Source organism: Acinetobacter sp. WU_MDCI_Abxb74 (assembly GCF_025513915.1).
In the GTDB taxonomy this organism is placed as follows: domain Bacteria; phylum Pseudomonadota; class Gammaproteobacteria; order Pseudomonadales; family Moraxellaceae; genus Acinetobacter; species Acinetobacter calcoaceticus_C.
In genome coordinates this window covers 1-57,671 of record NZ_JAHPRP010000014.1, presented here as the reverse complement: position 1 = coordinate 57,671, position 57,671 = coordinate 1, and the positions used below count along the sequence as shown (strand labels likewise).

55 protein-coding genes and 1 pseudogene (1 of these 56 running past the window's edge) are annotated in these 57,671 nt (G+C 39.5%); 28 read left to right on the top strand and 28 right to left on the bottom strand.

Annotation, left to right across the window (positions count from 1 at the left end; genetic code table 11):
* Positions 1–34, bottom strand: partial view of a ferrous iron transport protein A gene (locus tag KTH84_RS17555; protein ID WP_016801736.1) — the 5' end (the start) only. The gene continues 230 nt to the left of window position 1, outside the view; the window shows 34 of its 264 coding nt (coding positions 1–34); the start codon lies at positions 32–34; the stop codon falls past the left edge of the window.
* A 143-nt stretch (positions 35–177) separates the two neighbouring features.
* Between KTH84_RS17555 and xerD the strand changes: the two genes are divergently transcribed.
* From xerD to thrC, 4 genes are all read left to right on the top strand, one after another.
* The gene (xerD, locus tag KTH84_RS17550) at positions 178–1,098 is read left to right on the top strand and encodes a site-specific tyrosine recombinase XerD (RefSeq protein ID WP_262474495.1); all 921 of its coding nucleotides are present in this window, start codon (positions 178–180) and stop codon (positions 1,096–1,098) included.
* A 146-nt stretch (positions 1,099–1,244) separates the two neighbouring features.
* Positions 1,245–2,057: a DsbC family protein gene (locus tag KTH84_RS17545; protein WP_262474493.1), complete on the top strand. Its 813-nt coding sequence runs from the start codon at positions 1,245–1,247 to the stop codon at positions 2,055–2,057.
* Positions 2,058–2,301: 244 nt separating this feature from the next.
* Positions 2,302–3,603: a homoserine dehydrogenase gene (locus KTH84_RS17540; RefSeq protein ID WP_042894330.1), complete on the top strand. Its 1,302-nt coding sequence runs from the start codon at positions 2,302–2,304 to the stop codon at positions 3,601–3,603.
* A gap of 54 nt (positions 3,604–3,657) precedes the next feature.
* Positions 3,658–4,797: a threonine synthase gene (gene thrC, locus KTH84_RS17535; RefSeq protein WP_202743750.1), complete on the top strand. Its 1,140-nt coding sequence runs from the start codon at positions 3,658–3,660 to the stop codon at positions 4,795–4,797.
* 107 nt (positions 4,798–4,904) lie between these two features.
* Here the strand turns inward: thrC and pbpG are convergent, their stop codons facing one another.
* Positions 4,905–5,951, bottom strand: a complete 1,047-nt coding sequence (gene pbpG, locus KTH84_RS17530; RefSeq protein WP_202743749.1) for a D-alanyl-D-alanine endopeptidase PBP7/8 — start codon at positions 5,949–5,951, stop codon at positions 4,905–4,907.
* A 212-nt stretch (positions 5,952–6,163) separates the two neighbouring features.
* Here pbpG and KTH84_RS17525 point away from each other — a divergent pair, with 212 nt between their 5' ends.
* The 3 genes from KTH84_RS17525 to KTH84_RS17515 are packed head-to-tail and all read left to right on the top strand — an operon-like array spanning position 6,164 to position 9,823.
* Positions 6,164–6,799 (top strand): response regulator, encoded by a 636-nt coding sequence (locus tag KTH84_RS17525; protein WP_042894320.1) that lies wholly within the window; start codon positions 6,164–6,166, stop codon positions 6,797–6,799.
* 10 nt (positions 6,800–6,809) lie between these two features.
* Positions 6,810–8,378: a sensor histidine kinase gene (locus tag KTH84_RS17520; RefSeq protein WP_262474490.1), complete on the top strand. Its 1,569-nt coding sequence runs from the start codon at positions 6,810–6,812 to the stop codon at positions 8,376–8,378.
* 23 nt (positions 8,379–8,401) lie between these two features.
* Complete coding sequence (locus tag KTH84_RS17515; RefSeq protein ID WP_262474489.1) at positions 8,402–9,823, top strand: sigma-54-dependent transcriptional regulator; 1,422 nt, start codon at positions 8,402–8,404, stop codon at positions 9,821–9,823.
* Positions 9,824–9,827: 4 nt separating this feature from the next.
* Here the strand turns inward: KTH84_RS17515 and KTH84_RS17510 are convergent, their stop codons facing one another.
* The 4 genes from KTH84_RS17510 to lptF all read right to left on the bottom strand — a co-directional run bounded on the left by KTH84_RS17510 (position 9,828) and on the right by lptF (position 14,872).
* The gene (locus KTH84_RS17510) at positions 9,828–11,012 is read right to left on the bottom strand and encodes a S41 family peptidase (protein ID WP_262474487.1); all 1,185 of its coding nucleotides are present in this window, start codon (positions 11,010–11,012) and stop codon (positions 9,828–9,830) included.
* 15 nt (positions 11,013–11,027) lie between these two features.
* The gene (gene gpmI / locus KTH84_RS17505) at positions 11,028–12,575 is read right to left on the bottom strand and encodes a 2,3-bisphosphoglycerate-independent phosphoglycerate mutase (RefSeq protein ID WP_262474485.1); all 1,548 of its coding nucleotides are present in this window, start codon (positions 12,573–12,575) and stop codon (positions 11,028–11,030) included.
* A 126-nt stretch (positions 12,576–12,701) separates the two neighbouring features.
* The gene (gene lptG / locus KTH84_RS17500; RefSeq protein WP_262474484.1) at positions 12,702–13,772 is read right to left on the bottom strand and encodes an LPS export ABC transporter permease LptG; all 1,071 of its coding nucleotides are present in this window, start codon (positions 13,770–13,772) and stop codon (positions 12,702–12,704) included.
* Positions 13,772–14,872, bottom strand: a complete 1,101-nt coding sequence (gene lptF, locus KTH84_RS17495) for an LPS export ABC transporter permease LptF (RefSeq protein WP_042894309.1) — start codon at positions 14,870–14,872, stop codon at positions 13,772–13,774. Before lptF ends, lptG begins: the two co-directional genes overlap by 1 nt.
* 143 nt (positions 14,873–15,015) lie before the next feature.
* On the opposite strand from lptF, the gene KTH84_RS17490 reads away from it, so the two are divergent.
* The 4 genes from KTH84_RS17490 to KTH84_RS17475 all read left to right on the top strand — a co-directional run bounded on the left by KTH84_RS17490 (position 15,016) and on the right by KTH84_RS17475 (position 17,891).
* Positions 15,016–16,464: a leucyl aminopeptidase gene (locus tag KTH84_RS17490; RefSeq protein ID WP_262474483.1), complete on the top strand. Its 1,449-nt coding sequence runs from the start codon at positions 15,016–15,018 to the stop codon at positions 16,462–16,464.
* The gene (locus tag KTH84_RS17485; RefSeq protein ID WP_042894304.1) at positions 16,457–16,864 is read left to right on the top strand and encodes a DNA polymerase III subunit chi; all 408 of its coding nucleotides are present in this window, start codon (positions 16,457–16,459) and stop codon (positions 16,862–16,864) included. The genes KTH84_RS17490 and KTH84_RS17485 overlap by 8 nt, the downstream gene beginning before the upstream one ends.
* A gap of 38 nt (positions 16,865–16,902) precedes the next feature.
* Complete coding sequence (locus KTH84_RS17480; protein WP_262474480.1) at positions 16,903–17,541, top strand: hypothetical protein; 639 nt, start codon at positions 16,903–16,905, stop codon at positions 17,539–17,541.
* Between the two features lie 131 nt (positions 17,542–17,672).
* The gene (locus KTH84_RS17475; protein WP_003654423.1) at positions 17,673–17,891 is read left to right on the top strand and encodes a hypothetical protein; all 219 of its coding nucleotides are present in this window, start codon (positions 17,673–17,675) and stop codon (positions 17,889–17,891) included.
* A 61-nt stretch (positions 17,892–17,952) separates the two neighbouring features.
* On the opposite strand, the gene KTH84_RS17470 is transcribed toward KTH84_RS17475, so the two are convergent.
* From KTH84_RS17470 to glnK, 6 genes are all read right to left on the bottom strand, one after another.
* Complete coding sequence (locus tag KTH84_RS17470; RefSeq protein WP_042894301.1) at positions 17,953–18,612, bottom strand: riboflavin synthase; 660 nt, start codon at positions 18,610–18,612, stop codon at positions 17,953–17,955.
* Between the two features lie 43 nt (positions 18,613–18,655).
* Positions 18,656–19,948 carry a DNA adenine methylase gene (locus KTH84_RS17465; protein WP_075431217.1) on the bottom strand — a complete coding sequence of 431 codons (1,293 nt, stop codon included), beginning with the start codon at positions 19,946–19,948 and terminating at the stop codon, positions 18,656–18,658.
* Positions 19,945–21,030: a bifunctional diaminohydroxyphosphoribosylaminopyrimidine deaminase/5-amino-6-(5-phosphoribosylamino)uracil reductase RibD gene (gene ribD, locus KTH84_RS17460; RefSeq protein WP_262474478.1), complete on the bottom strand. Its 1,086-nt coding sequence runs from the start codon at positions 21,028–21,030 to the stop codon at positions 19,945–19,947. Before ribD ends, KTH84_RS17465 begins: the two co-directional genes overlap by 4 nt.
* 15 nt (positions 21,031–21,045) lie before the next feature.
* Entirely contained in the window at positions 21,046–21,504 is a 459-nt protein-coding gene (gene nrdR / locus KTH84_RS17455; RefSeq protein WP_003654416.1) for a transcriptional regulator NrdR, read from the bottom strand.
* Between the two features lie 124 nt (positions 21,505–21,628).
* A complete protein-coding gene (locus KTH84_RS17450; RefSeq protein WP_262474476.1) occupies positions 21,629–23,023 on the bottom strand; it encodes an ammonium transporter in 1,395 nt (464 codons plus the stop codon).
* Between the two features lie 56 nt (positions 23,024–23,079).
* Positions 23,080–23,418: a P-II family nitrogen regulator gene (gene glnK, locus KTH84_RS17445; RefSeq protein ID WP_000780327.1), complete on the bottom strand. Its 339-nt coding sequence runs from the start codon at positions 23,416–23,418 to the stop codon at positions 23,080–23,082.
* 278 nt (positions 23,419–23,696) lie between these two features.
* Here glnK and KTH84_RS17440 point away from each other — a divergent pair, with 278 nt between their 5' ends.
* The 4 genes and pseudogenes from KTH84_RS17440 to KTH84_RS17425 form a co-directional block, all read left to right on the top strand.
* The gene (locus tag KTH84_RS17440; protein WP_262474474.1) at positions 23,697–23,924 is read left to right on the top strand and encodes an accessory factor UbiK family protein; all 228 of its coding nucleotides are present in this window, start codon (positions 23,697–23,699) and stop codon (positions 23,922–23,924) included.
* A 65-nt stretch (positions 23,925–23,989) separates the two neighbouring features.
* Positions 23,990–25,474 carry a YifB family Mg chelatase-like AAA ATPase gene (locus KTH84_RS17435; RefSeq protein ID WP_262474473.1) on the top strand — a complete coding sequence of 495 codons (1,485 nt, stop codon included), beginning with the start codon at positions 23,990–23,992 and terminating at the stop codon, positions 25,472–25,474.
* Positions 25,475–25,579: 105 nt separating this feature from the next.
* Positions 25,580–26,125 carry an NADPH-dependent FMN reductase gene (locus KTH84_RS17430; protein ID WP_262474472.1) on the top strand — a complete coding sequence of 182 codons (546 nt, stop codon included), beginning with the start codon at positions 25,580–25,582 and terminating at the stop codon, positions 26,123–26,125.
* Positions 26,126–26,140: 15 nt separating this feature from the next.
* Positions 26,141–26,230: pseudogene (locus tag KTH84_RS17425) on the top strand (hypothetical protein); the annotation flags it as partial.
* A 25-nt stretch (positions 26,231–26,255) separates the two neighbouring features.
* Here KTH84_RS17425 and KTH84_RS17420 read toward each other — a convergent pair.
* Positions 26,256–27,689, bottom strand: coding sequence for a PLP-dependent aminotransferase family protein (locus KTH84_RS17420; protein WP_262474470.1), 1,434 nt, complete (start codon positions 27,687–27,689; stop codon positions 26,256–26,258).
* 111 nt (positions 27,690–27,800) lie between these two features.
* Here KTH84_RS17420 and KTH84_RS17415 point away from each other — a divergent pair, with 111 nt between their 5' ends.
* Positions 27,801–28,577, top strand: coding sequence for an aldolase (locus tag KTH84_RS17415; protein ID WP_262474468.1), 777 nt, complete (start codon positions 27,801–27,803; stop codon positions 28,575–28,577).
* A 15-nt stretch (positions 28,578–28,592) separates the two neighbouring features.
* Entirely contained in the window at positions 28,593–29,471 is an 879-nt protein-coding gene (locus KTH84_RS17410; RefSeq protein ID WP_262474467.1) for a dihydrodipicolinate synthase family protein, read from the top strand.
* Between the two features lie 42 nt (positions 29,472–29,513).
* On the opposite strand, the gene KTH84_RS17405 is transcribed toward KTH84_RS17410, so the two are convergent.
* Entirely contained in the window at positions 29,514–30,326 is an 813-nt protein-coding gene (locus KTH84_RS17405) for a TorF family putative porin (protein ID WP_197730948.1), read from the bottom strand.
* Positions 30,327–31,284: 958 nt separating this feature from the next.
* Between KTH84_RS17405 and KTH84_RS17400 the strand changes: the two genes are divergently transcribed.
* Positions 31,285–32,592 (top strand): OprD family porin, encoded by a 1,308-nt coding sequence (locus KTH84_RS17400; RefSeq protein ID WP_262474464.1) that lies wholly within the window; start codon positions 31,285–31,287, stop codon positions 32,590–32,592.
* Positions 32,593–32,699: 107 nt separating this feature from the next.
* Here the strand turns inward: KTH84_RS17400 and ppa are convergent, their stop codons facing one another.
* Together ppa and KTH84_RS17390 are read right to left on the bottom strand one after the other, a co-directional pair.
* Positions 32,700–33,224: an inorganic diphosphatase gene (gene ppa, locus KTH84_RS17395; RefSeq protein ID WP_003654399.1), complete on the bottom strand. Its 525-nt coding sequence runs from the start codon at positions 33,222–33,224 to the stop codon at positions 32,700–32,702.
* Positions 33,225–33,351: 127 nt separating this feature from the next.
* Positions 33,352–33,750, bottom strand: coding sequence for an MAPEG family protein (locus KTH84_RS17390; RefSeq protein WP_003654397.1), 399 nt, complete (start codon positions 33,748–33,750; stop codon positions 33,352–33,354).
* A gap of 106 nt (positions 33,751–33,856) precedes the next feature.
* Between KTH84_RS17390 and KTH84_RS17385 the strand changes: the two genes are divergently transcribed.
* Entirely contained in the window at positions 33,857–34,246 is a 390-nt protein-coding gene (locus KTH84_RS17385; protein ID WP_262474459.1) for a hypothetical protein, read from the top strand.
* 40 nt (positions 34,247–34,286) lie between these two features.
* Here the strand turns inward: KTH84_RS17385 and KTH84_RS17380 are convergent, their stop codons facing one another.
* The 6 genes from KTH84_RS17380 to KTH84_RS17355 all read right to left on the bottom strand — a co-directional run bounded on the left by KTH84_RS17380 (position 34,287) and on the right by KTH84_RS17355 (position 42,856).
* A complete protein-coding gene (locus KTH84_RS17380) occupies positions 34,287–35,966 on the bottom strand; it encodes a long-chain-fatty-acid--CoA ligase (protein ID WP_202743732.1) in 1,680 nt (559 codons plus the stop codon).
* A gap of 295 nt (positions 35,967–36,261) precedes the next feature.
* A complete protein-coding gene (gene parC / locus KTH84_RS17375) occupies positions 36,262–38,481 on the bottom strand; it encodes a DNA topoisomerase IV subunit A (protein WP_262474457.1) in 2,220 nt (739 codons plus the stop codon).
* A 152-nt stretch (positions 38,482–38,633) separates the two neighbouring features.
* A complete protein-coding gene (locus KTH84_RS17370; protein ID WP_262474456.1) occupies positions 38,634–39,953 on the bottom strand; it encodes an MFS transporter in 1,320 nt (439 codons plus the stop codon).
* Between the two features lie 81 nt (positions 39,954–40,034).
* Entirely contained in the window at positions 40,035–40,679 is a 645-nt protein-coding gene (locus KTH84_RS17365; RefSeq protein ID WP_042894279.1) for a trimeric intracellular cation channel family protein, read from the bottom strand.
* Between the two features lie 45 nt (positions 40,680–40,724).
* Complete coding sequence (locus tag KTH84_RS17360; protein WP_262474454.1) at positions 40,725–41,192, bottom strand: YchJ family protein; 468 nt, start codon at positions 41,190–41,192, stop codon at positions 40,725–40,727.
* A 71-nt stretch (positions 41,193–41,263) separates the two neighbouring features.
* Complete coding sequence (locus KTH84_RS17355; RefSeq protein ID WP_202743729.1) at positions 41,264–42,856, bottom strand: TerC family protein; 1,593 nt, start codon at positions 42,854–42,856, stop codon at positions 41,264–41,266.
* A gap of 326 nt (positions 42,857–43,182) precedes the next feature.
* On the opposite strand from KTH84_RS17355, the gene KTH84_RS17350 reads away from it, so the two are divergent.
* The 5 genes from KTH84_RS17350 to KTH84_RS17330 all read left to right on the top strand — a co-directional run bounded on the left by KTH84_RS17350 (position 43,183) and on the right by KTH84_RS17330 (position 47,964).
* Entirely contained in the window at positions 43,183–43,806 is a 624-nt protein-coding gene (locus KTH84_RS17350) for a TIGR00730 family Rossman fold protein (protein WP_042894269.1), read from the top strand.
* Between the two features lie 201 nt (positions 43,807–44,007).
* Positions 44,008–45,399, top strand: a complete 1,392-nt coding sequence (mdtD, locus tag KTH84_RS17345; RefSeq protein WP_262474453.1) for a multidrug transporter subunit MdtD — start codon at positions 44,008–44,010, stop codon at positions 45,397–45,399.
* 77 nt (positions 45,400–45,476) lie between these two features.
* A complete protein-coding gene (locus tag KTH84_RS17340) occupies positions 45,477–46,235 on the top strand; it encodes a GH25 family lysozyme (RefSeq protein ID WP_133975819.1) in 759 nt (252 codons plus the stop codon).
* Position 46,236: 1 nt separating this feature from the next.
* Entirely contained in the window at positions 46,237–47,292 is a 1,056-nt protein-coding gene (gene dinB, locus KTH84_RS17335) for a DNA polymerase IV (protein ID WP_262474452.1), read from the top strand.
* Between the two features lie 318 nt (positions 47,293–47,610).
* Positions 47,611–47,964, top strand: a complete 354-nt coding sequence (locus KTH84_RS17330; protein WP_239975894.1) for a RidA family protein — start codon at positions 47,611–47,613, stop codon at positions 47,962–47,964.
* A gap of 147 nt (positions 47,965–48,111) precedes the next feature.
* Here the strand turns inward: KTH84_RS17330 and KTH84_RS17325 are convergent, their stop codons facing one another.
* The 4 genes from KTH84_RS17325 to KTH84_RS17310 all read right to left on the bottom strand — a co-directional run bounded on the left by KTH84_RS17325 (position 48,112) and on the right by KTH84_RS17310 (position 53,329).
* Positions 48,112–48,612 (bottom strand): DUF2726 domain-containing protein, encoded by a 501-nt coding sequence (locus KTH84_RS17325; RefSeq protein ID WP_133975825.1) that lies wholly within the window; start codon positions 48,610–48,612, stop codon positions 48,112–48,114.
* A gap of 314 nt (positions 48,613–48,926) precedes the next feature.
* Positions 48,927–51,308, bottom strand: coding sequence for a YgiQ family radical SAM protein (locus tag KTH84_RS17320; RefSeq protein WP_262474449.1), 2,382 nt, complete (start codon positions 51,306–51,308; stop codon positions 48,927–48,929).
* 214 nt (positions 51,309–51,522) lie between these two features.
* Positions 51,523–52,782, bottom strand: a complete 1,260-nt coding sequence (locus KTH84_RS17315) for an esterase-like activity of phytase family protein (RefSeq protein WP_262474448.1) — start codon at positions 52,780–52,782, stop codon at positions 51,523–51,525.
* Between the two features lie 142 nt (positions 52,783–52,924).
* Complete coding sequence (locus KTH84_RS17310) at positions 52,925–53,329, bottom strand: helix-turn-helix domain-containing protein (protein ID WP_262474447.1); 405 nt, start codon at positions 53,327–53,329, stop codon at positions 52,925–52,927.
* An 81-nt stretch (positions 53,330–53,410) separates the two neighbouring features.
* On the opposite strand from KTH84_RS17310, the gene KTH84_RS17305 reads away from it, so the two are divergent.
* The 4 genes from KTH84_RS17305 to KTH84_RS17290 all read left to right on the top strand — a co-directional run bounded on the left by KTH84_RS17305 (position 53,411) and on the right by KTH84_RS17290 (position 55,615).
* On the top strand, positions 53,411–53,896 hold the full coding sequence (locus KTH84_RS17305) for a DUF2938 domain-containing protein (RefSeq protein ID WP_262474446.1): 486 nt from the start codon (positions 53,411–53,413) through the stop codon (positions 53,894–53,896).
* A gap of 16 nt (positions 53,897–53,912) precedes the next feature.
* Positions 53,913–54,479: a flavodoxin family protein gene (locus KTH84_RS17300; protein ID WP_262474444.1), complete on the top strand. Its 567-nt coding sequence runs from the start codon at positions 53,913–53,915 to the stop codon at positions 54,477–54,479.
* 4 nt (positions 54,480–54,483) lie between these two features.
* Positions 54,484–54,702 carry a DUF2798 domain-containing protein gene (locus KTH84_RS17295; RefSeq protein ID WP_262474443.1) on the top strand — a complete coding sequence of 73 codons (219 nt, stop codon included), beginning with the start codon at positions 54,484–54,486 and terminating at the stop codon, positions 54,700–54,702.
* Positions 54,703–55,006: 304 nt separating this feature from the next.
* Entirely contained in the window at positions 55,007–55,615 is a 609-nt protein-coding gene (locus KTH84_RS17290; protein WP_133975839.1) for a lytic transglycosylase domain-containing protein, read from the top strand.
* 53 nt (positions 55,616–55,668) lie between these two features.
* Here KTH84_RS17290 and cysK read toward each other — a convergent pair whose 3' ends face one another.
* Both cysK and KTH84_RS17280 read right to left on the bottom strand, forming a co-directional pair.
* Positions 55,669–56,667: a cysteine synthase A gene (gene cysK, locus KTH84_RS17285; protein ID WP_262474441.1), complete on the bottom strand. Its 999-nt coding sequence runs from the start codon at positions 56,665–56,667 to the stop codon at positions 55,669–55,671.
* A gap of 288 nt (positions 56,668–56,955) precedes the next feature.
* A complete protein-coding gene (locus KTH84_RS17280; RefSeq protein WP_133975843.1) occupies positions 56,956–57,498 on the bottom strand; it encodes a GNAT family N-acetyltransferase in 543 nt (180 codons plus the stop codon).
* Between the last annotated feature and the right edge of the window lie 173 nt (positions 57,499–57,671).

Below are 57,671 nucleotides of genomic sequence, written 5' to 3'. Positions count from 1 at the left end.
CCGCTTGCTTCACTTTTAAAGCTGATAAACGCACCGCATCCGATCCTAAACCTTTTTTAATAGTATACATATAAATGAGAATAATTACCAAATAAGGTTAAATTTCACTTCCTATTTAGTTTAATCGACAAACCTTAAAGTTTCTTTTACAGTACAGAGGTTTAGAGGATGTAGTGTATGTTAAATAAAAAACCGCGTATTCCAAGTCCTGTTCAAATTCCAGAACATTTAAGCTTTTTACAAGGTTTTCGCGACTATCTCGTTGCCCAGACAGTGAGTCCACATACACGTAATGCTTATTTATCTGACCTCATTCAATGCAGTGAACTCCATAAAAAAAATACTCTTCCACAATGGTCAAGTGATGATATTGCCGATGTTCTTATTGAACTGACCAAAGCAGGAAAAAGTCCCCGCTCGATTGCACGGTGTTTATCTGCCCTACGTCAGTTTTACAAATTTTTACGTGAACAGAAATTACGGAGTGATAATCCGGTTGCGACCCACCACTCTCCTAAAATTGGGCGGGCATTACCCCAAGATCTATCTGAAGAAGATGTCGAATCACTAATTCAAGCACCAGATATCAATACTGCACTTGGCTTACGTGACCGAGCAATGTTTGAAGTGCTTTATGCATGTGGTTTGCGTGTTTCAGAACTACTTAACTTGCGTATGGAACTCATTAATTTAAAACAAGGCTATTTAAGGGTTACAGGTAAAGGCAATAAAGAACGCTTGGTCCCGCTAGGACAATTCGCCTGTGAGTGGGTAGAACGTTATTTAAATATTGCACGGCCTCAACTCTATAAAAGCTCGACTGACTATCTCTTTTTAACCCAACATGGCGGGATCATGAGTCGACAAAACTTTTGGTATGCCATTAAACGCTATGCGCTTCAAGCCAATATTCAAGCTGAACTCTCACCTCATACCTTACGTCATGCTTTTGCAACGCATTTGCTCAATCATGGTGCTGACTTACGCGTCGTGCAAATGTTACTGGGTCATAGCGATTTATCTACAACACAAATCTATACGCATGTTGCACAAATCAGAATGCAACAATTACATGAAAAACATCACCCTAGAGGATGATAAAGGTTTCAGACCCCACTCAAGTATTTCATATCAATCACTTGATTTCGTTCACAAAGGTTAAGAAAGTTTTAACAATACACGTTAGATTTTTTGGTATGCTTAGCAGCTTCTGACTATAAATACTGATGAAATAAGGGTTATCTATGTCTTTTACCCGTTCTCAAATTTTTCTTGCCTGTACTTTGGCATCTAGCCTTTTGTTCAGTGCTTGTTCTAAAGAAAACAAACCACAAAAAGAAGATGCGCTCACAGCGACTGCACCTGCTACAGGGGAAGCTTCAACCATTATCGAGCGTAATGCCAAGCAGCGTTTGATCGAAACTTTGCAAAAACAATTTAAGAATGCAAATATCAGCGCCAAAATTTTAGATATCAAACCGACTGAAGTTCCAAATTTATATTGGGTGAATCTTGAAGGGATGACATCAGTTTATACAACAAGTGATGGTAAATATTTAATTCAGGGTGATGTAATCCGATTAGGAGGCAAAGAGCTTCATAATATTGGTGATTCACTTCAAGCATCAGAAAATAAAAAGCATCTTGCCGCTTTAAAAAATGAAGATCTTATTGTCTACCCTGCAAAAGGCAAGGCTAAGCACGTGATCTATGTGTTTACCGATGCAAGCTGCCCTTATTGCCATAAGCTACATGAGCACATACCCGAAATTAATGAAAAGGGTATTGAGATACGCTATATCGCTTGGCCACGCGGCGAACAATTTATGCCGACCATGGAAGCTGTATGGTGTAGCGCAGATCGTAAAGCTGCATTTAATCAAGCAGTACAGGGCATTAACATCCCTCCTGCTCAATGTAAGAACCCTGTTCGAGAGCAATATCAACTTGGCTTAAACATGGGTGTAAATGGTACACCTGCTATTTACAATGCTGATGGCGAGTACTTGGGTGGATATCTAACACCAGTTGAATTAATTAAACGTCTGGATAAATAATCTACTTAAAGTTGATGAATGATTAATCATCATTCTCTTACAAAAAGCGCTGCTCTCATTGCAGCGCTTTGTTTTTTCAATAAATAATGCTTTACCTATCGGTGTTTAAAGACTGATCTACTCTTCTTTTCCAAACATCGCACTCTAATTCATTGAACAGGCACTAAAAGCGCTAGAGTCTGGCGTTTTTTTTAGCTATGATCTAGCTTCAACTAAATGATTAAATGATGATATGGAGTGTGACGTGAAACCAGTTCGCCTGGCAATACTCGGTCTAGGAACCGTAGGTGGAGGAGCCCTTAAACTACTACAAGAAAATGCCGCTGAAATTAAACGTCGCACCGGTCGAGAAATTCAAATTACCCACGTTGGAACACGTCGCCCTCGTCCAGATCTTGAACTGGAAGGGATTAAACAAAGCGCAGATTTACTTGATATCGTTCGTCAACCAGATGTTGATATGGTTGTTGAAGTGATGGGCGGGATACACCCTGCTTACGAAGTTATCATGGAAGCGATCAAACACGGCAAACAAGTCGTGACCGCAAACAAAGCTTTACTTGCTGAACATGGCAATGAATTATTTAAAGCAGCTGAAGATAATGCTGTACAAATTGCCTATGAAGCAGCAGTTGCTGGCGGTATTCCAATTATTAAAGTCATCCGCGAAGGCCTTGCTGCAAACCATATTCAATGGTTGGCAGGCATCATTAATGGTACAGGCAACTTTATTCTGACCGAAATGCGTGAGAAAGGCCGTGCATTTGATGATGTATTAAAAGAAGCTCAAGAACTTGGTTATGCAGAAGCAGATCCAACTTTTGATGTTGAAGGTATTGATGCTGCGCACAAGCTTACAATTTTAGCGTCTTGTGCTTTTGGTATTCCTCTTCAGTTCGATAAAGTCTATACCGAAGGTATTAGCAAAATTACCGCACAAGATGTGAAATATGCCGAAGATCTCGGTTTCCGCATTAAACACCTAGGAATTGCACGTCGTGCTGAAAAGGGTATTGAACTACGCGTTCACCCAACACTCATTCCAGATGAGCAGCTTATTGCGAATGTAAATGGCGTTAAAAATGCTGTTTTAGTTCAAGCGCATGCTGTAGGTCCTACACTCTATTACGGCGCTGGTGCTGGTGCTGGTCCAACTGCTTCTGCTGTTGTTGCCGATGTAATTGATATTGTCCGTGACATCTCTTATACCGAAGATGGTGCAGGGACGATTCCTCAACTTGCTTTTGAAGCATTAACAAATGTGCCAATTTTAAGCCGTGAAGAAATGACCACAGGTTATTACATCCGCATAAATGCAGAAGATCAAACTGGTGTACTTGCAGATGTCACGACCATCTTAAGCCGTGCTGGAATTAGTATTGATGCCATTATGCAACAATCTCGTTTAAAAGACCTCATTCCAATCGTGATTCTGACCGATCCAATCGTTGAATCTAAGATGGATGAGGCACTTGCACAAATTCAAGCCTTACCCGCAATTCATGGCGAAATCGTAAGAATTCGTTTAGAATCGCTCGATAGTTAATCAGGTTGAGGGAAAGACTCCCTCTCCCGCTTCATCTTTAATTGGAACACCATCATGTCTAATGCCAATCGTTATACTGGTCTTGTAGATCGTTATCGTGACCGTTTGCCAGTTTCGGCAACTACTCGTGCTATCTCTTTGGGTGAAGGCAACACCCCACTCATTAAACTAGAGAATATTCCACGTATTATTGGCAAAGATGTTGAAATTTATGTGAAATATGAGGGTTTAAACCCAACTGGTTCATTTAAAGACCGTGGTATGACCATGGCTGTAACCAAAGCGGTTGAAGAAGGCTCTAAAGCGATTATCTGTGCATCTACTGGTAACACTTCTGCTGCTGCTGCTGCTTATGCTGCACGTGCAGGTATCAAAGCATTTGTTTTGATTCCAGAAGGCAAAATCGCGATGGGTAAAATGGCTCAAGCGATGATGTATGGTGCAATCACCATGCAAATCCGTGGGAACTTCGATGATGGTATGCGTCTTGTAAAAGAAGTTGCTGATCAAGCGCCTGTAACGATTGTAAACTCAATCAACCCTTATCGTTTACAAGGTCAAAAGACTATTGCTTACGAGATTGTTGAAGCTTTAGGTCGTGCACCTGATTATCACTGCTTACCTGTAGGTAACGCGGGTAACATCACAGCTCACTGGATGGGCTATACTGAAGCAGTAGCAAATCAACCTGCTGATCAGTTTGAACAAGTTATTTATGACGCAGCAACAGATCAGTTTACTGGTCCAAAACCTGAAGGTTTACCAACAATGGTAGGTTATCAGGCTTCTGGTGCAGCTCCATTCTTACGTGGTGCTCCAATTGAAAACCCAGAAACAGTTGCAACTGCAATCCGTATTGGTAATCCACAAAGCTGGAACCATGCGAAAGCAGTCGTACGCGACTCAAAAGGCTGGTTTGATGAACTTCAAGACAGCGAAATTTTAGAAGCTCAGCGTTTACTTTCTATGTATGAAGGTGTGTTTGTTGAGCCTGCATCTGCTGCTTCTATTGGCGGTGCAATCCGTGATATTAAAGCGGGTAAAATTGCTGAAGGTTCTGTGATTGTTTGTACCGTAACAGGTAATGGCTTGAAAGATCCAGACACAGCAATCAAGCAATGTGCCGATGCAGTCATGTTGTCAATTGATGCAACAATGAGCCAAGTAAAAGATTCGATTTTATCTAATATGTAAAATCTGAGTTTTCATAAAAACGGCTGTTCAACACAGCCGTTTTTTATGTCTTTTTTAATAGCCATAAAAAAACGCTTCTTGATCGAAGCGTTTTTAAAATATTTAAATTAAATACGTTTTGGTAAATTACTCAACCAACTCAATAGGTTAGTTGCATCATTATTACGTGCTTGCGAACTTGGCTCACCAAGCAATACAATCACGGCTGGACGTGAGTTTACAGTCGTATGCATGACAACACAGCGACCTGCTTCATTGATATAACCTGTTTTAGACAAGTTAATATTCCAACCACCATTACGCACTAATGCATTGGTATTGTTAGATTTCAACACACGATAACCCAAGTTAAAATCATAAGTTGGTGTTGTTGAAAATTGACGAATTAAGCCATATTGAGATGCTGTACTCGCCAAAATTCCTAAGTCACGCGCAGAAGATACATTTTGTGGATGTAAGCCCGTAGATTCAACATAATGGGTAGCTGTCATACCCAAAGCACGTGCTTTAGAATTCATTGCAGCTACAAATGCAGGACGACCACCCGGATAAGTACGCGCTAAAGCCGCTGCTGCCGGATTTTCAGATTTCATTAAGGCAAACAATAACACTTCAGCACGGTTCATCTTGTCGCCAACACGCAGTGTTGAGCTAGAATTTTTCCCGCCGGCCCCCGCAAAATCAATTTGCTCAAGCATAATTTCTTCTGACATGTTTAAGCGAGCATCTGCTGTTACCACTGCTGTCATAAGTTTAGTAATAGATGCAATTGGAACAGAAGCATTCGTATTTTTACTATAAAGAACCTCACCAGTTTGCGCATCCATCACCAATGCGGCACGAGCACTTACACTCGGCTGGGCATTGTAACCAGAGGTATCGCGGATTTGAGCAAATTTTGGTGCAGATGCCACGACTTTGGGTGCATTACCACCACGTAAAGTTGTAGTTACAGATGTTGACCCTTGTATAGTAGGTTCATCATCTTCATCATTCAAAAGTTGACTAGCGTCAGCTGAAGACCAATTTAAACTTGCACTCCCACCACTCCCTGAGGACGGGTTATTGACGAGTTCTGCAAAGCTTGTTGAACTCAAACTAAGCAAAATAGACATGCTTAGCACATGCATTAAAGACTTTTTAGAATTTTTCACGGCACAATACTCGACTCAGGGTGATACACATTTGCGCTAACTATAATTATGCCTTACATTTGAGGTATAAGGTATAACGCTTTTACCGACACAATTGTGCACAACTATTCGCTCACTATATAAGAATAGGATTGCTAATTTTGTCATCCCATTGCAAGCTAATTTTGCTTTATGTAACAAAAAACTTGTTTTTTGAAAGAAAGGAGGTCTTCTTGATTACAGTTTTAGTTGTCGATGACCATGAACTGGTACGTACAGGCATTTGCCGTATGTTAGAAGATCATGCCGATGTTGAAGTAATTGGACAGGCCGAATCTGGTGAGGAAGCTATTGCTATAGTTCGTCAGAAACATCCTCAAGTTGTACTACTTGATGTCAATATGCCAGGTATCGGCGGTGTAGAAACAACACGTCGTTTATTACAAAGTGCACCAGATACAAAAGTTATTGCTGTAAGTGGTTTATCAGAAGAACCATACCCTTCTCTTTTGCTTAAAGCAGGAGCTAAAGGCTACATCACTAAAGGTGCTCCAATTACAGAAATGGTTCGGGCAATCAACAAAGTCATGCAAGGCGGCAAATACTTCAGTGCCGATATTGCTGAGCAGTTGGCGAGTTCCTATCTATCGGATACACAACAATCACCTTTTGACGCTCTATCCGAACGAGAAATGCAAGTTGCAATGATGGTTGTAAATTGTATTAGCGCTCAAGAAATTGCGGACAAACTTTTTGTAAGTGTTAAAACGGTGAATACTTATCGCTACCGTATTTTTGAAAAACTCTCCATTGATAGTGACGTTAAACTGACTCATCTTGCGATCCGTTATGGTCTGATCAAACCCTAATCAGACTTATATGCAATTTCCCTTAAACTCATCGTTGTCCCATACGATTTTTCGTTTGGGCACGTGGTATGGTTTATATCGTCTTATTATTGCGGTTAGCCTCAATATTATTTTGGTTTTAACCGATGCTCAAATCGACAATAGTCTACAGCAACCCGCTTTATATTCTTACACACTGCTTGGCTATTCCATATTAAGCCTTCTTCAGCTTTTGTGTTTTAAGTTTATTTCAACTCAGGCAACAAAGCAGCTTATTTTATTTTTTGTAGTTGATGTTATCTGCCTGAGTTTACTTACATTTTCTGTAGGTGAACCAAATCTTCAACTCAGCTTGCTATATGTTATTGCCATATTCACCTCGGCAATTCTGCTCAGCGCAAGAATGTCTTTACTCATTACATTACTTGCAGTCATTGCTGTTATTTACCAACGCTTTGTCGGTAGTTTATTTGACTACAATAATCTAAATACAATTGGTAATAGTGCCTTATTAGCCTTTTTATTTTTTGTGGTGCATGGCATCGGGCAAATTGCGGTTCAGCGCTTTAAATTACTTGAGGCGCTAACTTTCCACCAATCCATCGAACTATATCAACTACAAAATATTAACCGCTATATTTTGGAACAAATTGAAGAAGGTTATCTGGTTCTAGATGAAAACTACGACATTGTTCTAAGTAATCCGGCTGCCTGCTCCCTGTTAGGCATTCCGCCACAATTTGCCAGTGAAAAATATCCTTTAGCTAAGTGGCACCCCGATTTATTTGAAATTCTTAAGTTTGGTAACTTACAAGAAGGTGACCGATTTATTTTTGAATCAAAGCTTTCTGCCTACTCTATTAATATTAAAGTGCAGCATCTTGTGGTGCCACAACAGGCATTGACGCTACTCATTTTACAAGATGCACAACACATTAATCAGCAAGCTCAACAACTCAAACTTGCCGCTTTAGGGCAACTTTCAGCCAGTATTGCACATGAAATCCGTAACCCTCTGGCAGCAATTGTTCAGGCAAATGAATTATTTAAAGATAGTGATTTAGAGCAGCAAAATACTTTAAGCCGTATGATTGGCAAGCAAACAAAACGCATCGATAGTATTGTTCAAGACACATTAGGACTTGCCAGCAGCGAAAGAACTCACCCGATTCAGATTGAATTAAACGACTTCATAAAAACGTTATTAGACGAAGATCTATCGGATGTTAAACATTCTATACAGCTTAAAATATCTGATTTATCCTTAAAATTATTATTTGACGAGAAACAACTCAGACAGGTGCTGATTAACCTTGTTAGGAATGCTTTACGTCATAATGCACCCGATTCGCCGCATGTACTGATCAACATTCATTCACAAACAAATAAAATCTATATTGATGTGATCGATTACGGTGAAGGTGTTTCAAAACGTGATATATCTCAATTATTTAAACCATTTTTTAGTACCGAAATTAATGGAACTGGTTTAGGATTATATTTGTCTCATAGTTTTTGTGAGGCAAACCATGCAAAGCTCACGTATGTAGAGCAAAAACAAGGGGCATGCTTCCGAATGGAATGTCCAATAATATATTGATTATTTATTAGGTTTTTGGGGAAATGGCAGAACAGCAACCACTAGTTTTGCTTGTAGACGATGAAGAAGATTTGTGCCTTTTAATGCAAATGACTCTTGCGCGAATGGGGATTAAAACACATCTTGCTTATCGGGTTGAACAGGCCAAACAACTCTTTACTCAGTTTCATTACGATGCATGCTTAACCGATTTAAACCTACCCGACGGTAGCGGTTTAGAATTAGTTAAACATGTTTCTCAAACTTATTCTCACACACCAATTGCAGTTTTAACTGCGTACGGCAATATGGATATTGCAATTGCAGCGTTAAAGGCGGGAGCTTTTGACTTTGTAAGTAAACCTATTAACCAAATTCATTTAGATCAGTTATTAAAAAAAGCGCTAAATCAACCAAAACCAGAGCATGAGTTCGGTGAAACAACGTTGGAAAATGACCTATTAATTGGACGTTCTCCACCTATACAAAACCTACGTATTGCTATAAAAAAAATAGCCCGTTCCCAAGCTCCAGTGTTTGTTACGGGGGAATCCGGTACAGGTAAAGAAGTTGTTGCTAATCTTATTCACCGTTTGAGTAACCGCAGCGAAGGTCCATTTATTGCGATTAACTGTGGGGCAATTCCAACTGAGCTCATGGAAAGTGAACTTTTTGGGCATAAAAAAGGTAGTTTTACTGGAGCGACCCAAGACAAACAAGGCCTTATTTTATCCGCTCATGGCGGCAGTTTATTTTTAGATGAAATTGCCGAATTGCCGTTAAGTATGCAAGTTAAATTGCTTCGGGCAGTACAAGAGAAAAAGATTCGCCCAGTAGGTTCAGATCAGGAAATTGATGTTGATTTTCGGGTGATTAGCGCCAGCCACCAAGATTTAGATTTATTAGTCCGACAAGGCAAATTCCGTCAGGACTTATTTTTCCGTATTCATGTGATGGATATTATGTTGCCCCCACTACGTGAACGTGGTGGAGATATTTTGCTATTAGCCCATCACTTTATTCAAAAGGTCTGTCTGGAATGGGAAGTTCCAAGTAAACAATTAACCACGACTGCTGAAACTTATTTATTGCAGCAAGATTTTCCGGGTAATGTTCGTGAATTAAGAAATATGATTGAACGCGCTATTACCTTAAGTGATGATGAATGTATTGATTTATCACACTTAAATACGACTCTTCTCAGAAGCAGTAGCGCTAACTCGCAAATCACCACTAAACCAGTGAATGACACATCAACTGCGGTTGCTCAGGCTCGACCAAAATTACCAATGGAAGGCTTAGAACGCTACTTAGAAAATATTGAAAAAGATATTCTGCTAAACGCATTGGACATGACACATTGGAACCGGACCTTAGCAGCTAAAAAGCTAGGAATGACCTTTCGCTCTTTACGCTATCGATTGAAAAAGTTTGGCTTAGATACTGAATTAGGAGAGGAAGTATAAAAAACTATTTTTTCTTTAGAAATAAGTCTGCAACACGATCTAAATATACGTCTTCTTTCATTTCTGGGGGCAAAGGATAGCTCTGGTTAGGCTGAATACCTTGCCCTTCAATCATATTGCCATTTGGCGTGTAGTAATGTGAGACTGTCATTTGTAGTGCCGCACCACTTGGCAAAGGAAACAGTTTCTGCACGACTCCTTTTCCATAACTTTTCTCGCCCATGACCCATGCACGCTGGTGCTCTTTCATGGCCGCAGTAAAAACTTCAGCTGCCGATGCAGAACGATGATTAATTAATATACCTAACTTTATATTCTGAAATTCATTGCCGGGCAAAGCCTGAAATTGCTGATTACCCTCTGAACGGCTTTTAGTTGAAACAATAATCCCGTTATTTAAAAATAAATCTGCCGACTCGACTGCTGCCGATAACAGTCCACCCGGATTGTTTCGTAGATCGATTAAAACGGCTTTTAAACGTGGTGAACTATTTTCTTCAATTAATCGTTTAATTTCATTTGCCGTGTCTTGCTGGAATACTCTAATTTTTAGTACTAAAACCTGATTATGTAGCATTACAGGTTCGATATCGGTTTCTATTTTTTTATTACGAACTAAATTAATGTTTCCATTTAACTCTTCTGCTTGCACTTGAAGCGTACTTCCGATAGAGCCATAAAGTAGCCCGAACACTTGATCTTGGTTTAAATTTTTTAAGTCTTGATTATCAATCTTGAGAATCGCCTGACCATTTCTCAAACCTAATTTGTATGAGTCTGAGCCAGTTTTAAGATCACGAATCATCCATTTATGGGCATGCAATTCAGGGCTTAAAGCAAAATCAACAGAGGCGAGGTCACCTTCAGTATATTGAATCAATTGACGATATTCTTCTGCCGACAAATAGCGTGAGTAACGATCAAGCCCACTTACCAGCCCTTTAATGGCTTGCTGAAATAAGGCATCGTCAGACTTCACGTCAACGTAGTTATCTCGGACAATTCCATAGATTTGAACAAACTGTTGAATTGACTCGATCGGCACCTCTGCATAACTATGTTCCGGTTCTTCCGAATCGGAATGCAAAGGTGACAATTTCTCTTTTACAACTGGCGCTGCAAAAGCAAATTGGCTGCAACACAGCAACATACTTACAATAAGTTTTTTATATTTAATGTGTTGCAGCATCCAATCACCTTTGGCTTATGCAGATAATGTAATCAGGTTACGTCCTTGCATTTCAGCAGGAACAGGAATCTGCATTAAATTGAGAATCGTCGGTGCTACATCGGCAAGCACGCCACCTTCTGCAATTGTTGCTTGTGTTGGGCCAACATAGATAAACGGTACAAGTTCCGTTGTATGTTGCGTGTGAACTTGACCGCTTTCGTAGTCTTGCATTTGTTCAACGTTACCATGGTCAGCAGTAATCAACATATGACCTTTCTTTGCCATTACTGCTTCATAGACACGCCCTAAACAAAGGTCGACGGCTTCAACTGCTTTAACAGCAGCATCAAAAATACCTGTATGACCTACCATATCACCATTGGCATAGTTCACAACCAATAAATCATATTCACCAGAATTAATGGCTTTAACCAATTCATCAGTGACTTCATAAGCACTCATTTCAGGCTTAAGATCATATGTCGCAACGTTTGGAGATGGAATCAAAATACGCTTCTCGCCCGGATATTCATCTTCACGTCCACCACTAAAGAAGAACGTTACATGAGCATATTTTTCAGTTTCGGCAATACGCAACTGAGTCTTCCCTAAAGAAGATAAATATTCACCTAATGAATTTTTCAATGCTTCTGGCATATATGCAACTGGCGCATCAATGCTAGCCTGATAACGGGTGAGCATGACAAATTTAGAAAGGTTCGGTACAACTTTACGCTCAAAACCGGCAAAGTCTTTTTCTACAAATGCACGAGTAATTTCACGAGCTCGGTCAGCACGGAAATTCATAAATACAACGCTATCGCCGTCCTGTACTTTAGCGATATCACCAATACGAGTCGCTTTTACAAACTCATCGTTTTCATTGGCTGCATAAGCTAACTCTAACCCTTCCACTGCTGTTTGCGCAGTACGAAGTGCTTCGCCTTCAGTCAACAAGCGATAAGCTTGCTCAACACGATCCCAACGGTTGTCACGGTCCATTGCAAAGTAGCGGCCAATCATGGTCGCGATACGGCCTTGCCCTTGGTATTGAGCAAATAATGCATCTAATTTTTCTAAAGACGACTGAGCGCTACGTGGAGGCGTATCACGGCCATCAAGAAAAGCATGTAAATAAACTTTTGCACCACGTTTTAATGCAAGTTCACACATCGCCACAATATGGTCTTCATGTGAATGAACGCCGCCGTCTGAGAGCAATCCCATAATATGAACGGCACCCCCAGTGGCTTTGGCTTTTTCAACAGCGTTAATTAGCACTTCATGTTTAAAAAAGTCGCCAGTACGAATATCTTTAGTAATACGGGTAAAGTCTTGATACAACACACGACCAGCACCAAGGTTCATATGACCAACTTCAGAGTTACCCATTTGTCCATCAGGTAAACCAACATCTTCACCAGAACCAGAAATTAGACTATTTGGGTGCTTTGCTGTCATTGCTGCCAAATTCGGTGTTTTTGCTGCAAGAAAGGCATTATCTTCAGTCGCTTCACGGTGTCCGACACCATCCATAATGACCAGAACGTGAGGGATCTTGCCAGCAGTTGCATCCGTCATAATCTATTTCTCTTTTGTCTACAATTTCGTCACAATATCTTACCGAATTTTCGGTCAAGACTCTATTTTTTCCTATGGCTTTCACCAATATCTACGATTGATGAAAGCTATAAATATCAATAATTACTAGCGAGCGCGGTAAAGCAAATAACTTCCGGCACCAAACATTAACAAGATAGGTACGAGTACAAACCATGCTGGAGATGGGGAATAAACCAAGCTGGCATAGCCCAAGAAATCCTGCAAATAATAGAAACTCAAACCAATAAACAATGCGATCACTAAACGGAAACCCATTGATTGTTGGCGTAAGGGCCCAAAAATAAATGAACACGCCACTAGAACCAGAGCGATCAATGAAAATGGTGAAGCAACTTTTTGCCAGAAAGCCAATTGGTAGGTCTTTGGAACCTGACTATATTCATCCATATAGCGCATAAAACTAATCAGCTGGCTTGGTGATAAATCTTCAGGATCTAAAGTCACCATGTGCACATATTTAGGCTGTAATGCTAAAGAAAGCGATTGTTCGTCATGGTCAGTTTTGATGGCATTTCCTGCCGCCAGAATATCCATTTGTTCTGCTTTCTTCAAAGCCCATTGACCATCTTTTACGAACTGTCCTTGCTGAGCATTAATTAATGATTGCAAGTAATAGTTCTGGTCAAAATCGACCACTTGAATATCTTTTAAATTGCCTTGAGAGTTCGCATAGTCGATATAGATAAATCGCTGCCCTTCACGTGACCAATAACCTTTTACTTCGCCTAAAGCAGCGATAGAGCGGTGACTTTTAACACTTTCTGCTTTTTCATTGGTATATGGAATAACCCATTCACTTAAAGTAAAAGACAAAATAATAAGCAGTAAAGCTGAGCGCATCACCCAACCGACAATACGCCATAAGCTAATACCGGCAGAACGCATAACAATAAGTTCACTGCTTGTCGCCAGTGATCCTAAACCAATTACAGCACCAATCAAGGCAGAAATAGGCAAAATTTCATATAGATAACGAGGCGCCCCCCACAACACATAGATGAGAGCTTGCCATGCATTATAGTCTGGTTTGAGCTCACCCAACTCGCCAAGGTATGTAAATAAGATCTGTAAAATCGACAAAACAACTGTGGTGCCAAACATTGCAAGCGCAGTGGTTTTCGTCACATATTTGGCGACTATTCGACGTGCTAACATTATAATTTCACTCGCTTGATCTGTTTCTTGATTTTTGGTGCCAACTTCTGTTTACGTGAAAATAAGGCAGCTGCAACGCCATAAACAACCAACACGGCAGGATAAGCCCAAATATCGAGTTCTTCTTTACTAATACGAGTCTTGATTGCAATCATTAATACGATCAGACTGGAAAAAATAAAAACCGCCGGAATAAGACGATAATAACGACCTTGTCTTGGGCTCACCTCAGACAATGCCACAGAAAGCATTAAAGCAATAAGAATGGTGAATGGTCCAAACAAACGCCATCCCAACTCACTTCTTATCACTGGATCATTCGTTTTTGAAAAAAGCTTAGTCGTTGATAATGCTTCTACGTCCCCACTTTCAAACTTAACATCTTTGTCATTTTCTAAACGTAGACGATAAGACTGAAACTCTGCTTGTGTATATTTTGGTTGTCCCGGGAATATTTCATAACGGCGGCCCTGTACCAGATCAACCACATTGGCTGTATCATTTGCAACTTCTACACGAGTCGCTTCTTTTGCCAAGATCATGACATCTGGCTTATCTTCTTTGGTAGCGCGTTGATAAAAGAAAATGTCTTTTAGATTTTTTCGATCTTCAGATAGCGAACCTGCATAAATCGTATAGGGTCCAGAAGAAATAAATTCTCTTGGGCGAACCAAATCAAAACCTGTCCGAACCGCTTGAGTGGTGGTTAATTTTTCAAACTCACGTAGTCCCCATGGCGTCATCCAGAGCATAAGCACAGACTGACAAACCATATAAACAAGTGTCATTGGAATAAGTAGTCGCGCCAATTGATGACGACTCACACCACTACCATTCAGGACTGCCATTTCATGGTCAACATATAAACGACCAAACACCAACATTAAACCAATAAAAAAACCCAGTGGTAAAATGAGTGTTAGAAATTCAGGTAAACGATACCCAATGATGCTAAACAAGATACTGGCATCTAAACGCCCCTGCGCCGCCACACCAAAGTATTTGATCAGACGACCACCCATCATGATTAAGGTCAATAAGGAAATGACCACTAATGAGGTAGAGACAACTTGCTTGACGAGATAACGCCGAATAATCAAAGTAATACTTCCAAAAGGCTAATCGGGACGACTGCTAGTTTACCCGAATGTTAAAAATATAAAACCGCACATTGCAACGCTATGCTTGAAAGTGTTTCAATGTTTTAATTCATCATAACTTTCTATAGGCAATCACGGCAGCCATGAAATTTACAACTTATACAACTTTTCCCGAACAGACATCTAATGAATCTTTGTGGATTTTAGTTGATTCAGAACAGCTACAAAGCAATGTCAACACATATCAAATCAATAACCTAGAAAGCGTTCTTACTGCTACCCAATTTAAAGGCAACCTTAATGAAACTCTGCCACTATTTGGTCAGATTTCAAATCATCCTCACAGCCAACTACTTGGCTTAGGAAAAACAGCCGAACTTCAGGCAGTTAAGCTCGCTAAACTTGCCCAAACGATTATCAAATCGACACAAAATAAATTTAAGCATATCGCAATTGATATTGCTGCGTTACCTGTCGAGCACCATTATTTATTTGCTTTAAGCTTAACTCAAGCAGCTTATGGTTATGATGAGTTTAAATCGAAAAAAAATGAATTTGTGTTACAACAGGTTGATTTAATTAGTTCAACGACTAGCCTAGATAAACAACAACTGGCGTTAGTACATGCGGTACAGTCTGGTCAGTCTTACGCGCGTGACCTTGGTAATCGTCCGGGTAATATTTGTTTCCCTGAATATTTGGCAGAACAGGCTCTAGCTTTAGCGGCAGAATTCCCTGACTTACTTAAAGTCACTGTTTTAAATGAGCAGCAAATGGCTGATTTAGGCATGTATGCTTTTCTTGCAGTGAGTAAAGGATCTGAACGTCCGGGTCGCATTGTAACTCTCGAATATCAAGCACAGATTGATCAAGCTCCAGTTGTTCTAGTCGGTAAAGGCGTAACTTTTGATACAGGTGGTATTTCTTTAAAACCAGGCCTTGGCATGGATGAAATGAAATTCGATATGTGCGGTGCAGCCTCTGTACTGGGTACCATTCGTGCACTATGCGAAGCAAAACTTCCTATTCATGTGGTAGGCGCAATTGCAGCAGCAGAAAATATGCCTTCTGGCAAAGCAACCCGTCCAGGCGATATTGTAACCACCATGAGCGGACAAACTGTTGAAATTTTAAATACAGATGCTGAAGGACGTTTGGTCCTGTGTGACACATTGACCTATATCAAACGCTTCAATCCAGCAGTAGTGGTGGATATTGCGACGTTAACAGGTGCGTGTGTAGTTGCTTTGGGCAAAGTACTCAGTGGTTTGTTCTCACCAGATGATGCCTTGGCAGCTGAACTTCAACAAGCGGGTGAGCAGTCTTTTGACCGTGTATGGCGTATGCCAGTGATTGATGATTATCAAGAGTTGCTTGATTCACCATTTGCAGATATTGCGAACATCGGCGGTCCATACGGCGGTGCGATTACGGCTGCATGTTTCCTTGAGCGCTTTACACGTGAGTATCGTTGGGCTCACTTAGATGTAGCAGGAACAGCATGGCTTTCTGGTCCAGCTAAAGGCGCAACTGGTCGTCCAGTACCACTCCTCATGCAATTTTTAGCAAATCGTGTAAATACGAATGGCTAAAGTTAGTTTTTATCTGTTTGAAACCAGTGAAGAACGGCAAGTCGATAGTGCTTGCCGTTTATGCCGAAAAATTTTACAAAAGCATCCTAAAATCTGGTGGTATTGCCCAGATGTGCAGCTACAACAAACTCTTGATGAAAGATTATGGGATTTCGACCCTGTTAGTTTCATTGCGCATGGGGTTGATCAAGCTGATGCTGCTGTATGTATTTCGGCTAAACAACCACTTGAACAAGGCTTGTTAGTATTTAATTTTAACAATCATGCACTTGAACAAGTTGATCATTTTAGCCACATTATAGAAATTGTTGAAAATAATGAAACAGCCAAGCAAATTGGTCGAGAAAAATTTAAAATGTATCGCCGTTTGGGTATAGAACCGCGGACCTTTAAATTATAACGCGCTAAAATGTAAATACTGTTGAACAAAGGAGAAGCATGGTGGCATTAAATGTCGGGCAAGATTTTAAAAAAAGATGGTTAAATGCGCCTGAAGCTGTCCGTCATGCCTATCAACAGGATCTGGCACGTATTTGCGACTTACTAGAACCTCAAACACCTATTCAGCTTTGGGTTTTAAATGACGAAAAAGCGCAGTTAGAATCACAGCAAAAAATTGAACAAGCCTACGCTGATCTCAAAGCAGAGCTCATTGAGCAAGCACGTATTCGTCGTCAGCTTGCTTTAGAAAAAGCACTTGCTGACAAACGTGCATCAGAAGCAGCCTATGCTGCAGAGTTGCAAGCAGATGAAATTCGTAAATTTAATGAACAGACTGAGACATTACATACTTTACGTAGTCATTTAGAGCAAGAAGTTGCGGAACAAACCGCACGTTATCAAAAGAACCCTGAAACCCCAGCAATTAATTATTCATCTGGTGTAAAACTTAGTATTACCGATGATCAAATCTTATCTGAGCTTGAAAGTTTACGCATTCGTTTAGAACTTGAAGCTGAAAGCTTAATTGAACAGTCTGTAACGGCTTTCCGAGCTAAACTACATTCGGCAGCTCAAGAAGAAATTGAATACATTTTGAAAAATTCTAAGTTTTCTGATGAAAAAATAGAAAAGTAAACCTTTAAATCTTATTCTTGTCATAAAAATGACACTTATATGTCACAAAATAGACATATAGATTATTCTTATAGATCAATTAATTATAAGAATGAAAAGTAGTTATTCAAGATAATTAATGAGGATAAGAGATGGACATTCTGCATCAGATTTCAAAGCAAGTTGAACAGCTTAATCAGGGTGAGCAATGGACGTTTTCAGCACAAGAATTTTATATGAGTCATAACGACTTTAACTCTTTATCTATCTTACTTACACGTGAGTCTGAAACCCGTGATTTTACAATTACTCGCACTCAGCATAACAAGCCATGGGTCGGTACACATTCGGTTACTCTAACCAAACATTAAATTTTCAAAATAAAAAAAACCGGAACATGTGTCCGGTTTTTTTTATTTTAACGACCTGGCTTTATTTTAAAAAGCCATTCTCAGCTAAAAAAGACATACTAATATTTGACTCTGTTTTTTGTTCAGCAGCCTTGTCACCTAGTAATAAACGCTCGATATAACGCGCTAAAACATCGACTTCAAGGTTTACCTTGCTGCCTACTTGCCAAGTTCCAATATTAGTACGCTCTGCTGTATGCGGTATTAAGTTCAAGCTTAAAATATTTCCACGTAAGTGGTTAATCGTTAAACTAATACCATCTACGGTCACAGAACCTTTTTCCGCTAAATATTTAGCAAGTTCTGCGGGTGCCGTAACTTCATAATAGATTGAACGAGCGTCTTCACGTACTACGGTAATTTCACCCACGCCATCAACGTGACCACTTACAATGTGTCCACCAAAGCGTGTTGTCGGTAACATTGCCTTTTCAACATTGACACGTTGCCCAACTTTCCAGTGACCCAAAGTCGTTCGGTTCAAGCTTTCACGAGAAACATCGGCAGCATACCAATTATCGCCCCATTCAATTACGGTGAGACAAATACCATTGGTCGCAATCGAGTCACCCAAATGTACATCTGACATATCCAGATCAGTCTGAATACGTAAACGCACATCTCCACCTACGCTTTGCAGGCTTTCAACTTTTCCTAAACTTTCAATAATGCCTGTAAACATGGCTCAATCTCCAAATCTTTTTACACTGCTTAAATTGCAGTGCTTACCAAAGTGCGAGCTGTGTACTATTACCTGAAGTATCTACACCACCTAGCTCGGCGAAGTGGTAAAGCTGGCCTAATAACTGACGTAATGGTGGTCCTGACTTGGCATGAGTATCTGTAATCACAATAAACTCAAGCACGCGTGCACGTTCAGACTGTCTTTGTTTACTCACTCGATAGCGCGGAACATCTTGTGTTAACAAGGTCACTTTGCCGCGCTCCAGATTGGCCATAAGCAAATCTTTCGGCTCGATATTACCATCGGTTGAATAACTGGTCAGAATATAGCGGGCATTGATGGTTGAAAGTAATTTTTCATACGCATCTTTCGCATATTTAGAAGAGTTATATGGGCTTGGTCGCTCTTTACGCCAAGCTCTGTCAATTCCACTCTTATAACCTTTAGTATCTGGTGAAGGTAAATCGGCCTGATCCCATAAAGTTAATGCATTCAAAACATGGTAATTACTACTATATGCATGTTGGTTATAGGGTGGATCAAGATAAGCAACATCTACTTCAAAACCACTCATTTGATTTGCTAGATGCTGTGAATCTACACACCACATTTCAGCAGCAGGACGTTTACGATCACCAATCTCACAAAAACGACTCGGTGTTAACCAAAGTAATGACTCAATTCGCTCTAATGCAGTTTGAGTACGCCCGCCCCACCCTTGATGGAAGCTTTTAAATACGCCACTGGTGTTACTGACAAAACTGGCTGAATAGAGCAAAGGCGCGAGCAAAGCACTCATCTCTACATCATTAATTGCACCTTGAGATTGCCATGTTGCAATCTGCTGGCGAATCGCATCAATACGCATACCATTACGGCGTTTAAAGAACAAACGGTCACGAGCTGGATCATAAATATCATCATTACGTGGGCAAAGGTTATGGGTTACCCAACCTTTAACTTCAGGTAAGCGATTTAAATAATCGATTGCCTTCTGATAACCGCCCAGCTCTTTAAAAGCAGGTGCATCAATACAAGCTAAAATCGCATGATTTAACGCATGGCTATAAGGTTCCCAGTCATTCGCAATCACACGGTAACCATTTTGACGTGCCAAACGAGACACGACACCACTGCCGGCAAAGAAATCGGCAAAAATCGGAGGATTCTTTTTCTTGCTATTCAGTGTCCCTGTAATTTCAAGGGCTTCTAAAATTAGATGGAGCAATCGGCGCTTGTTACCCAAGTACGGCACAAGCTGATGGAAAAGATATTCGTCTGTCGTACGGGCTGCATGACGACGTTTGTGATAAACCGAAGGCTCTGGATTCATACTTTCTCTTGCGTAGGGATTAACCTTAAGCGTATATCTTGATCAAGTTGTGTCACATCAAGAAGTGTAAAACGGAGTTGCTGTGCCATATATTCAAACTCTGCATTGAACATGGCTCTTGCACTTTTCCCCAATAATGTCGGGGCAATATAACTGATCAACTCATCTACCAAACCTTCTTGTAAAAAGGCAGTAGATAAGGTTGCACCGGCTTCTACCAATACATCATAAATTTGATATTGCTTAGATAGGGACAGTAACAGCACTTTTAAAGGCTGAATTTCTAATTGTATCACGCCTAAATCGGCAAGTTCTTGACGATATGGTCCCATTACCATCACAGTTTCAGGGTTTTCTAAAATTTTAGCAGCGAGCGGCAAACGACCTTGGCGGTCTAAAATAATCCGTTTTGGCTGTGCAATTGTCTCAATATCAACACTGTCCAGAATTCGTACATTAAGCTGACAGTCATCTGCAATCACAGTTTCAATACCTGTAATCACTGCTCCTGAAATGGCACGCCAGTGCTGAACATCTTGACGCGCAACTGCACCAGTAATCCATTTCGATTCACCAGATGCCATTGCCGTACGCCCATCTAGACTTGAAGCTACTTTTAAGCGTACATAAGGCATGCCCGTAGACATCGCCTTTAAAAAACCTTGGTTTAATTTTTCTGCCAAATCTTCACAAATGCCAACTTCTACTTCAATTCCGGCATTTTTCAAAATCTGAACGCCCTTACCCGCAACGAGTGGATTTGGATCAGGACATGCCACAACCACCTTTTTAACCTGTGCCTTAACCAGTGCTTCAGCACAAGGAGGAGTTCGCCCATAATGTGCACATGGCTCAAGCGTCACATACGCTGTTGCACCTTGAGCCTGTTCAGCGGCCTGACGCAAGGCAAAAACTTCGGCGTGTGGTTGACCTGCTTTAGGATGAAAGCCCTCGCCTATTAACTGATCATCTTTGACAATGACACAACCCACATTTGGATTAGGCTTAGTCGAATATAGACCTCGTTTGGCAAGTTCAATAGCTTGCTGCATCCAATATTGATCTTTTTTCAACTCAGACATAAAAATCTCAAATAGTTATTGTTCACGTTGCTGCATTTGCTCAATTTGACGGCGAAAGGCCTCAACATCCTGAAAATCTTGATAAACAGAAGCAAATCGGACATAAGCGACATGGTCGAGTGCAAATAGAGATTGCATGACGACTTCACCAATTGTTCTAGACTTCACGTCACGCTCACCTAAACGGCGGATCTGCAATTGAATATCACTTAAAACAGTTTCTATCTGTTCTTGGGTGACCGGACGTTTTTGCAAAGCATGCATTAACGAACGGCGTAGCTTGGCCTCATCGAAAGGTTCATTTTTTCCATTCGATTTGATCACACGGGGCATCACCACTTCATAGCTTTCAAAAGTGGTAAAACGTTCACCGCAACTTACACACTCACGACGTCGACGAATCTGACAGCCTTCGGCGGCTAAACGTGAATCAATGACTTTACTATCTGCGGCGTTGCAAAATGGACAATGCATAGCGGACTTATAGGGTCGATTACTTTGGCCTAGTGTAGCAAAATTTCCACACTTACAGAACCAGCATTCTTCGAGACAAAAAAACAGTCCGAAGACTGTTTTTTTGATTGGAATATATTACGAATTATTCAATACGTTCGCCATGTTGGCTTAAATCCAGACCCATGCGTTCATCATCAGCATTAACACGGATACCAATCACCAGATCAATCACTTTAAGAATCACAAAAGTCGCTACACCACTGTAAATCATGGTTGCCAATACGCCTTCAACTTGTACCCATAATTGACCAGCGAAGGTTGGAGCTAAGGTAACGTTGGCTGCTTTAATAATTTCATCACTGTAAAATACGCCAGTTAAAATCGCACCGACAATACCACCTACAGCATGTAAACCAAACGCATCCAAAGCATCATCAGCTTTAAGTAAGCGTTTAAGTGCAGTAATACCCCAGAAGCACACGACACCACCTATAAGGCCCATGACTAAAGCACCGCCTACACCGACGAAACCTGCTGCTGGCGTAATCACAACTAAACCAGCGACAGCACCAGAAGCACCACCTAATACAGAGGCTTTACCACGAATCATACGTTCAACAACTAACCATGATAATGCAGCAGCAGCGGCAGCAACTTGAGTCACTAAAATTGCCATACTTGCACGAGCACCAGCACCTAAAGCACTACCACCGTTAAAGCCAAACCAACCTACCCAAAGTAAGCTTGCACCGACAACGGTTAGAGTCAAGTTATGCGGAGCCATAGACTCACGTCCAAGGCCAATACGTTTCCCGAGCATGTAAGCAGCAACTAAACCAGCAACCCCCGAGTTGATATGTACAACTGTACCGCCAGCAAAATCTAAGGCACCTGCTTTAAATAACCAGCCATCTGCCGCCCAAACCCAGTGAGTAATTGGCGCATAAACAACAAGCACCCAAACTGCAATGAAGATCATGAAAGCAGAATACTTCATACGGTCCGCAATAGAACCACTTAAGATTGCAACTGTAATAATGGCAAAAGTCATTTGGAAAATAACAAAGAGACTTTCAGGAATTGTCCCACTCAATGCATCAAACGCGACTCCGTTTAGCATTGCTTTAGACAAATCACCAAAAAATGCACCTGTGCCAGAGAACGCGATTGAATACCCAGCAATTACCCACAGCAAACTTACTAAAATCGCAGCTGAAAGGCTGAACATCATAGTACTGAGTACATTTTTTTTACGTACCATACCGCCGTAGAATAGTGCCAACCCAGGAATGGTCATTAATAGAACCAATGCGGTTGAAACTAAAATCCAAGAGGTGTCACCCGTATCAAGAGTAGGTGTCGGTGCTGGAGCTGCTGGAGTTTCAGCAACTGGTGCTTCTGCAGTGGTTGCAGTAGCTTGAGATGTTGATGTAGCCGCAACTTCCGATGTAGTCGTTGTTACAGCATCTTCTGCCCAAACGGCAGTACCACCCAAAAGAGCGCCTGATAGACTTAGCGCCATAAGCATTTTTTTCATTCGTGTCCCCCAACCTCATTTGCGAGTTATTTTCTACTCAGCAAGCTTTGTGCCAATTAGACAGCATCTGGTCCAGTTTCACCCGTACGGATACGGATTACTTGTTCCAAGTTAGTCACAAAAATCTTACCATCGCCGATTTTTCCAGTGCTTGCCACACGTGTAATTGATTCAATTACCGCTTCGACCATTTCATCACTAATCGCAATTTCGATTTTTACTTTAGGTAAGAAATCAACCACATACTCCGCGCCACGGTAGAGTTCTGTATGTCCTTTTTGACGACCAAAACCTTTAACTTCAGTTACGGTAATCCCTTGTACACCAATGTCAGAAAGCGCTTCACGCACATCATCCAATTTAAACGGTTTTACAATTGCAGTTACAAGCTTCATGTTTGTTTCCTTCGGCTTCTTTTCACCAGTAAGGTTTTATGTTCAATTTTCATGCCAATATTTCAAAGGTTGAGGGAAATGAATCTATTGCATGAACTTTCTTTATAACCTATTTAGTGATCAAGATGTAGATGAGCTATTAAAAATAAAATGAATTTTCAGTATAGTTACATGCTGATTTAATGTTCTATTTGTACTAAAAGAATTGAAACCTATATCCCACGTTCAAGCAGTGGTAAACTGTAAACCATAAGGTAATACAACACTTTGGATATTTCATGCTAGAAACTTTATTACAGGCCATTCTGGAACAAATTGATGAGCCTAAAAAAGATTTGGAAAAAAATTTACGTGCATTATTAAATGAAGCAGTCGAGAAGTTAGACCTTGTTTCCAGACAAGAGATTGACCGCCAAAAGACCGCACTTCAATCGGCTAACCAACGTTTAGCAGAGCTACAAAAACAAGTGGAACTATTAGAAGAAAATTTAAAGAACAAAAAATAAGCACCAATGTAGCGCACTTATACTTTACAACGATTAAAAATGAAGCACCATAATGGAACAATAAGATGTCTTTTTCTAAAATTTATACACGGGGACTTTTGGGTTTACATGCACCTCTCATTGAAGTAGAGGTCCATGTGAGTCAAGGCTTACCTTCTCTTACCATTGTAGGCCTAGCAGAAGCGGCCGTAAAAGAAAGTAAAGACCGAGTTCGTTCAGCAATTATTAACAGTGGATTTCAATTCCCGACTAAGCGACTGACCATTAATCTTGCCCCCGCAGATTTGCCCAAAGATGGGTCACGTCTAGATTTACCGATTGCTGTAGGCATTTTAATTGCCTCTGGTCAACTTCCTGAAAACTGTGCCGAAGATTTTGAATTAATTGGCGAATTAGCGTTGGATGGTCATGTAAGGCCAGTGTCAGGTACTTTAACTTTGGCAATGGCGTGTCAACAGGCCAAGCATAAAATGCTTTTACCTCTCGATAATAGTCAGGATATTAGCCATTTACCTGACTTTAAATGTTATCCAGTGAGCCATTTAAAAGATGTCTGTGAACATTTTCTGGGCACAAAATCTCTATCTTCGATTGAACCGTCAACTACATCAAATCAAATGCCTTATAAATTTGACCTTGCAGATGTAAAAGGTCAGCTACGCCCACGCCGCGCACTCGAAATTGCTGCTGCTGGGGGGCACTCCTTACTTTTTAAAGGACCACCCGGCACCGGTAAAACTTTACTCGCCTCAAGGCTCCCTTCAATTTTGCCGCCTCTTTCTAATCAAGAAACACTTGAAGTTGCAAGCATTTACTCTATTTCAAATACGTCTCATACGTTTGGTCAGCGACCCTTTCGAGCGCCCCATCATACAGCATCAGCGATTGCACTCGTTGGGGGCGGTTCTCACCCTAAACCGGGCGAAATTACATTATCGCATTTAGGCGTGCTCTTTTTAGATGAACTTCCCGAGTTTGATAGAAAAGTACTAGAAGTTTTACGTCAGCCGCTTGAGTCTAAAGAAATCATTATTTCACGAGCAGCTCGGCAAATTACTTACCCAGCTAACTTCCAACTGATTGCAGCAATGAACCCCTGCCCATGTGGTTATGCATTTAACCAAGATAGTCGTTGTCAATGTTCACCCGAGAGTATTAAGCGCTATCAAAACCGTATATCGGGACCTTTACTTGACCGTATCGATTTACATATTGATGTGCCACCATTAAAGGCACAGGAACTGCAAGATCCAACGCCGACTGAAGACTCTACAGCAGTGCGACAGCGCGTGATTTCTGCTTATGAACAACAAATGCAAAGACAAGATTGTTTAAATCAAGCGCTTTCGCCGAAGCAGCTAGAACAACATGCTGTACTTGATAGTACTTCTCAACGAATGATTGAAATGGCTCAACAACGTTTAAATTTATCGGCCCGCGCTTATCATCGTGTTTTACGCGTTGCTCGTACCATTGCCGATTTAGCTCAAAGTGAAGTGATTCAAAGTTCTCACCTTACAGAAGCATTATCCTATCGAGGAAATAGTTAACAAATGAAAAAACAGCGGATAATGAGTCCGCTGTTTTTTCATATTTATATGAGTTGTTAATTAAAGAATTTATTACTGCCTATATAAAAAGGCAAAGGGGATGCTATGAAAATTTTGGCTATATCCGGCAGTGCAAGAGAGGTATCTACAAATACAGCGCTATTGCGAGCAATGAAAGATATAGCACCGTCCAGTATTAAATTTTCAATTTTTGATCAAATTAATACTTTGCCTATCTTTTCCCCGGATGATGAGGGAGAAAAAACGCCTGCTGTAGTAGAAGAATTTATCAAATCTGTTTCTGCCTCAGATGGCATTATCATCTCAAGTCCTGAATATATCCGTTGTATTCCAGGCGGTCTCAAAAATGCAATTGACTGGATGGTTTCCCGCACCGAAATCATAGACAAGCCTATCGTTCTAGTTCATGCATCTAGCCGCGGCGACGATATGCTGGTTTCTTTAAGAAGAGTCCTGTCGACTGTTAGCAGTAATTTTTTTGAAGATTTATTTTTACGGATCTCTCTTCTTAGCAAATCTCCTGAACAAATTATTGAGATGCTACAAACTGAACAATATAAATCACAAATTACGCTTTTTTTGCTTAGCTTTGTCTCAGAGATTCAAAAGTATCAAGATCAATTAGAGTGAACTTTTCATCGTGTTTTACAATTAGTGCAGATCATTGCCGATTTGGCTCAAAGTGATGTAATTCAAATCTCTCATCTTACAACAGCGCTGTCTTATCAGAGATAATCAGTACTAAGATTAGAACAAAGGATTATGAGTCCGTTGTTCTTTTATTAAGAACCTCATTTAACTTCTCGATTAAAGAAGTGATTTCTTGCTCGGATAAAGCTGCAAAGCCAAAGCGAATACAACGATTAGAAGAATCATCCCGTCTAAACTTATGCTCTGTATCCATGTTGAGTTCGTCTAATTTTAAGGCTTGCTCTTTAGTAAAAGATTTCTGGAATTTCACCCATAAAGCCATTCCACCTGCTGGAGGTTGAATCTGGACATCACCTGAAAAAACTCTGCTAAATTCAGTTAAGGCATGGTCACGGCGTAACTGATATATTTTTTTCATTTTACGAATATGTCGTTTGATTTCACCGCGCTGCATTAAATCTGCTAAAGCAAGTTCCGTAATATTATTACCTTGTCGATCGATCAATAAAATATCTTCGGTAATGGATTGAATAACTGATGCAGATGCCACGATGTATCCCAAACGAATACCGGGTGCAAAGACCTTAGATAATGAGCCAACATGAATGACTAGCTCAGAATGAGGCAAACTCGCTAAGGGTGGCATAGGCCGACTGTCATAGTGGAATTCGTGGTCATAGTCGTCTTCAATAACATAAAAACCCCATTTTTTTGAAAGTTCTAAGAGCTGAAGACGGCGACTCATTGGCATCGTGACTGTTGTAGGATATTGATGATGCGGAGTTGTATAAATGGCAGCAACTGAGTGTTCTTGTAAAATCTGTTCCAGGTCTTCAATGACAATACCCTGTTCATCTAATTTGACAGAAACGACCTGAAACCCATTTGACTCAAACGCTTTAAAAGCAGAGGGATAATACAGCTCTTCAACTACAATCACTTCCTGCCGACTTGGCAATGCACGGGATGCAAGAAAAATTCCCATCTGGCTGCCACGTACAATACAAATCTTATCTTCGGCAACACTCATAAAACGTTCCATCGACAACATTTTTTGCAAGGCTTGTCTTAACTCAATCATACCTTGGGGGTTTCCATAACCCATGTACTGGTTTTGGGTGATTTTAATTAATGCATGCCGATATGCTCTCGAAAATAACTCATACGGAATAAGCCTTGGGTCAGGCACACCATCGTTGTGTGGATATAAAGCAACTTCTTGAATAATTGGCTTATCATCAACTTTTCGCTCATTTACGGGCTCTATTTTGAGCTGCTTTTCCGGCAAAATATCTGCCACAAATGTGCCTTTTCGAGGACGAGTCACAAGCCAGCCTTGCGCCTCTAATTCTTCATAGACTGCTTGTACTGTTTTTCTATTAATTCCCAATTCTTTTGACAAGCTACGAGACCCGGGCAACATAGTCCCTTGCACCAAGCGACCACTTAAAATCTCCTGACTAATCAAGTTGGTCAGTTTTAAAAAAACTGTTTTTTCTTCTCTTTCATCGATACGGAAATGTATTTGCCAAGGTCTTAGCATATTCGCCCCATCTGGACCATATAATTTGTAAAAACTGGATGTATTGATTCACCCAGTTGTTTTCTATTCTGCCTTCACCTACTTAATTTGGTCAACTGGACTGGAGAAGAGATGAAGACTGCTTCTGTAAACAAACAAGATCTGATGCAACATGCACAGCAAGACATGCAAAAGTGGATTAGCGATTCAGATTTAACTGATCGCCAAAAGCTTGCACTCACTTGTCGTATTTTATTTGATCATGGCCATGATGTTGGTTTAGCGGGCCAAATTACATGTCGTGGTGAAACCGAAGATTCCTTTATTACTCAACGTTTTGGTTTAGGCTTTGATGAAATTACTGCCTCAAACTTGCTTGAGGTTAATCAAGATTTAGAACCAATCAATCAAGGAGGAATGGCAAACCCAGCCAACCGTTTTCATACGTGGATTTATAAAGAACACCCAGAAGTGAACTGCATTATCCACACGCATCCTACCCATGTAGCAGCACTCTCCATGCTACAGATTCCACTCATGATTTCCCAAATGGATGTTTGCGCACTCTACGAAGACTGCTCGTTTGTAGGTCATTGGCCAGGTGTTCCTATAGGTAACGAAGAAGGCATTTTGATTTCTTCTGCTCTGGGTAAAAACCGTACTGTTTTATTGTCTCACCATGGCCAATTGGTCACAGGTAAAACCATCGAAGAAGCATGCAACTTGGCTCTTTTAATTGAGCGTGCAGCTCAACTGCAACTGCTAGCGATGTCTGCCGGACAAATTCAGCCTATCCCTCACGATTTGGCCACAGAAGCTCATGACTGGGTATCTACCGACAAACGTAACAAAGTGAACTTTGCTTATTACGCACGTAAAGCTTTGAAAAAACATTCCGACTGCATTTAAAAAGAGACTTCTACCATGAAACTAAACGGTATTATTGGCTACCCTGTCACCCCATTTTCTAATGACAACACCATTAACATTGCAGTTTTAAAGCAGATGCTCGATTTACTTATCGAAAATGGCTGTGATGCCATCGCACCTTTAGGCAGTACTGGTGAAAGCGCTTATCTTGAATGGGATGAATGGTGCTTAGTGGCTAAAACTTCAATTGAAAGCATCAATAAACGTTTGCCTGTCATTATTGGGATTTCTGAACTCACAACAGATCAAGCAATCAAAAAGGCCCAAATCGCGCAAAGCTATGGTGCAGATGCACTGATGATCATTCCTGTATCGTACTGGAAACTAACAGATCAAGAGATTTTTGAGTATTACCAAGCGATTGCTAAAGCGACGACTCTACCAATTATGATGTATAACAACCCTGCAACCAGTGGTATTGATATGTCCCCAGAGTTAATCGTGCGTATGTTTAATCAGATTCCAAACATTACGATGGTGAAAGAAAGTAGCGGTGATATTCAGCGTATGCATAAAATTTATGAGCTTTCAAAAGGTGAACTACCGTTTTATAACGGTTGTAATCCTCTAGCTTTAGAAGCTTTATGTGCAGGAGCAAGCGGTTGGTGTACGGCAGCACCGAACCTGTTAGGTCAACGACCTCAACAGCTCATTGAATATATAAAAAATGGTGAATTGGAACAGGCCCAAAAGTTATTTTATCAGCAACTTCCTCTACTACGCTTTATTGTAAATGGTGGTTTACCTAAAATGATTAAAGCTGGTTTAGAACTAAAAGGTGTCTCTGCGGGCTTACCACGCAAGCCACTGTCTAAAGCTGCGGATATTGAGCTTACCCAGTTAAAACAGCTACTTTCTGAAATAGAAAACTAATAAAAAAGCGGGTTTACTCACCCGCTTTTTTTACAACAAAACTTAGAATGTTTTAGTTAAACTAAACACTAAGCCTGTGTCATAAGGTTTTTTACCAGCATCGGACATACCAGAAGTGCTAATGTCTGTACCCACAACATCTAGTTCAGCAACAATACCCAAGATATTATAGTTTACGCCAACTTTATAATCGATATAGCTATCGTCTTCACCTGGTCCACCCGCAACTACAAGTAAAGAGTCTTTATTTTTTAGTTTGTTATAGCCAACTGAAGCAAGTCCTGTGAAGCCTGTATCTGCAATTGGTGCTGAATAACCTACGTTAAAATACCAGAACTCATCAGAGTGACCCCAATAATCATCTGAGTAGCTTACGCCCACACTAAGTGCATCACCTTTAAATAAAGAATCAGCAAAAGTTAATTTTCCATAAAACTCGGTAAAGTCAAAACCAGTATCCCCATTATATGGGTTAGTAAATTTTGAGTCAGAACCAATATAGCCATAATGAATTACACCTACATCATAAGTTGGTGCAAGCGTATCAGACAGTTTTAATGTATTGGTATAACCTAAAGAGATATCGGTTTCAGTTGAAACACCTGGTGTATTAAAGTCAACGCTTGAACCCCATAGCGCGACATAGGCACCTGACTTATGAGAAAAAGTAAAACCACCTTGAATAGCTGGGTTATTTGATGATTGTGTAACACCGCGGAAGCGGTAGTCTGTAGTTGCCGCTACACTACCTGTTGCTGTAATACCATAAAAAGATGGTGCTTCTTCAGCCATAGCCATGGTTGAACCAGCTGCGAAAATACCAAGACCTAAGGTCTTAAGTGCAAATTTCATCATTTTGATCTCCCCCATAATGAATGCACGATTTATGTATATAAAACACATTGTGTTACTTTAGCTTTAGCAATTGCTGTGCCAAGTTCATATTTCCGCTCTCTAAACATCATCAATATTGAAATCAAAATATCTCTACAATAAAATTTCCATTTAGTTTTTATAAAAATATATTTATAAAAAACAATATTATAAAACAATACTTCTATCCAGTTAAAAAAGAGCAACATAAGAAAACACCTTGTCGGAAATAAATTAGCGACATCAGCAGTATCTATTTACTCAATGTAAAATTTCTATTTAAACTTAAATAAGAGATATAAAAATTACGTAAATTTCTTAAAGCTGGCTTTTAATGATCTGTGAATGGGCATTTCTTTTAATTAAATTTCTTTATTTTTTCTGTTTTAAAAATTATGAACTATTTTGGGTCTTTTTTAAGCGACAATATAAGAAAAAAGACTCATGCACAAAATCCATGCAAATATCGCACTAATTTTGATCAACCTAATTAAATTCTATGGGCTTATTATAGTGATCTATTTTTGTACATCAGGCTTTAAAATAATGTTATATAGTAACACTTTAGAAAGTATTCAAATAAATGGTCGAAAAAAGAAACTTAAAAATGAGATTAAAAAGTAAACATATCCACCAAAAAAGATCAAAAAATAAACACAAGAATCAACTATTTTTTGAGCTTTGAATACAAAATAAATGGTAAAAATCCACTAAAAAATAAATTACTTTTTCTATTTTAAACAATACATTAAGTATAAAAGCTTTATACTAAATTTAGCTAATAACCAGTAACACATTAATCAATTTCTGCATAGCATATATAAAATAAAATCAACAAAAATATATCTTTTTTATAGATTACTTATACAATTGATGGAAATCCTAGGCCCTGAACAATAACAAGGCACAGGATTTATCGTTTTTATGAGGTTCTTTAAATATGCTAAATGCACAAAAACTTACATTAGCAGTTCTCATTTCTGCGGCAATAATTTCCTCAGCTCAGGCAAGCGAGCAAAGTGAGGCAAAAGGATTTGTTGAAGATGCGAACGGTTCTATTCTCTTCCGTACAGGTTACATCAGCCGTGATAAAAAAAATGGCGTGGATGACACCAGTTCATTTGCTCAAACAGCAATCGTAAATATTGATTCTGGCTTTACCCCTGGTATTGTTGGTTTCGGTGTTGGCGTTGTTGGTGATGGTTCATTTAAAATTGGCGAAAATAATAACGCTGGTAATAACATGATTCCACGTGAAACTGGGCTTAAAGATGGAAAATTAACTAAAGGTGCTGGTGATTCTTACGATCATTGGGCTCGTGGTGGTGGTAACGTAAAAGCACGTTTCTCGAACACAACAGTACGTTACGGTACTCAAGTACTTGATTTACCAGTTCTGGCAAGTAACACAGCGCGTTTAGTGCCTGAATACTTTACAGGTACTTTATTAACCAGCCATGAAATTAAAGATTTAGAAGTTATTGCTGGTAAATTCACTAAAAATCAATATTCTGATCAAGTGAGTACCGACGGCCGTCATCTCGACCGTGCAATCGTTTGGGGCGCTAAATACAAGTTTGATGATAATTTAAATGCATCTTACTATGGTTTAGATAGTAAGGATAAACTTGAACGCCACTATCTTAATGTAAACTATAAACAGCCTTTGGCTAATGACAGTTCATTAACTTACGATTTTAGTGGTTATCATACTAAGTTTGATGAAGGTGCTTCTACTTATTCACAAACTACTGATGACCTATCTAATCGTAAAAACAATATTTGGGCAATCTCTACAGCCTATAATACTGGCCCACATAATATTATGGTTGCTTACCAACAAAACAGTGGTAATGTTGGTTATGACTATGGTGAAAATGCTGATGGTGGTCAAAGTATTTATTTGCCAAACTCGTACCTGTCTGACTTTATCGGTAACGATGAAAAATCTGCACAAATCCAATATAGTCTCGACTTTGGTAAATTAGGTGTATTACCTGGTCTAAACTGGACAACTGCATTTGTATACGGTTGGGACATCAAAGTTAAAGGTTTAACTGATGATGCTGAAGAACACGAATTCTTTAATCAAGTGAAATATACAGTTCAAAGCGGTTTTGCTAAAGATGCAAGCCTTCGTATTCGTAACTCATACTACCGCGCAAGCGATGCTTACCAATCTAATGCGTACATCGGTGATACCAATGAATGGCGTTTATTCCTTGATATTCCTGTGAAATTATTCTAATTCATAGATCTATCAAGCATAAAAAAACCTACGTCTGGCAACAGATGTAGGTTTTTTATTAAGCTCAGAATATCAATTAAGAAATTCTGAGCCTTATCAATTAAAGCTTATTTAGCAGCTTCAATTGCTTTTAATACTTCTGCTTTAGCAACATCAGCACCTTCCCAACCACTGATTTTTACCCACTTACCTGGCTCTAAATCTTTATAGTGACTGAAGAAATGCTCAACTTGGCTAATCAATAGCGGAGGAAGATCTGTATATTCCTTCACATCTTTATAAAGTGGAGACAATTTTTCGTGTGGAACAGCGATTAATTTCGCATCGATACCACCATCATCTTCCATTTTTAATTTGCCCACTGGACGGCAACGAATTACAGAGCCAGCAGCAACAGGATGTGGAGTTACAACAAGTACGTCTAACGGGTCGCCATCTTCAGACAAAGTATTTGGAACATAGCCATAGTTTGCTGGATAGAACATTGCTGTGCCCATGAAACGGTCTACAAACAATGCATCAGAATCTTTGTCGATTTCATATTTAATTGGTGCTGCATTTGCAGGAATTTCAATGATGACATAGATGTCATTTGGGGCATCTTTACCTGCAGGGATATCGCTGTAACTCATATCAATACTCTTTCGTTATGAAGTCAGATGTAAAATCCACTCGATTATAACGTGGATATCATCAAAATGATGCCGATTATACAATGCGCACACGCGAAAGTTGATATGAATGATGACAGAATGACACTCAAGTCAGTTTAATCGTGACCACAAGTAAGAAGATTGGACACAATATAGATAAGAACCAGACAATCGAGCGTAAAGTTGCCCAGTTACTTAAATAGCAGATCCCATAAATGACTCTTAAAATAATATATGCCCAACCTAATCTCAGAATAAAATATTCCGGAACGACCATATATTCAGCCATTAAAATAGCCGTTAAGAATAAAGGTAGGCTTTCAAAACTATTTTGTTGTACGGCATTAGCGCGAGCAGCCAAACCAGTTGTTTTGGCAAAAAAAGCTCTCGGGTTTTGATTATCGGCAGGCTGAAAACCACCTGTAATTTTTGCAATTGCGGTAAATGCATATGGCAGTAAACATGCCACTAAAATAATATAGATAATGCCGCTGATGCCCTGCATAGTGCCATCCATCACTGAAAATACTGTTGATCATGCTATCATAACATTGCGTTTTTACCTGAAATTTTATGCAATCACTTGTCATCACTGATTAATAGGGCCATGTATGCAACAACCTGATCAAAAAGAATTGTTTGAAGTCTTGGATAAGCAAAAACAGAATCAACTTCAGATAGATCGCATATTAAAGATCGTACTCCCTATTGTCGCTTTTTTATTGAGTGTAATTTGTGCAAATTTGAATTGGCAATCTACACTTGGCACCTTTGTTATTTTAACAATTACCTTTATTGCTGTCGGTATTAAACGATTTCCTTTATGGCACTGGCTCATTGTGATTACGATATATTGCTTAGCAGATAATTATTTAAGTTATGGTCAGCTTGATTTAACTCACCTACGCCTGCAACTCGGCACAATGCTGGTTTTTGTTGGGATGGTCGGAATTGGACGCCCTTATATAGACCGCTGGTTTATGAAAAGTCAAAAAATATAAAATAAAAAAAGCGCCTTAGGGCGCTTTTTTTATTAACTGATTAAGCTGGTTTACGTAAGTCTTTACGTAAAATTTTGCCTACATTCGATTTTGGTAATTCATCCATAAACTCAACGTAACGAGGACGTTTATATCCTGTTAAGTTCTCTTTAGCGAAGCTCAAAACTTCTTCAGTCGTTAAGCTTTGATCTTTTTTCACAATAAAGAGTTTTGGCACTTCACCTGATTTTTCATCTGGAACACCAATTGCTGCAACTTCCAATACTTTTGGATGTTTAGCAATAACTTCTTCGATTTCACTTGGGTAAACGTTAAAGCCAGAAACCAAAATCATATCTTTTTTACGATCTACAATTTTTGTATATCCACGGCTATCCATAACACCGATATCACCCGTACGGAAGAAACCATCTGCTGTCATGACTTTAGCTGTCTCATCAGGACGATTCCAGTAGCCTTTCATCACTTGAGGTCCACGAATCGAGATTTCGCCTTGCTCACCTAAAGCAACTTCTTTACCGTCATCATCTAGAATAGTTACTTCTGTTAAAGGTAACGGAATACCAATGGTGCCACTAAACTCAGTAGAAGCAGGTGGATTTGCAGTTGCTACCGGTGAAGTTTCAGACAAACCATAGCCTTCAATAATGGTTGTGCCAGTAATTTTCTTCCAAGCTTCCGCTGTAGAAGGTAAAACTGCCATACCACCGCCCATCGCCATTTTTAACTTGCTATGGTCAAGTTGTCTAAACTCTTCATTATTTACCAATGCATTAAATAATGTATTTACAGCCGGGAAGAAAGATGGCTGATATTTACGTAACTCATTAATCACTGCTGGCAAATCACGAGGGTTCGGAATCAAGATATTTGCCTGACCTTTATACATACCGTACATCGCACAAACCATGAATGCAAAAATATGATAAAGCGGCAATGCACAAACAATACGGTCGCCTTTAGCGCCATCGTTTGCTCCAAATTTACTTTGGAAAATACCATCACACTGAAGTAAGTTTGCTACAAGATTACGATGAGTAAGCTCTGCACCTTTTGAAACACCCGTTGTACCCCCAGTATATTGAAGTACAGCAGTATCACTTAAAGTTAAAGTCGGACGCTTATAATTGCTCGAATTTTCTTTATTTAATGCTGAATTAAATTTAACGTGGCCCGGAATATTCCAAGCTGGAATTTGCTTACGTACTTTACGTAATACAAAGTTCACCAAAGTACCTTTGAGTGTACCGAGCATATCTCCTACTGACGCAACTACAACATGCTTCACTGGAGTTTTACCTAAAATGCTTTGGTAAACACTGGCAAAGTTCTCAATAATCACGAGTACTTCCGCGCCTGAGTCATTTAACTGATGCTCAAGCTCACGTGCCGTATAAAGCGGATTGACGTTCACTAAAACTAAGCCCGCACGTAGAACTGCCAATGCCACCACAGGATACTGCAATACATTTGGCATCATTACTGCAACACGAGTGCCTTTTGCTAACCCCAAATTTTGCAAATAGGTCGCGAACTTACGGCTTGCAAGTTCTAACTCGTTAAATGACATCGCTTTATCCATGAAGATAAAGGCATCACGAGAACCAAATTTTTGGAAATTACTCTCAAAAATATCAACAAGTGAGGTATTTTCCGCAGGCAATGCTACTGTTTCTGGAATCCCTGTTTTTTGGTATTCTGCAAACCAAATTTTTTCCATAATGCCATTATCTCCGATTCGTAATCCTTAGTAATAACTGTTATTCAATGCCCCAGCTATTCTTTAGCTTCTTGGTGCCAGAACATATTTAAAACTTATTGGCACATTCATGACACTTTCGAACACGATTATGAGACAGAAATTTTGACAATTTCACCCTGTCAATTTTTGTATGGAGTACAAATTACGTACTCCAAATTGCTGCCCTTTTAATCATTATTCAATACCAACAAGTTCAGTTCATTGCTTGAACATGTTGCCATATATAGCGTATTTATGTTGCCCGACGCTAGCTTTATCTCTGAATCAACAGTTTATTTGCTTTTTGATATCCACGTGGTAAGAGCTGACCTTTTGATGCACGTTTACCCATGTATTTTTGTAGATCATCACCTTTTAATTTTAAATGTTGTTGACCTGCAACCACCTGAATTATTTCATCTAAGTTCAGGGTTGTCATGGATAAAATTTGCTCTTTCGCTTCAAGTTGTATCAACTTATTACCTTTACCCTTATTTAAGTTCGGCAGTTCTGCTAAATCAATAATTAACAGGCGTCCTGCTGAGCTGAGCACGGCTAAATGTGACATGTTTTGGGTAGGAATTAATGGTAAAGCTTTTGATTTCTCAGGTACTGATAAAAAGGTTTTACCCGCTTTGGCATTAGTATCTAATTGTTTGGTTTGAGTTTTAAAACCATAACCTGATGAACTGGCCGCAATAAGTTCAGCTTCTTCATCTTCTAGATAAACCTGAATAAATGACACACCACTTGCAGGTGCCAATTTTGAGCTTAATGGCTCGCCCAAGCCTCTTGCTGATGGCAAGCTACTTATTGGTAAGGCATAACTACGTCCAGTTTCATCAAGGAAATAAATCCGTTGGTTAGTCTTACCCACGACATGACTTAAATATTGATCTCCAGCACGGTAGTTTAATTTTTCTGCATCGACATCCGCACCTTTCGCGGCACGAATCCAACCTGCTTCAGATAAAACGACTGTGACTGTTTCTGCCGGTACTAAGTCTTGTTCTTTAATCTGCACAGCTTCAGATCGCGCTACAATTGGGGAACGACGTTCATCACCAAACTTTTTAGCGTCTTCTTTTAATTCACCGATAATCAGGTTTTTTAAAGATTCAGGATTTTCCAATTGCTCACGAATAATCGCTGCTTTTGCTGCAAGTTCATTCTGCTCTTGACGGATTTCCATCTCTTCAAGTTTTGCTAAATGACGTAACTTCAGTTCTAAAATTGCTTCTGCCTGCACTTCATCAATCTTGAAGTGCTCCATCAACACAGGTTTGGGCTGATCTTCTTCACGAATAATGCGAATAACTGTATCTATATCAAGATAAGCAATTAAAAGACCTTCCAAAATATGGAGGCGTTTTTCAATTCGGTTTAAATGATATTCTAAACGGCGAGTCACCGTTTTTTTACGGATTTCGATCCATTCGAGCAAAATACGGCGAATAGATTTAACCTGAGGGCGACCATCTTCCCCAATCATGTTTAAATTAACACGATAGCTTGATTCTAAATCTGTGGTCGCAAATAAGTGACTCATCACCGCTTCAGCATCAATACGATTAGAACGGAGTACAATCACTAACCGCGTTGGGTTCTCATGATCTGACTCATCACGTATATCCACCACCAATGGTAGCTTCTTGGCCTGCATTTGATCGGCAATTTGAGTAATGACCTTAGAGCCGGATACTTGATAAGGCAATTCAGTAATTACGATTTCATTTTTTTCAACGGCATATACCGCTCGCATGCGGTAACTACCACGACCAGTAGTCTGAATCTTGAGTAACTCTTCAGGCGGAGTAATAATTTCAGCTTTTGTTGGCAAATCTGGCGCTGGAATATATTCGGCCAATTTTTCATCTGAAGTTTGTGGGTTACGAATTAAGGCAATTGTTCCCTTAATCACCTCACGTAAGTTATGCGGCGGAATATCGGTTGCCATCCCGACAGCAATACCTGTTGTGCCGTTGAGTAGAATATTAGGCACACGTGCTGGCAATGTAATAGGTTCTTTTAATGAACCATCAAAGTTATCTTGCCATTCACTTGTACCTTGGCCTAATTCACCAAGCAATAACTCACTATAAGCCGAAAGTTTGGCTTCGGTATAACGCATTGCAGCAAAGGATTTAGGGTCATCAGGTGAACCCCAGTTACCTTGTCCTTCAATTAAAGGATAACGATAACTAAACGGCTGAGCCATTAATACCATCGCTTCATAACATGCCGAGTCGCCATGAGGATGATATTTACCGAGTACATCACCTACTGTACGCGCTGATTTTTTTGGCTTACCACTATTTTTCAAGCCTAATTCGCTCATGGCAAAGACAATACGGCGCTGTACAGGCTTTAAACCATCACTGATATGCGGCAATGCACGGTCCATGATGACGTACATGGCATAATTCAGGTAAGCCTGTTCAGTAAATTCGGCTACAGAGCGGTTTTCTGTCGCTTGATGCGCAAGGCTGGTCATAGTCAGCTTATCTTCCAAATCAGTCGTTATTTTAAATGAGTCTTATGCTAAGTGGGCTATGTTACAGACACAAGAGGGAGTCTGTCACCTGAGCGTCAAATTATGTCTCATCTCTCTATATTTTTAGTTATTTGCTATAAAGTTAGGCAAAACTAGAGGCCTATCGACTCTAGTCTTTTCCCTTGAGTTTCTTCACCTAATATTAAAATTACAGCTGCGACCAAAAGTAAAACGACGGTAAACATCATAAAGACATGACTAAATCCATTCTTAGCCACCATCATATGTGTAACGACTATCGGTGCCAAAATCCCCCCTAAACGCCCCATTGCCGATGCCCAGCCCGAACCGAAAGCCCGAATATTGGCTGGATATTGTTCTGGCGTATAGGTATATAAAACTCCCCATGCCCCTAAATTAAAAAATGACATGAGGCAGCCCCAAAACATAATGCTGTTTACGCTGTCGGCCTGTCCAAAGAAATATGCAGACAATGCACAAAAACCAATAAAAGAAGCCAGTGTAATTTTTCTACCCAATCGTTCAACAAACCATGCCGCTGCCAAGTACCCCGGTAGCTGTGCCAAAATCATTAAAAGTACATATTCAAAAGATTTAACAATGTCATAGCCTTGTTTCACTAATAAACTTGGTAACCAAGTGAAAATGCCGTAGTAGGAATACACAATTCCAAACCAGATAAGCCACAGCATTAAACTACGACGAGCAAAAGGACCACTCCAAAGTTGTTTAAAAGAAACCTTTTGTTGTATGGCTACAGGCACAACTTCAATATGATGAATAATTTGAACACCTGCCTGAGCTTCTAATTTTTGAACTAAAGTATGTGCTTCTTCAATACGACCACGGTTAATCAGGTAAGGTATAGATTCAGGAAGTTTTTTCCAAATCACTAAAATATAAATCAATGGGAGGCCGCCCATCAGAAATGCAATATGCCAGCCAAATTTAGGAATAATAAAATAAGAAATTAATGCAGCAACTAACCAGCCTAAACCCCAAAAACTTTCAAGGAGCACAATAAAACGACCGCGTACATGTGAAGGTATATATTCACTAACCAGTGTTACTGCAACAGGTAACTGACCGCCAAGTCCAAGACCAACAATAAAACGAAAAATTAATAACCATTTTAAATCTGGAGCAAAAGCACATAAAGCAGTCGCGATGCTATAAATTGCCATGGTAGAGGCAAATATTGTCTTTCGACCAAAACGGTCTGCTAAAGCGCCCGAGCAAACGGCTCCAATAGCCATTCCTACAAAGCCAATGCTCACAATCCAACCACTTTCAGCTGGAGTTAATGCCCAGTCCTTGACTAAAGTTGTCATGATAAAAGCAATTATGCCAGTGTCCATCGCATCAAACATCCAACCTAAACCCACTACCCATAAAAGCGTGTAGTGAAATTTGCCAATTGGAAGATTTTGTATACGTGAAACCAGATCCATAAGAAAACTCTACTGGAAAAAATAAGTGAGCAAGACAATATAGTTAATTGTTATAGCATGCTCACATAGCATTCTGCATAATTAATGTTCATCGGTTGAAGAAGCCGATTCTGCATCATCATCTTTATAAATAAACTTAGGCATTTCTAAGCCGAAATAGATCGCAAGCAAACGCAGGGTAAAACCGAAAATTAAGGTTGAAATAACAGTTAACTCTAAACTGAATCCTAAATCTTGACATACCCAGTAACAGATGACTGCCACAAAAGAAATACTCGCATAAAGTTCGCGACGGAAAACGAATGGAACATCGTTACATAAAATGTCACGTAAAATACCGCCAGAAACTCCGGTTAACACCCCTGCGACTGCCGATACGACAAAACCATGTCCCATTTGTAAGGCAATCTGACAACCAATAATGGTAAATCCAATTAGGCCTAAGGCATCGAGTACCAAAAAGATGTTATGTAAATGACGCATCCATTTGGCAATAATGATTGTGACAAATGCAGCACAACAAGTCAGGACCAAATATTCAGGATGTTTTACCCAAGTTAAAGGATAGTGTCCGAGTAGTACATCACGTACAGAACCACCTCCTAAAGCAGTCACACAGGCAATCAGTACGACACCGAACCAGTCCATACTCCGTCGCCCCGCAGACAATGCACCTGTCATGGCTTCGGCAGTAATCGCAATAATATAAATAACGGTGAGTAACATTGCCCTTTCCCTCAGGCCAAACAGTGGGCGTATTTTAAGGTAAAGTTATATGAATTGTGCACAGCATTGCTTAAATTTTTTTCCAGAGCCACATATACAAGCTTGTTTCATCGGGACATGCATATCTACTGTGGGATCAAGAAAAAACCATTGTTGTTGGTGAAATACAAAATGTGAAATTTCATGGTGAACCTGAGCTTTTTGTCCATCATGATAATGTGCCTTGAATTCAACCTGTGCATGGGTTTTATCTAGCTTTTCTTTGGCGTTTACGACCTCTAAACCCAACCATTGATTTTGTTTACTCCAGTCTGCAATAGCCTCTTTATCAAGCGCAGGTTGCTGACCTAAAGCGGTCGTTTTAACAATATAATCAATTTGCTGTAATGCAAAAGCACTATAACGTGAACGCATAAGCTGCTCTGCTGTTAGGGCTTTTGCTATGCCTAAATGTAAAGGCTCACAACATTCTGTATAGCTGCCTTTTCCACATGGACAAGTGTGTTGAGTCATTTGGTGCTTCTCAAATAAAAAATAGCTCAGAGTTGAGCTATTTTATGATGTTTCTAGACTTAAAATGTCATTTAATCTTTTGATTCATCTTGTTCGGTAGAAACAATATGAACTTTCTCGATTTTATGGCCTTCCATCGTCACCACTTCAAAGCGATAACCATCGGCTTCAACAGTTTCACCATTTTCAGGCAAGCGACCTAAATGGAATAACAAATAACCCGACAAAGTTGAATACTGTTCACTTTCATCAACCAAATCACGGCCTAATAACAAAGATACATGGCGGATGTCGGTTGAACCTTCAAGTATTAATGAACCATCTTCCAAGCTCTCAGCAGCTGCATCTAGTTCATCTTCATCTGGGAATTCACCCGCAATTGCTTCTAAGATATCGATTGGCGTTGCAATACCTTCAATTGAACCGTATTCATTTAAAACGATTGCCATTTGTAAAGGCGCTTGACGTAATTGCTCCATCACCATAAGTACTTGAGCATTTTCATGCACAATAACGGGTTCACGTAAATGCTTTTGAAAATCGACCACACCTGTTTCAATAAAGCCATTTAGAACTTTATGAGTGAGTGCAATGCCCTCAATATTATCAAGTTCACCACGTGCAACAATCAAACGAGAGTGTGTCATTGACATTAAACGTTCTTTTAAAACTTCTGGCTCGTCGTCTAAATCAATCCATTCAAGTTCAGGTCGTGGAGTCATAACAGACTTTACAGGACGTTCTGATAAACTAAGAACACCTTGCACAAGCACACTGTGATAAGCGCCATTGTCTTCATCAAACACTTCATCTGCAAAAGCTTGTGTAGCTAATACGTCTTCTTTATCAGAAGATTGCGTATCGGAGCTAGATCCACTGCTTTTACTTCCTAACATACGTAAAACCGCAGAGGCAGTGCGATAACGCAAGTCTGTGGTTGTAACCAGCTTTTCCTGATTGCGGCGCATGCTCTGATTGATAATTTCCACCAAGACCGAGAAACCAATTGCAGCATATAAGTAGCCCTTCGGAATATGGAAACCAAAACCTTCCACCACCAAAGAGAAACCAATCATCATCAAGAAACCAAGGCACAGAATAACAACCGTTGGATGCTTATTGACAAAGTCCATAAGTGGTCTTGATGCCCACAACATGATCCCGACAGCAATTACAACCGCAACCATCATGATTGACAGTTCTTTCACCATACCTACAGCTGTAATCACGCTATCTAATGAGAACACAGCGTCAAGCACAACAATCTGGACAATGACCATCCAGAATGCAGCATGAACAGGATTATCTTCTTTATGAAGTTGGTTACCTTCCATACGCTCATGCAATTCCATGGTGCCTTTAAACAGCAAGAACACACCACCGAACAACAAGATCAAATCACGGCCAGAAAATGGATGATCAAAAATATGGAAGAGTGGTTCAGTCAGTGTCACAACCCAAGCAATCGAAGCTAAAAGTACTAAACGCATTCCCAAAGCGAGTACCAAACCAATTACTCGCGCTTTAGCTCGCTGTTCTGGCGGCAGTTTTTCGGCCAAAATAGCAATGAAAACGAGGTTATCGATCCCCAATACAATTTCAAGAACGATTAAGGTAGCTAAACCCACCCAAGCAGAGGGATCAGACATCCATTCAAAGATCATCGATCCTGCTCCTGTGCTGACTGGATTTTATCTTTATTTGGCAACACAGCAGGCATACCCATACAAAGGAGGGAAAATGTTTTTTTAGGACAAAAAATTAAAACGGAGCGACTACAACCACTACCCATATTTGTTCATATGTTGTTAAACGAATTTTTAGTATAGGCAAGATTTAATAGAAATTCATCATTTTTATTTGTTCATGACAGGCATTCACCAAACCCATACAAAACATGAATCTTTCTTATAAATCTGCTTATAAAGTTGTCATATCTTTGGCTTAGTGTAGACAAGAAATATGAACGTGATAAGGTGAAAATAAAGCAATGAATAGCGTATTAACAATGTCAGTAAATGATTCACCAATAACAGCTGTAAAAACAAAACAACCTCTTATTGCATTATATTGTGGTTCACGTGCAGGAAATAATCCAATCTACCGAGAAAAAGCAATTGAACTTGCTCATGGAATTGCGGATCAAGGTTTTGGTTTAGTCTACGGCGGTGCAAGCATTGGCTTAATGGGACAAGTAGCCGACAGCGTACTCGAAAATGGCGGTGAAGCTGTGGGAGTGATTCCTGACTTTATGCTTAACTATGAAGAAGCACACTCAAGATTAACCGAATTACATGTGGTAGAAACCATGCACGAACGCAAAGCCATGATGGCCGAGCGAGCAAGTGCATTTATTGCATTACCTGGCGGTTTGGGTACATTCGAAGAAATATTGGAAATAGCCACTTGGGGTCAACTCAACCAACACCAAAAACCCATGATTTTATATAACGTCAATGGCTTTTATAATGCATTAATTGCTCAGTTAGATCATGCCGTTCAAGAGGGCTTTCTCCCGCTTCAACACCGCGCTAAATTGATTATCTGCGAAGACGTTGATCAAATTTATAACGTGATTAAAAACTTAAAAATGCCAAAAAGATTTGTTGTCTAGTTTCCCCCTCCTCTCCTTTAAAAAAGCGGTTCTGCCGCTTTTTTTGTTTAACTATTTTCACCGCCATCTTCAGAAGAATTTAGCTGGGTAACTTTGATAAATAAAAGAACTTAGATTTAGTAAAGAGGTATTCAACATTGACTTACTTTTTTTACTTTCAATTTGTTTTACACTAGACCAAAACGTTAACTTTCAAATGTTATGAATGCCACGCCGACTCACCAAGCCTTGCAACCTGAATACCGCCTACTCGTTCTTTTGGTTTCCATTGGCTTTTTTATGCAGGCTTTGGATACAACAATTGTAAATACCGCTATTCCTGCAATGGCTCATCATCTAAATGAAGATCCTTTACGCATGCACAGTGTAGTGGTGGCCTATGTCTTATCAGTAGCTGCCTGCATTCCTTTAAGTGGCTGGTTAGCAGACCGCTTTGGTGTTAGAAATATTTTCTTATCGGCAATTGTTATTTTTACTCTGGCTTCTTTAGGATGTGGTCTTTCTCAAAGTCTCAATGAGCTGTTATTTTTCCGGGTCATCCAAGGTGTGGGTGGAGCATTATTACTCCCTGTTGGTCGACTATCACTTCTAAAAATCATTCCTCGAACTCAGTTCTTAGCTGCAATGAGCTTAATGAGTCTTGCAGGTTTACTCGGACCTTTGGCTGGTCCAACTTTAGGCGGCTGGTTAGTTGAAGTTGCAACTTGGCACTGGATTTTTCTCATTAATATTCCTATGGGTATCTTAGGCATATTAATGACATTAAAAGTCATGCCAAATGTGAAAGAGCCTATGGTCAAAACATTTGATTTGGTCGGTTTCATATTGTTAGTTGTAGCAATGATTGGATGGTCTTTGGGTATAGAACATCTTGCTTCACCAGAATATTCAAAATGGTTCAGCATCTCTCTATTAGTCGTTGGAATAATCGCAACACTTTGGTATGCCTATCACTCTCATACACATCAAAACGCATTATTCCGCAGTCGGCTCTTTAGAAACAAAATTTATGCGATTGGTATTTTAGGTAATTTCTTTGCCCGCTTTGGCGGTAATGCCTTACCTTTTGTTTTACCACTCATGCTACAGGTCGCTTTTGGTTTTGAACCCTTTATTGCGGGTTTAATGATGATTCCTCTGGTCTTGGGTTCATTATTTTCAAAGCCAATTGTCAGACCTATTATTCAGAAAATTGGCTATCGACGTTTTTTACTCATCAATACAACTCTGGTCGGGCTATGTATTGCCTCTTTTGCCATCATGACAGTCGACACCCCAACTTGGTTTAGAGCCTTACACTTTTTCTTATTTGGCACATTAAATTCATTACAATTTGTTGGAATGAATACTTTGACCTTAAAAGATTTGCCTCAACAAGATGCGAGTAGCGGTAATAGTTTTTTATCGATGATCATGATGCTATCAATGAGTATTGGCGTGGCGCTAGCAGGTACGCTCATTAATGTATTTACCAGTTATTATGGTGCCGCTCACGTGACAACAGCATTTCATCTCACTTTAATTTGCCTCGGTTGCATCAATGTAATTGCTGCACTTATCTTCTGGCAAATTCCAAAAAATACTCCCGTATAAGCCGTTGCATTTTTAGCGTGGTTTCTCTCTCTTGAATCACGCTATGATATAGGCTTCACATCTTTAATGAGTTTTGCATGACCAAACTGGCTAAAACCTTTTTCACAGCACAGCACAATACCTTAATCGGAATTGGCTTGGCATGTGTTATGGGAGTATTGGCTTATTTTGGTCTGTTCTATCAGCAAAAAGCGGTTGCACAAGATTATCCAGTTCAAGGATTCGATGTTTCTCACCATCAAGGTAATATTGACTGGAAAAAAATATCACCCGAAAAATTCCAATTCGTTTATTTAAAATCGACTGAAGGCGGTGATTACAAAGATTCAAAATTTCAAGAAAACTGGCTCAAAGCGCGTGAACATGGCTTTCATGTAGGGGCTTATCACTTTTACCGCCTCTGTCGTGATGGTAAAACGCAAGCAGATAACTTTATTGCGACAGTGCCTAAAAAATCAGATGCGCTTCCACCAGTTATTGATCTGGAATACGACAGTAACTGTATTAATTCATACACCAAAGAACAATTAATTAAAGAAATTGGCATCATGCATGACCGCTTAAAACAGCATTATGGCAAACAGCCCATCTTTTATATTTCTAAGACTTTTTATCACATTGTGTTAATGGGTAATTTCCCAAATACACCCCTTTGGGTAAGAGATTACGAGGGAAAACCTGAACTTAAAGACAAAAGAAAGTGGCTCTTTTGGCAGCATAGTAATCAAGGTAAAATTGAAGGGGTGATAAAGCCTGTAGACTTAAATGTCTATGAGGGTTCAGTCAAAGAATGGCACCAATTTTTACAGCAGCAAGGCATCGTGAAAGCACAATAATATGCGCAAAATCATTCATATCGATATGGATGCTTTTTATGCATCAGTCGAGCTACGGGAACACCCTGAATTAAGGCATTTGCCCGTTGTTATTTCATCTCATCATCCGCGAGCTGTAATTGCTGCTGCATCTTATCCTGCCCGCGAATTTGGTTTACGTTCAGCCATGTCGATGAGTCAGGCAAGAAAACTATGCCCTCAAGTCGTTATTATTGAGCCAAATTTTGAAAAATATCGTACAGTTTCAGCTCAAATTCATTCTATATTTCAGCAATATACGCTTCTTATCGAACCATTATCTTTAGATGAAGCCTATTTAGATGTCACTGAAAACTTAAAACAAATTGCAAGTGCAACCGAAGTCGCCATGCATATTCGGGAAGATATTTTTCGGTTAACGGGGCTTACTGCGTCGGCAGGTGTGGCCCCTAATAAATTTTTGGCAAAAATTGCTTCGGACTGGAACAAACCGAATGGTTTATGTGTAATAAAACCCTCACAGGTCGCCAATTTCATTCAGGGTCTTCCACTTAAAAAAATTCCTGGAGTCGGCAAAGTCACTCAGGAAAAATTACAACAACTCCAACTTCATACACTGGGTGACTTACAGAAAATTGAAGAATCTATTCTAGTTCACCATTTCGGTAAATATGGTCAACAGCTCTACCTCTATGCACAAGGAATTGACCATCGACCTGTTCAAGCTGAAAGAGCACGCCAACAAATTTCGAAAGAGACAACTTTCGATAGTGATTTTACTTTGGTTCAATGTCAGCCCTATTGGCAGGGATTAGCCGAAAAAGTCTGGCAAAGCCTAGAGAAAAAACAGCTTAATGCCCGTGGTGTGAATATCAAGCTTAAACTCAAAAACTTTCAAACATTACAACATAGTAAAAGCTTTAAAAGACCCATTCAGTCGTTGCAAGACTTAATCCAAGTTTTATTTTTATTATTAAATGAAATGCAGATTCCTGAACATTTTCAGTTTCGCTTAATTGGTATAGGAGTTTATCAATTACAAACACAAGCAGATGACTTTCAACTTAACCTTTGGTGATTGGCTAATTTTCACTCAACAAGAGTGGATTTTGAACAAAAACTATTCCCTTTTGTTCCAAGTTTAGAGTAACCTAATCAGCGCATATTCATTACCCATGTATTTGCAACATGCCAAAAGCAACCTTTACTTTCGGCATATCGTCCTGTGATTGGCGTGACGACCAAATCCGAATATTACAGGGCCCTTCCGATACATGGCTTAGCATATTCTCTTCATCACAATAATCTACTGAAATTCTTTTCTACTTGCTTGCACCCGCATAGCAACACTTCATAAAATCAAAACTATTAAATAAAGCCACTCTAGAGCATTTTTATGACGGTAAAGCGTTTACACGTTACTTCACGCTACTGCGAAGTTGCAATTTCAGGTAATTTGGTACACTTAGCTGGACAACTCGCAGATGATACAAGCGTAGATGTTACAGGACAAACTCAACAAACTTTAGATAATATTGACCGTCTATTGGCAGAGGCTGGAACCGATAAGACCCATATTCTTTCTGTCATGATTTTTCTAAAAGATATCGAAAAAGACTATGCAGCAATGAATGCCGTTTGGGATGCATGGATTAGCGAAGGACATCCACCAGCACGGACGTGTGTAGAGTCCAAACTTTATGCACCGGATGTACTTGTAGAAATGACAGTGGTGGCTGTACTTCCATAATTTTTATAAATATAAATCGACGTTAAATTGAGCAATATCTCTAGTTATATTGCTCAATTTTTTAGTTTTTTTAAAATTTTTAATGTCCGCGTGTTATTGAGATCTGCTTTAATGAGTTCTCCTAACAATTGTTATAGTCTCTAATTTTTAAGACTTCACAAAAACATTTGACATTCGTTCTAGCTGAGGCGTTGCATGTAAAGTTGCCATCTCTGCTTCTGGAGTCAATAAATCTCTTCTCAGATCATCATAATCAGGCACCTCACTGTAATGCAGCACGCGATAACCAGCCAATTGTAATAGACGACGTTCATATTGTTGATGTGCTCGGCGCAAACCACTTTCTCCAAGAACAACAACTACAACAACCTGATAATTTTGATCAAGTACAACAAAATCAGCCGCCATATTTTGATATTTTCGACGCGTGTGCGCATATTTTGTGGTTAATAGCGCATCAAAGGATACATGTGCCAGCACGGTAAATTTAGGCAAAACTGTTTGTAGTCTGTTTAATGTCATTTGCTCATGACTGGTTAATACTGCACGGCGCTTCAAGGCACTATCATGTTGATGCCTTCGCGAAAGACTTTTCACTGCCATCACAACAGCTAAAAATAATAATAAAATCGTAATTAGATAATACATGGGCCTAATCCTTTAAGTTTTTTATAATGATTTTGCTAGATCACACTTTGTTTTAATTGATAACGACACAGCCGTTTTTTAAAAGCTTCACTTAGTAATTTCACTTGTAGTTATCAAGCTTGGCTTAAATTTAGCCACCCTCACATTATTTATAATCATAGAGTCAACAACAATCAAGTGCAGCTCGTCAGATTTGTGGAAATTATCATTTTTCGTTACTCTTTTTGTACTTTAAAACCTCAAAAATCTCACTATACGATTTAAATATATACTCTGAAAACAAAACAGGCTCCGTTTAAGAGCCTGTTTTATCATTAACCGCGTGCTTTAGTTCTTGGTTTACTTTTCCCACCAAACGGTCTTTTCTCGCCTGTTTCACGAGGAGGCAAACCCGTATGCTGGGTTAGAACCTGTCCTTTTTGTGGACGTTTTTGCCCTGCTGCCGAGTGAGATTGCCCCTGACCACGTTTTGCTGAATCTCCCGCTACAGACGAGTTCTTCTTACGCGCAGACTTATATTCACCTTCGGCAGTCCCTTGTGGCTGATAAGTCGGAATCAAATGCTGCTTTGAATTACCAATCAAATCTACACGGCCCATTTCTTTTAAGGCTTCACGAAGTAATGGCCAGTTGTTTGGATCATGATAGCGTAAGAATGCTTTGTGCAAACGACGACGCTTCTCACCTTTTACAATATCAACCTTTTCAGTGTAGCGAGCTACTTTAGCAAGCGGGTTTTTACCCGAATAGTACATGGTCGTTGCAGTTGCCATCGGCGATGGATAGAACGTCTGTACCTGATCGGCACGGAAACCATTCTTCTTAAGCCAAATGGCAAGATGCATCATGTCATAGTCTGAAGTACCTGGATGTGCGGCAATAAAGTAAGGAATTAAGTATTGCTCTTTTCCTGCTTCTTTACTAAAGCGATCAAACATTTGCTTGAAACGATCATATGTCCCAATACCCGGCTTCATCATCTTAGACAACGGGCCATTTTCGGTATGCTCTGGTGCAATTTTTAAATAACCACCAACATGATGTTGTACCAGTTCTTTCACATATTCAGGGTTCAATACCGCAAGGTCATAACGTAAACCTGAACCAATCAGAATCTTCTTCACACCTTTAATCGCACGTGCTTTACGATAAAGCTGTACTAAAGGTGCATGATCGGTATGCAAGTTTTGACAAACACCCGGATATACACAAGAAGGTTTACGGCAGTTCTTTTCAATTTCAGGGTCTTTACAGTGCAAACGGTACATGTTTGCTGTTGGACCACCCAAGTCTGAAATAATGCCTGTAAAGTTTGGTGCTGTGTCACGGATTTTCTCAATTTCACGTAAAATCGAGTCTTCCGAACGGTTTTGAATGATTCGGCCTTCATGTTCAGTAATCGAACAGAAAGTACAGCCCCCAAAACAGCCACGCATAATATTGACCGAGAATTTGATCATATCAAACGCAGGGAAACGTGCATTGCCATATGTCGGGTGAGGCAAACGTGCATAAGGTAAATCAAATACATAGTCCATTTCCTCAGTGGTTAGAGGAATTGGAGGTGGATTAATCCATACATCACGCTCACCATGGCGTTGAACCAATGCACGAGCATTACCCGGATTGGTTTCAAGATGCAAAATACGGTTTGCATGTGCATAAAGCACGTGATCATTTGACACTTCTTCAAAAGAAGGTAAACGAATGACCGCCAACTCGCGTGGAGGCAATTTATGTTTAATAGCTTTTGACGGTGCTGGCTTTAATTGAACGATTTGAGTATCGTCGTCTAGTTTGTCGCCTTCACGAATAATCGGATTTGCAACGATTTCTTTTTGGAAGTCTTGATATTGAGCTAAAGAGTTACCCTTTTCTTTTTCAACTTCACAGCCATCAATATCTTCAGTCATAACATAAGGGTTAATAATTGGATCAACACGTCCAATCGTATCTACATCATTACTTGCAACTTCAACAAACTTTGCTTTTGATGCTTTGTTATGTTTATTAATAATAAAAGCTGTACCACGAACATCAGTAATTTCGTGGATTTTTTCACCTTTAGCCAAACGGTGCATAACATCAATAATGGCACGCTCACCATTACCATACATAAGCAAATCAGCTTTAGAATCCATCAAAATTGAACGACGAACTTTATCTGACCAATAATCGTAGTGCGCAATACGACGTAAACTGCCTTCAATCCCACCTAATAACACAGGTACATCTGGGAATGCTTCACGACAACGTTGGCAATATACCGTTGCTGCGCGGTCAGGACGCTTGTTCGGTTCATTGTTCGGTGAATAAGCATCATCCGAACGGATTTTACGATCTGCCGTATAACGGTTGATCATCGAATCCATATTACCTGCTGTCACACCCCAAGCAATGGTTGGCTTACCTAAAACTCGGAAGCTTTCAGCATTGGTCCAGTCTGGCTGTGCAATAATTCCGACACGGTAACCTTGAGCTTCAAGAACACGGCCAATAACGCCTGACACAAACGAAGGATGGTCAATATAAGCATCGCCACATACTAAAATAAAGTCACATGCATCCCAGCCGAGTTGGTCCATTTCTTCTCGTGACATCGGCAAAAATGGTGCTGGTTCAAAACACGAGGCCCAATATTTGTCGTAATCAAACAGCGCTTTTGGCGCAGTTTGCATAGTATAAGCGGTAGACATGGCTTGCGAATCTCGGCTAGCAAATGGAGGAGAGACATCTAAAGATGAAAGCCGATCATTTTAACATGAATTTCATTCATTTTCCCTGTTTATAAAACATGCGAAAACAACCATATAGAAATTAATTTGATTAAAGTTTATTCAATATTTTATTCTTATAATAAAGGCGGCAGAATAAAATCCACCGCAGTTTTAACTCATTTATTTATATGACTTAGAATAAAGCTTTTGGTAAGCGGATTTGAATAATTTCGTTATCGTCGGCCAGCTTAATATTACGCCCTGTAGATCCAGGGAAGTTATTATCATTTAGAACCGTCAGCGTTGTACCATTTTCAACAATGACATCTTCAATGGTTTCAAATGGAAAGGCAAAAACCTGTTCTGTCCCAATATCCCCTGCTCTTGCTGTACCATAAAGTAAATTTGGATTAGCAATTTTAATTAAATCAACTAAATCTTCACGGCTTACTGGTTGACCTGACTCATTCAATTTAATGCGGATTAATTTTTTATATCCGCCTAAATTATTCTGAGTTGCATCACGCTCAATAATGATGCCGTCATTATTATTAAAGAGTTGGAAGTCACCAATATTGGTTGCCTTACTGTCTAACTGGAACCAATAATATTTTCCTGTATAAGCTTTTTTCTTCACATCAAATTGAGAAATCAGCAATTGTCGTTCCATTTCTCGAATTGATTTAAGCGGTTTCTCTACAAGAGGATAGAGATACTGGCCATCTGGAGAAATTGCCATGCCTTCAAAACCGCCACTTTGCTGAACCAAAGGCTCTACAAAATTAATTTGCGCTTTATTAAACTGATTTTGTGGTGAACGTAATTCTTGAGTCGGATTTAATGGATTTGGCAGAGCAATCGGAGCATCTAGCAGCACACCATCTGCTGAAAAATGAAGTAAATAAGGGCCAAACTCATCCCCAATCCAATAAGTTCCATCATTAGTACGTTGCATTGACTCTGGGTCAAAATCAGCACCCGTTAATAAACGCTCGGCAGTACCACCATTAACGATATTAAAAGGTATTAATTTGTTTGGATCACGCAGTTGGATAAAGCTTTGCACAGTAACTTGACCCGTGCCTTTAGCTTTAGTTTTGAAATCAGGCTTTAATTTATAGATACGAAGTAAAAAGTCTGATGAATTATCTTGAGTCCCAAAACCGTTATCGGCCATTGCCATATAACTGCCATCTTCATTTTTTAATGCAGCAGAAAAGCCCTGTACAGGTTGACCTTTAAATGGAGGATAAATTCCATTCGCACCTTTCACATATGCGCCAGAGTCTGGACCAGCAGCATAGGTTTCTACGGGTAACTTGGCAAAAGAAATTAAGGTCGGTTCGGTAACGTTTTCAATGGGTGAGGTTTGTTCTTGATCGTTATCATCGTTACATGCCGTCAATCCTAAACTGGCACAGCATAATAATGCGACTAAAGTTTTTTTGCTCATGGTTTTATACAGTCGGTAAAAATTAAGCAAATTTAATCAAGCTTATATGAAGTTTTGGTTTCAAAAAGATGAAACCTTTATGGCGAAAATATGACAAGCCTAGCTGTTCAATACAAAATTAAACTTCTTATTAAAAAACTAGTTAAAGTTTGGTTGGTGGATATTCTCCAGCAATTGCTGCTTTCAAAAAATTCTGAAAAGTAGGACATTCCATATGATTTTCAGCGGGACACACAGCAGCATGTTGTAATCCTTGACTAATAAAATGTAACCGCTTTGCCATTTGCTCTAATTGTTCAGCTTTATCTTTTAGTTTTTGCCGATCAAGATCTGGTTTACCATCTTGTCCAAACATTGTGGCGATTTCATTTAAGGAAAAACCCGCAGCACGACCTAAAGAAATTAATGCCAGTTGATCAAGCACTTGTTTACCATATTGTCGACGCAAACCTTGCCGCCCTATCGACTTAATTAATCCCCTCTCTTCATAAAAACGTAGCGTTGCAGTTGTGACTTTTGCCTTTTTCGCGACTTCGCCAATATCCATAATATCCTCTTGACTTCAAGTTGACTTGAACTTGCACAATAAATTTATCACGTTTTATACGTATAAAAGCAAGGTGCAAAAATGAATACTCTTACTTTACTTTTTCAAACTTTATGCCTTGGTATTGGCGCAACAATAGTTATGGATATCTGGCTGTTAATACTAAAGATATTTAAGGTTCCCACCTTAAACTTTGCCTTTCTCGGACGCTGGGTTGGTTGGATATTTCAAGGAAAACTAGTCCATCAATCTATTGCCCAAAGCCCTCAAATTAAGGGGGAATATTTATTAGGCTGGATTACTCACTATAGTATCGGGCTGATCTTTGCATTCAGCTTTCTTTTCATTGTAGGCTCCGATTGGCTCATTCACCCTCAGTTTTACTCAGCGCTACTATTTGGTGTAGTCACAGTTCTCATTCCCTTTTTTATTATGCAACCTGCGATGGGTAGTGGTTTTGTCTCTTCAAAAACCCCTCATCCATTTTTGAATTGTCTAAAAAGTTTAATGAATCACAGCATTTTTGGCTGTGGTTTATATCTCACTGCAAAAATTTTTCAATTTTAAGATAAAGGAAAATCTCATGAAAACCGTTGCTATTATTTACCATAGCCGCCAAGGTCATACACAATTTATTGCCCAGCAGATTCAAACTGGTGTATTAAGCCAAAAAAATATTAAAGTGGATCTATTGAGTGCTGAACATCTCATTGAAAACCCTGAAACACTTATCCAATATGATGGCTTAATTTGGGGATCTCCTACTTACTTAGGCGGAGTGTCTTCGAAATTAAAACAACTCATGGATGCAACAGGTCCATTGTGGAAAAAACAGAGCTTTAAAGGAAAACTAGCTGCTGGGTTTACCGTCTCCTCTCTCCCCGCAGGCGATAAGCAATCGACCTTAATTTCACTTTTTACCTTTTGTATGCAGCACGGCATGTTATGGGTCGGCAATCCAATTCTGCCCGAGCAACATCAAGGTGTACCTTATGCTCAAGCAGCTAACCGACTCGGTTCATGGTCAGGCTTAATGGCTCAGGCTGAACATTCAAGTAATGCCGATGGGTTTGATGAAGGTGACATTAAAACTGCTCGATTGTTTGGAAATAATTTTGCAATGACCTTGAATGCTTATCTGGGAGTGTAAGATTATGACAGCACAAAGGCTTTTATTTTCACTCATTTTATCTGCAATGATGTCATTTATAATTTCAGGAATTACGACTTTCAAAGCACTAGGTCTAGTTCAAAATTTCTTTTCATTATGGATATCTGCCTGGGGTATTGCGTGGATATTTGCTTTCCCAAGCGTATTAATTTGTGCCCCCTTAGCCCAAAAATTGGTGAATCTTGTTCTTCCCAAAAACTAAAGAATTTATAAAATATATGTAGGCTAAAACGTACATAATTTGTGGTCATTAGCGAATATACGACTTTAAAATTTTCTCATAACATATGAATCATAGAGAGACAGGAAGTCTCATTAAAGAAGAATAAGAACGCAGGAAGCGGTAGTTGACAGGAGTTAGCTATATAAGCTGAATACGAAGGAGCCTCGACAGGAAGTCGGGGCTTTTTCATTTTGTTGGCTATACAAAATTCTTACTGTCCAATTGGGCTTAGCAACAGAAATTATATTGATCCATGAGTGACTGCTGACTACCATCATCTCATTTGAAACTTGATTATTGGTTTTATATTTTGTTTACCTCATCTTTAGCTCACAACTGTTATAAGCCAACACAACTACGTTTTTTAAGCCTTAAATTTCTTGTAATTGCTTTAACCGCAATCATGACAGGATGTACAAGTTTAGGCCCTAATAGTGGTTCATTTTCATGGCGTTCTAATAAGCTCTCAACAGGACTACAAAAAGCTTATTCTGTTCCACAAAGCACAGCGAATCGGTTATCTCCAATTATTATTCAAAGTGCTGATCAATATAATGTACCCCCTCTTTTACTTGCCGCGGTTATAAGACAAGAGTCTAGTTACAATACTAACGCCCTCTCACCTACGGGTGCAGTAGGTTTAACTCAAATTATTCCAAGCTATTGGCAACGAACGTGTGCGGGTAATTTGTATGATGAATCTATAAATATTCAATGTGGTGCATATATTTTAAATCATTACTATCAGACAGCCGATAGCTGGTTTAAAGCCACTGCTTATTATAATGTGGGCCCAACTGGATATGAGCGGAGCTTCTGGACACGGCACAAAGCTAAGAAATATGCTCGGTCTGTAAAACGTCATCAAAAAGCTTTAAAAAACGCTCTATAAATAAGATCAAATAAAAAAGCCCAACTGCTGATGGGCTTTTTATAGAAGTAATTTTATTCTTCAAATAAACCTTCAAATAGAACAGAAGATAAATAACGCTCTCCACTGTCTGGAAGAATAACAACAATAGTTTTTCCAGCATTCTCAGGACGTTCTGCAATTTTAGCCGCTGCCGCTAATGCAGCTCCACTCGATATTCCTACTAAAATACCTTCTTGAATTGCACAATTTCTGGCCCATTGAATTGCTTCTTCACTAGTTATAGGTAAGACTTCATCAACAAGATCTAAATCAAGATTTTTTGGAATAAAGTTCGCACCAATTCCCTGAATTTTATGCGGTGCAGGTGTAATATTCTCACCATTTCTTGTTTGAGTAATAATTGGTGACTCGGCAGGTTCCACTGCTACAGAGTACAAAGGTTTATTTTGGACTTGTTCGAAATAACGAGAAATACCTGTAATCGTACCGCCAGTCCCTACACCAGCAACCAAAATATCAACTTGCCCACCTGTTGCTTGCCAAATTTCAGGACCAGTTGTATCTACATGAATTTGTGGATTTGCTGGATTTTCAAATTGTTGAGGTAAGAAATAAAGACCTGGCTGTTCTGTCGCTAATTTCACAGCTTCATCAACTGCCCCTTTCATTCCCTTCGCCGGTTCAGTTAAAACCAAATTGGCACCGAGCGCTTTTAATACTTTTCTACGCTCAATACTCATACTTACTGGCATAGTTAAAGTAATTGGGTAGCCTTTGGCCGCTGCAACAAAAGCCAGTGCAATTCCTGTATTACCACTAGTTGGTTCAACAATATGCATGCCTTCTTTTAACACGCCACGCTTTTCTGCATCTGCAATAAGTGCCGCTCCAATACGACATTTCACAGAAAATGCAGGATTACGGCTTTCTACCTTTGCTAATACGGTTGCATCAGTTTTAATGAGGCGATTAATACGTACTAATGGTGTATTCCCAATCGCTTCTGCATTATTAGAATAAACTGCGATCCCTAAATTATTGGGTGTTGGAAATTGCTGGTCGGTAGACATGTTATATCCTTATTAGATTTGGAATGATTCTGAATCATTATATGCTTCTATAATAAACAGGAAAGTAGAAAAGCCAAGTAATGCCTAACTTCTCAAATTAACAGCTTGTCTTGTCAAAAATTTATTTAAAAAAAATCAAATTATTAGATTAGATGAATTTATTTACCTATCTAGCTACTACATTAGAAATAATAGGAACTCTGGCTAATATTTCACCTTATTAAGACTAGGCGAATCTTCTGATCAGACATGAAACCTAGTGTTTTTCAAGATTTTATGTAATTAAAACTACCAAAGTTCACCTTCTCTCCAATCGGCACAAATAGTATTTTCTTCTGAATGTTGTGATAGTCTCTCTTTCAGATTAGCACTCAACGGAAATAGCATGATTTGATTGTCATCTGTTAGATAAGTAGAAGCACCTTGTTTGATGTATAAATTCCCCCGCCACGGAATCCAATCTAATTTTTTATAGAATGCCCCATCTTCGGGTTGTAATGCCGCGAGTTCATAATCTAAAGTAGTTAAAATATCGGTTAAATATCTTAATAATTGTGAGGCAAGCCCTTTACCCTGCGTATGGTAATCAGTAGTCACATACTCTACATAAGCAGTTTTTACAATGAAGTTGCCATTTATAGTGAAAACTCTATCTGCCCATAAAGCATGTGACACAATATTATCATCTAATATGCCTACAATATGAACAGCAGTTTGCATGAAGGTATATTGACTCCAAGGATCTTCATCAAAAGCTGTAAAACATAGCTCAGCAATCTGTTGTCGCTGTTGAGTATTTAGGTCTTGCACCGCGATAATTTTGAACTGCATAGGTAGAAGCTCAATTTTAATTGCTCATATCATAAGCAAAGATCGAAATAATATGCAGTATTTTTAATGAAAACCACTCTAATGGTTATTTCCAAGCATAAAAAAACACCCCCAACATCAGTTGAGGGTGTTTTAGAATAATGAGCTGGCGATGACTTACTCTCACATGGGAA

Coding starts and splice junctions, on each gene's coding strand:
- KTH84_RS17480 (WP_262474480.1), top strand. CDS start 16,903: ATGGTGGCATTAAATGTCGGGCAAGATTTTAAAAAAAGATGGTTAAAT.
- thrC (WP_202743750.1), top strand. CDS start 3,658: ATGTCTAATGCCAATCGTTATACTGGTCTTGTAGATCGTTATCGTGAC.
- KTH84_RS17415 (WP_262474468.1), top strand. CDS start 27,801: ATGAAGACTGCTTCTGTAAACAAACAAGATCTGATGCAACATGCACAG.
- KTH84_RS17325 (WP_133975825.1), bottom strand. CDS start 48,612: ATGTATTATCTAATTACGATTTTATTATTATTTTTAGCTGTTGTGATG.
- cysK (WP_262474441.1), bottom strand. CDS start 56,667: ATGTCTACCGACCAGCAATTTCCAACACCCAATAATTTAGGGATCGCA.
- KTH84_RS17485 (WP_042894304.1), top strand. CDS start 16,457: ATGGCTAAAGTTAGTTTTTATCTGTTTGAAACCAGTGAAGAACGGCAA.
- KTH84_RS17315 (WP_262474448.1), bottom strand. CDS start 52,782: ATGAGCAAAAAAACTTTAGTCGCATTATTATGCTGTGCCAGTTTAGGA.
- KTH84_RS17305 (WP_262474446.1), top strand. CDS start 53,411: ATGAATACTCTTACTTTACTTTTTCAAACTTTATGCCTTGGTATTGGC.
- KTH84_RS17520 (WP_262474490.1), top strand. CDS start 6,810: ATGCAATTTCCCTTAAACTCATCGTTGTCCCATACGATTTTTCGTTTG.
- KTH84_RS17545 (WP_262474493.1), top strand. CDS start 1,245: ATGTCTTTTACCCGTTCTCAAATTTTTCTTGCCTGTACTTTGGCATCT.
- KTH84_RS17385 (WP_262474459.1), top strand. CDS start 33,857: ATGCAACAACCTGATCAAAAAGAATTGTTTGAAGTCTTGGATAAGCAA.
- KTH84_RS17340 (WP_133975819.1), top strand. CDS start 45,477: ATGACCAAACTGGCTAAAACCTTTTTCACAGCACAGCACAATACCTTA.
- glnK (WP_000780327.1), bottom strand. CDS start 23,418: ATGAAGCTTGTAACTGCAATTGTAAAACCGTTTAAATTGGATGATGTG.
- ppa (WP_003654399.1), bottom strand. CDS start 33,224: ATGAGTTACAGCGATATCCCTGCAGGTAAAGATGCCCCAAATGACATC.
- dinB (WP_262474452.1), top strand. CDS start 46,237: ATGCGCAAAATCATTCATATCGATATGGATGCTTTTTATGCATCAGTC.
- KTH84_RS17320 (WP_262474449.1), bottom strand. CDS start 51,308: ATGTCTACCGCTTATACTATGCAAACTGCGCCAAAAGCGCTGTTTGAT.
- KTH84_RS17355 (WP_202743729.1), bottom strand. CDS start 42,856: ATGATCTTTGAATGGATGTCTGATCCCTCTGCTTGGGTGGGTTTAGCT.
- KTH84_RS17360 (WP_262474454.1), bottom strand. CDS start 41,192: ATGACTCAACACACTTGTCCATGTGGAAAAGGCAGCTATACAGAATGT.
- nrdR (WP_003654416.1), bottom strand. CDS start 21,504: ATGCATTGTCCATTTTGCAACGCCGCAGATAGTAAAGTCATTGATTCA.
- KTH84_RS17405 (WP_197730948.1), bottom strand. CDS start 30,326: ATGATGAAATTTGCACTTAAGACCTTAGGTCTTGGTATTTTCGCAGCT.
- KTH84_RS17300 (WP_262474444.1), top strand. CDS start 53,913: ATGAAAACCGTTGCTATTATTTACCATAGCCGCCAAGGTCATACACAA.
- KTH84_RS17390 (WP_003654397.1), bottom strand. CDS start 33,750: ATGCAGGGCATCAGCGGCATTATCTATATTATTTTAGTGGCATGTTTA.
- lptG (WP_262474484.1), bottom strand. CDS start 13,772: ATGTTAGCACGTCGAATAGTCGCCAAATATGTGACGAAAACCACTGCG.
- ribD (WP_262474478.1), bottom strand. CDS start 21,030: ATGTCTGAGTTGAAAAAAGATCAATATTGGATGCAGCAAGCTATTGAA.
- KTH84_RS17465 (WP_075431217.1), bottom strand. CDS start 19,948: ATGAATCCAGAGCCTTCGGTTTATCACAAACGTCGTCATGCAGCCCGT.
- KTH84_RS17420 (WP_262474470.1), bottom strand. CDS start 27,689: ATGCTAAGACCTTGGCAAATACATTTCCGTATCGATGAAAGAGAAGAA.
- KTH84_RS17295 (WP_262474443.1), top strand. CDS start 54,484: ATGACAGCACAAAGGCTTTTATTTTCACTCATTTTATCTGCAATGATG.
- KTH84_RS17370 (WP_262474456.1), bottom strand. CDS start 39,953: ATGGATCTGGTTTCACGTATACAAAATCTTCCAATTGGCAAATTTCAC.
- parC (WP_262474457.1), bottom strand. CDS start 38,481: ATGACCAGCCTTGCGCATCAAGCGACAGAAAACCGCTCTGTAGCCGAA.
- KTH84_RS17365 (WP_042894279.1), bottom strand. CDS start 40,679: ATGTTACTCACCGTTATTTATATTATTGCGATTACTGCCGAAGCCATG.
- KTH84_RS17410 (WP_262474467.1), top strand. CDS start 28,593: ATGAAACTAAACGGTATTATTGGCTACCCTGTCACCCCATTTTCTAAT.
- KTH84_RS17430 (WP_262474472.1), top strand. CDS start 25,580: ATGAAAATTTTGGCTATATCCGGCAGTGCAAGAGAGGTATCTACAAAT.
- KTH84_RS17330 (WP_239975894.1), top strand. CDS start 47,611: ATGACGGTAAAGCGTTTACACGTTACTTCACGCTACTGCGAAGTTGCA.
- KTH84_RS17475 (WP_003654423.1), top strand. CDS start 17,673: ATGGACATTCTGCATCAGATTTCAAAGCAAGTTGAACAGCTTAATCAG.
- KTH84_RS17350 (WP_042894269.1), top strand. CDS start 43,183: ATGAATAGCGTATTAACAATGTCAGTAAATGATTCACCAATAACAGCT.
- KTH84_RS17440 (WP_262474474.1), top strand. CDS start 23,697: ATGCTAGAAACTTTATTACAGGCCATTCTGGAACAAATTGATGAGCCT.
- KTH84_RS17310 (WP_262474447.1), bottom strand. CDS start 53,329: ATGGATATTGGCGAAGTCGCGAAAAAGGCAAAAGTCACAACTGCAACG.
- mdtD (WP_262474453.1), top strand. CDS start 44,008: ATGAATGCCACGCCGACTCACCAAGCCTTGCAACCTGAATACCGCCTA.
- KTH84_RS17380 (WP_202743732.1), bottom strand. CDS start 35,966: ATGGAAAAAATTTGGTTTGCAGAATACCAAAAAACAGGGATTCCAGAA.
- xerD (WP_262474495.1), top strand. CDS start 178: ATGTTAAATAAAAAACCGCGTATTCCAAGTCCTGTTCAAATTCCAGAA.
- KTH84_RS17470 (WP_042894301.1), bottom strand. CDS start 18,612: ATGTTTACAGGCATTATTGAAAGTTTAGGAAAAGTTGAAAGCCTGCAA.
- KTH84_RS17280 (WP_133975843.1), bottom strand. CDS start 57,498: ATGCAGTTCAAAATTATCGCGGTGCAAGACCTAAATACTCAACAGCGA.
- gpmI (WP_262474485.1), bottom strand. CDS start 12,575: ATGACGGATGCAACTGCTGGCAAGATCCCTCACGTTCTGGTCATTATG.
- KTH84_RS17490 (WP_262474483.1), top strand. CDS start 15,016: ATGAAATTTACAACTTATACAACTTTTCCCGAACAGACATCTAATGAA.
- KTH84_RS17515 (WP_262474489.1), top strand. CDS start 8,402: ATGGCAGAACAGCAACCACTAGTTTTGCTTGTAGACGATGAAGAAGAT.
- KTH84_RS17435 (WP_262474473.1), top strand. CDS start 23,990: ATGTCTTTTTCTAAAATTTATACACGGGGACTTTTGGGTTTACATGCA.
- KTH84_RS17400 (WP_262474464.1), top strand. CDS start 31,285: ATGCTAAATGCACAAAAACTTACATTAGCAGTTCTCATTTCTGCGGCA.
- KTH84_RS17510 (WP_262474487.1), bottom strand. CDS start 11,012: ATGCTGCAACACATTAAATATAAAAAACTTATTGTAAGTATGTTGCTG.
- KTH84_RS17450 (WP_262474476.1), bottom strand. CDS start 23,023: ATGAAAAAAATGCTTATGGCGCTAAGTCTATCAGGCGCTCTTTTGGGT.